At 44.7% G+C, this 57,671-nt stretch carries 52 protein-coding genes and 4 pseudogenes (1 of these 56 running past the window's edge); 28 read left to right on the plus strand and 28 right to left on the minus strand.

Features of this window, described 5'->3' with window-relative positions:
• Positions 1-422: 422 nt before the first annotated feature.
• Positions 423-1,175, minus strand: a complete 753-nt coding sequence (locus MiSe_RS14270; protein WP_226580467.1) for an SIMPL domain-containing protein — start codon at positions 1,173-1,175, stop codon at positions 423-425.
• 159 nt (positions 1,176-1,334) lie between these two features.
• On the opposite strand from MiSe_RS14270, the pseudogene MiSe_RS14275 reads away from it, so the two are divergent.
• The 5 genes and pseudogenes from MiSe_RS14275 to MiSe_RS14295 all read left to right on the plus strand — a co-directional run.
• Positions 1,335-1,854 (plus strand): annotated as a pseudogene (locus tag MiSe_RS14275) (cation:proton antiporter domain-containing protein); the annotation flags it as partial.
• 690 nt (positions 1,855-2,544) lie between these two features.
• A complete protein-coding gene (locus MiSe_RS14280; protein WP_226580470.1) occupies positions 2,545-2,916 on the plus strand; it encodes a hypothetical protein in 372 nt (123 codons plus the stop codon).
• 69 nt (positions 2,917-2,985) lie between these two features.
• Positions 2,986-3,243: a transposase gene (locus tag MiSe_RS14285; protein WP_264196498.1), complete on the plus strand. Its 258-nt coding sequence runs from the start codon at positions 2,986-2,988 to the stop codon at positions 3,241-3,243.
• 59 nt (positions 3,244-3,302) lie between these two features.
• Complete coding sequence (locus MiSe_RS14290) at positions 3,303-3,596, plus strand: zinc ribbon domain-containing protein (RefSeq protein ID WP_444980496.1); 294 nt, start codon at positions 3,303-3,305, stop codon at positions 3,594-3,596.
• Positions 3,597-3,727: 131 nt separating this feature from the next.
• On the plus strand, positions 3,728-5,713 hold the full coding sequence (locus MiSe_RS14295; protein ID WP_226580476.1) for an ArnT family glycosyltransferase: 1,986 nt from the start codon (positions 3,728-3,730) through the stop codon (positions 5,711-5,713).
• Positions 5,714-5,884: 171 nt separating this feature from the next.
• On the opposite strand, the gene MiSe_RS14300 is transcribed toward MiSe_RS14295, so the two are convergent.
• The 7 genes from MiSe_RS14300 to MiSe_RS14330 all read right to left on the minus strand — a co-directional run bounded on the left by MiSe_RS14300 (position 5,885) and on the right by MiSe_RS14330 (position 14,595).
• Complete coding sequence (locus MiSe_RS14300; protein ID WP_226580479.1) at positions 5,885-6,829, minus strand: GNAT family N-acetyltransferase; 945 nt, start codon at positions 6,827-6,829, stop codon at positions 5,885-5,887.
• A 73-nt stretch (positions 6,830-6,902) separates the two neighbouring features.
• Positions 6,903-8,036, minus strand: a complete 1,134-nt coding sequence (locus MiSe_RS14305) for a BtaA family protein (RefSeq protein WP_226580481.1) — start codon at positions 8,034-8,036, stop codon at positions 6,903-6,905.
• Positions 8,037-8,136: 100 nt separating this feature from the next.
• The gene (locus MiSe_RS14310; protein WP_226580484.1) at positions 8,137-10,740 is read right to left on the minus strand and encodes a PEP/pyruvate-binding domain-containing protein; all 2,604 of its coding nucleotides are present in this window, start codon (positions 10,738-10,740) and stop codon (positions 8,137-8,139) included.
• Positions 10,741-10,886: 146 nt separating this feature from the next.
• The gene (locus MiSe_RS14315; protein ID WP_226580486.1) at positions 10,887-11,789 is read right to left on the minus strand and encodes a UbiA family prenyltransferase; all 903 of its coding nucleotides are present in this window, start codon (positions 11,787-11,789) and stop codon (positions 10,887-10,889) included.
• A gap of 88 nt (positions 11,790-11,877) precedes the next feature.
• Entirely contained in the window at positions 11,878-12,366 is a 489-nt protein-coding gene (locus MiSe_RS14320; protein ID WP_226580489.1) for a hypothetical protein, read from the minus strand.
• Between the two features lie 9 nt (positions 12,367-12,375).
• Positions 12,376-13,401 carry a hypothetical protein gene (locus MiSe_RS14325; protein ID WP_226580492.1) on the minus strand — a complete coding sequence of 342 codons (1,026 nt, stop codon included), beginning with the start codon at positions 13,399-13,401 and terminating at the stop codon, positions 12,376-12,378.
• Positions 13,402-13,440: 39 nt separating this feature from the next.
• Complete coding sequence (locus tag MiSe_RS14330; protein WP_226580495.1) at positions 13,441-14,595, minus strand: radical SAM/SPASM domain-containing protein; 1,155 nt, start codon at positions 14,593-14,595, stop codon at positions 13,441-13,443.
• Positions 14,596-15,221: 626 nt separating this feature from the next.
• On the opposite strand from MiSe_RS14330, the pseudogene iscB reads away from it, so the two are divergent.
• The 7 genes and pseudogenes from iscB to sds all read left to right on the plus strand — a co-directional run.
• A pseudogene (gene iscB / locus MiSe_RS14335) lies at positions 15,222-15,791 on the plus strand (RNA-guided endonuclease IscB); the annotation flags it as partial.
• Between the two features lie 137 nt (positions 15,792-15,928).
• Entirely contained in the window at positions 15,929-16,129 is a 201-nt protein-coding gene (locus MiSe_RS14340; RefSeq protein ID WP_226580498.1) for a hypothetical protein, read from the plus strand.
• 255 nt (positions 16,130-16,384) lie between these two features.
• Positions 16,385-18,073 (plus strand): group II intron reverse transcriptase/maturase, encoded by a 1,689-nt coding sequence (gene ltrA / locus MiSe_RS14345; RefSeq protein ID WP_226580501.1) that lies wholly within the window; start codon positions 16,385-16,387, stop codon positions 18,071-18,073.
• Positions 18,074-18,226: 153 nt separating this feature from the next.
• Positions 18,227-18,931 (plus strand): annotated as a pseudogene (locus MiSe_RS14350) (HNH endonuclease); the annotation flags it as partial.
• A gap of 86 nt (positions 18,932-19,017) precedes the next feature.
• Positions 19,018-20,832, plus strand: coding sequence for an N-acetylmuramoyl-L-alanine amidase (locus MiSe_RS14355; RefSeq protein ID WP_226580503.1), 1,815 nt, complete (start codon positions 19,018-19,020; stop codon positions 20,830-20,832).
• A gap of 162 nt (positions 20,833-20,994) precedes the next feature.
• Positions 20,995-21,825, plus strand: coding sequence for a glutamate racemase (gene murI / locus MiSe_RS14360; protein ID WP_226580506.1), 831 nt, complete (start codon positions 20,995-20,997; stop codon positions 21,823-21,825).
• Between the two features lie 864 nt (positions 21,826-22,689).
• Positions 22,690-23,667 (plus strand): solanesyl diphosphate synthase, encoded by a 978-nt coding sequence (gene sds, locus MiSe_RS14365; RefSeq protein ID WP_226580508.1) that lies wholly within the window; start codon positions 22,690-22,692, stop codon positions 23,665-23,667.
• A gap of 27 nt (positions 23,668-23,694) precedes the next feature.
• On the opposite strand, the gene MiSe_RS14370 is transcribed toward sds, so the two are convergent.
• The 3 genes from MiSe_RS14370 to MiSe_RS14380 form a co-directional block, all read right to left on the minus strand.
• Positions 23,695-24,183 carry a hypothetical protein gene (locus tag MiSe_RS14370; protein ID WP_226580511.1) on the minus strand — a complete coding sequence of 163 codons (489 nt, stop codon included), beginning with the start codon at positions 24,181-24,183 and terminating at the stop codon, positions 23,695-23,697.
• A gap of 37 nt (positions 24,184-24,220) precedes the next feature.
• A complete protein-coding gene (locus MiSe_RS14375; RefSeq protein ID WP_226580514.1) occupies positions 24,221-25,417 on the minus strand; it encodes an RNA-guided endonuclease TnpB family protein in 1,197 nt (398 codons plus the stop codon).
• Between the two features lie 207 nt (positions 25,418-25,624).
• Positions 25,625-25,990, minus strand: coding sequence for a single-stranded DNA-binding protein (locus tag MiSe_RS14380; RefSeq protein ID WP_226580516.1), 366 nt, complete (start codon positions 25,988-25,990; stop codon positions 25,625-25,627).
• 193 nt (positions 25,991-26,183) lie between these two features.
• Here MiSe_RS14380 and MiSe_RS14385 point away from each other — a divergent pair, with 193 nt between their 5' ends.
• The 8 genes and pseudogenes from MiSe_RS14385 to MiSe_RS14410 all read left to right on the plus strand — a co-directional run bounded on the left by MiSe_RS14385 (position 26,184) and on the right by MiSe_RS14410 (position 32,839).
• On the plus strand, positions 26,184-27,230 hold the full coding sequence (locus tag MiSe_RS14385; RefSeq protein WP_307731415.1) for a rod shape-determining protein: 1,047 nt from the start codon (positions 26,184-26,186) through the stop codon (positions 27,228-27,230).
• 503 nt (positions 27,231-27,733) lie between these two features.
• Entirely contained in the window at positions 27,734-28,483 is a 750-nt protein-coding gene (gene mreC / locus MiSe_RS14390; protein WP_226580519.1) for a rod shape-determining protein MreC, read from the plus strand.
• Positions 28,484-28,555: 72 nt separating this feature from the next.
• Positions 28,556-29,113, plus strand: a complete 558-nt coding sequence (mreD, locus tag MiSe_RS14395) for a rod shape-determining protein MreD (RefSeq protein ID WP_226580522.1) — start codon at positions 28,556-28,558, stop codon at positions 29,111-29,113.
• Between the two features lie 601 nt (positions 29,114-29,714).
• Complete coding sequence (locus MiSe_RS50930; protein WP_264196491.1) at positions 29,715-29,840, plus strand: hypothetical protein; 126 nt, start codon at positions 29,715-29,717, stop codon at positions 29,838-29,840.
• Complete coding sequence (locus MiSe_RS14400; RefSeq protein WP_226580526.1) at positions 29,830-30,495, plus strand: IS200/IS605 family accessory protein TnpB-related protein; 666 nt, start codon at positions 29,830-29,832, stop codon at positions 30,493-30,495. The genes MiSe_RS50930 and MiSe_RS14400 overlap by 11 nt, the downstream gene beginning before the upstream one ends.
• 18 nt (positions 30,496-30,513) lie before the next feature.
• Positions 30,514-30,615: pseudogene (locus MiSe_RS53800) on the plus strand (IS200/IS605 family accessory protein TnpB-related protein); the annotation flags it as partial.
• Between the two features lie 415 nt (positions 30,616-31,030).
• Complete coding sequence (ribD, locus tag MiSe_RS14405; RefSeq protein ID WP_226580528.1) at positions 31,031-32,155, plus strand: bifunctional diaminohydroxyphosphoribosylaminopyrimidine deaminase/5-amino-6-(5-phosphoribosylamino)uracil reductase RibD; 1,125 nt, start codon at positions 31,031-31,033, stop codon at positions 32,153-32,155.
• A 72-nt stretch (positions 32,156-32,227) separates the two neighbouring features.
• On the plus strand, positions 32,228-32,839 hold the full coding sequence (locus MiSe_RS14410; RefSeq protein ID WP_226580531.1) for a hypothetical protein: 612 nt from the start codon (positions 32,228-32,230) through the stop codon (positions 32,837-32,839).
• Positions 32,840-32,991: 152 nt separating this feature from the next.
• Here the strand turns inward: MiSe_RS14410 and MiSe_RS14415 are convergent, their stop codons facing one another.
• The 8 genes from MiSe_RS14415 to MiSe_RS14450 all read right to left on the minus strand — a co-directional run bounded on the left by MiSe_RS14415 (position 32,992) and on the right by MiSe_RS14450 (position 41,790).
• A complete protein-coding gene (locus MiSe_RS14415) occupies positions 32,992-33,741 on the minus strand; it encodes an amino acid ABC transporter ATP-binding protein (RefSeq protein WP_226580534.1) in 750 nt (249 codons plus the stop codon).
• A gap of 26 nt (positions 33,742-33,767) precedes the next feature.
• The gene (locus MiSe_RS14420) at positions 33,768-34,553 is read right to left on the minus strand and encodes a DUF4058 family protein (protein WP_226580537.1); all 786 of its coding nucleotides are present in this window, start codon (positions 34,551-34,553) and stop codon (positions 33,768-33,770) included.
• 204 nt (positions 34,554-34,757) lie between these two features.
• Positions 34,758-36,341: a DUF2357 domain-containing protein gene (locus MiSe_RS14425; RefSeq protein WP_226580539.1), complete on the minus strand. Its 1,584-nt coding sequence runs from the start codon at positions 36,339-36,341 to the stop codon at positions 34,758-34,760.
• On the minus strand, positions 36,319-38,097 hold the full coding sequence (locus tag MiSe_RS14430; protein WP_226580541.1) for an McrB family protein: 1,779 nt from the start codon (positions 38,095-38,097) through the stop codon (positions 36,319-36,321). The genes MiSe_RS14425 and MiSe_RS14430 overlap by 23 nt, the downstream gene beginning before the upstream one ends.
• Positions 38,098-38,170: 73 nt before the next feature.
• Complete coding sequence (locus MiSe_RS14435) at positions 38,171-39,184, minus strand: amino acid ABC transporter permease (protein WP_226580543.1); 1,014 nt, start codon at positions 39,182-39,184, stop codon at positions 38,171-38,173.
• 169 nt (positions 39,185-39,353) lie between these two features.
• Positions 39,354-40,268, minus strand: a complete 915-nt coding sequence (locus MiSe_RS14440) for an amino acid ABC transporter permease (RefSeq protein ID WP_226580545.1) — start codon at positions 40,266-40,268, stop codon at positions 39,354-39,356.
• Between the two features lie 116 nt (positions 40,269-40,384).
• Positions 40,385-41,449, minus strand: a complete 1,065-nt coding sequence (locus MiSe_RS14445) for an amino acid ABC transporter substrate-binding protein (protein ID WP_226580547.1) — start codon at positions 41,447-41,449, stop codon at positions 40,385-40,387.
• 131 nt (positions 41,450-41,580) lie between these two features.
• Entirely contained in the window at positions 41,581-41,790 is a 210-nt protein-coding gene (locus MiSe_RS14450) for a hypothetical protein (protein ID WP_226580549.1), read from the minus strand.
• 296 nt (positions 41,791-42,086) lie between these two features.
• Here MiSe_RS14450 and MiSe_RS14455 point away from each other — a divergent pair, with 296 nt between their 5' ends.
• From MiSe_RS14455 to MiSe_RS14465, 3 genes are all read left to right on the plus strand, one after another.
• On the plus strand, positions 42,087-42,248 hold the full coding sequence (locus MiSe_RS14455; RefSeq protein ID WP_226580551.1) for a hypothetical protein: 162 nt from the start codon (positions 42,087-42,089) through the stop codon (positions 42,246-42,248).
• Positions 42,215-43,639, plus strand: a complete 1,425-nt coding sequence (locus tag MiSe_RS14460; protein WP_226580553.1) for an NACHT domain-containing protein — start codon at positions 42,215-42,217, stop codon at positions 43,637-43,639. Before MiSe_RS14455 ends, MiSe_RS14460 begins: the two co-directional genes overlap by 34 nt.
• 309 nt (positions 43,640-43,948) lie before the next feature.
• Positions 43,949-45,268, plus strand: a complete 1,320-nt coding sequence (locus MiSe_RS14465; RefSeq protein WP_226580555.1) for a WD40 repeat domain-containing protein — start codon at positions 43,949-43,951, stop codon at positions 45,266-45,268.
• Between the two features lie 23 nt (positions 45,269-45,291).
• On the opposite strand, the gene MiSe_RS50935 is transcribed toward MiSe_RS14465, so the two are convergent.
• Together MiSe_RS50935 and MiSe_RS14470 are read right to left on the minus strand one after the other, a co-directional pair.
• Positions 45,292-45,414, minus strand: coding sequence for a hypothetical protein (locus MiSe_RS50935; protein ID WP_264196495.1), 123 nt, complete (start codon positions 45,412-45,414; stop codon positions 45,292-45,294).
• Positions 45,415-45,650: 236 nt separating this feature from the next.
• A complete protein-coding gene (locus MiSe_RS14470; protein ID WP_226580558.1) occupies positions 45,651-46,229 on the minus strand; it encodes a Uma2 family endonuclease in 579 nt (192 codons plus the stop codon).
• Between the two features lie 156 nt (positions 46,230-46,385).
• On the opposite strand from MiSe_RS14470, the gene MiSe_RS14475 reads away from it, so the two are divergent.
• Genes MiSe_RS14475 through MiSe_RS14490 form a run of 4 tightly spaced genes read left to right on the plus strand, consistent with a single transcriptional unit; the run spans position 46,386 to position 48,213 of the window.
• The gene (locus tag MiSe_RS14475) at positions 46,386-46,748 is read left to right on the plus strand and encodes a hypothetical protein (protein ID WP_226580561.1); all 363 of its coding nucleotides are present in this window, start codon (positions 46,386-46,388) and stop codon (positions 46,746-46,748) included.
• A complete protein-coding gene (locus MiSe_RS14480) occupies positions 46,738-47,472 on the plus strand; it encodes a WD40 repeat domain-containing protein (RefSeq protein ID WP_226580608.1) in 735 nt (244 codons plus the stop codon). The genes MiSe_RS14475 and MiSe_RS14480 overlap by 11 nt, the downstream gene beginning before the upstream one ends.
• A complete protein-coding gene (locus MiSe_RS14485; protein WP_226580564.1) occupies positions 47,466-47,630 on the plus strand; it encodes a hypothetical protein in 165 nt (54 codons plus the stop codon). Before MiSe_RS14480 ends, MiSe_RS14485 begins: the two co-directional genes overlap by 7 nt.
• The gene (locus tag MiSe_RS14490) at positions 47,620-48,213 is read left to right on the plus strand and encodes a hypothetical protein (protein WP_226580567.1); all 594 of its coding nucleotides are present in this window, start codon (positions 47,620-47,622) and stop codon (positions 48,211-48,213) included. The genes MiSe_RS14485 and MiSe_RS14490 overlap by 11 nt, the downstream gene beginning before the upstream one ends.
• Before the next feature lie 57 nt (positions 48,214-48,270).
• Here the strand turns inward: MiSe_RS14490 and MiSe_RS14495 are convergent, their stop codons facing one another.
• On the minus strand, positions 48,271-48,846 hold the full coding sequence (locus tag MiSe_RS14495; RefSeq protein ID WP_226580570.1) for a Uma2 family endonuclease: 576 nt from the start codon (positions 48,844-48,846) through the stop codon (positions 48,271-48,273).
• An 83-nt stretch (positions 48,847-48,929) separates the two neighbouring features.
• On the opposite strand from MiSe_RS14495, the gene MiSe_RS14500 reads away from it, so the two are divergent.
• Complete coding sequence (locus MiSe_RS14500) at positions 48,930-49,988, plus strand: AAA family ATPase (protein ID WP_226580573.1); 1,059 nt, start codon at positions 48,930-48,932, stop codon at positions 49,986-49,988.
• 67 nt (positions 49,989-50,055) lie between these two features.
• On the opposite strand, the gene MiSe_RS14505 is transcribed toward MiSe_RS14500, so the two are convergent.
• From MiSe_RS14505 to MiSe_RS14530, 6 genes are all read right to left on the minus strand, one after another.
• The gene (locus MiSe_RS14505) at positions 50,056-52,059 is read right to left on the minus strand and encodes an SBBP repeat-containing protein (RefSeq protein WP_226580576.1); all 2,004 of its coding nucleotides are present in this window, start codon (positions 52,057-52,059) and stop codon (positions 50,056-50,058) included.
• Between the two features lie 342 nt (positions 52,060-52,401).
• Complete coding sequence (locus MiSe_RS14510; protein ID WP_226580579.1) at positions 52,402-52,743, minus strand: hypothetical protein; 342 nt, start codon at positions 52,741-52,743, stop codon at positions 52,402-52,404.
• Positions 52,744-53,085: 342 nt separating this feature from the next.
• Complete coding sequence (locus MiSe_RS14515) at positions 53,086-53,370, minus strand: hypothetical protein (protein WP_226580582.1); 285 nt, start codon at positions 53,368-53,370, stop codon at positions 53,086-53,088.
• A 268-nt stretch (positions 53,371-53,638) separates the two neighbouring features.
• Entirely contained in the window at positions 53,639-54,889 is a 1,251-nt protein-coding gene (gene fabF / locus MiSe_RS14520) for a beta-ketoacyl-ACP synthase II (protein WP_226580585.1), read from the minus strand.
• Positions 54,879-56,321: a glycosyltransferase gene (locus MiSe_RS14525; RefSeq protein ID WP_226580588.1), complete on the minus strand. Its 1,443-nt coding sequence runs from the start codon at positions 56,319-56,321 to the stop codon at positions 54,879-54,881. The genes fabF and MiSe_RS14525 overlap by 11 nt, the downstream gene beginning before the upstream one ends.
• 69 nt (positions 56,322-56,390) lie before the next feature.
• Positions 56,391-57,671, minus strand: the 3' end of a protein-coding gene (locus MiSe_RS14530; protein WP_373872795.1) for a thioester reductase domain-containing protein. The gene runs 2,037 nt beyond the window's last position; the window shows 1,281 of its 3,318 coding nt (coding positions 2,038-3,318); its start codon lies off the right edge, out of view; its stop codon occupies positions 56,391-56,393.

Raw genomic sequence — 57,671 nt, forward strand, 5'->3', positions numbered from 1 at the left:
GGGGCACGGCATTATACAATCTTTGGCTAGAAATCCAAACTTATCTAGGCCGTGCTACTACAAAACCTGTTAAAGGTTGAAAATCAGGGGCACGGCATTATACAATCTTTGGCTAGAAATCCAAACTGATCTAGGCCGTGCTACTACAAAACCTGTTAAAATAGGTTGAAAATCAGTAGGTGCGGGTAATACCTGCCCAGTCACAGAACCGGAGGGATATTCCAGTCAGTTTTAACTGAATTTAGCTAAAAGCTGCGAAATTTATGACGCGCATATTCCCGGTTTCTGCGAAAAATCGTTGGTTTGGAAGAGATCGACGGTCGAAACTGGGTTTCTTTTCTCGTCGTGCTTAAGTCCTGTAAAAGCTGCGAAATTTATTTTTGGGCTTTCTGGGCTGTTAGCTTCCCCTTCTTCCACATTCTTCAGTAACGAATTTGCAGGGTAACGGTAGCTTCGACTCGCTGTTCGCCGCCAATCACTGGCGTAGACAGTTCTCTTGCAGCTATATCGCCCATACCAGGAGCGACAGCACGAGGGATGAATCGTGGTGGGGGTGCAAACGCATTGTTAATTTGTATCCCAATAACCTCCTGACGCGATAGGTTCAAGGTGCTTAAAACAACATCGGCTTGTTGTTGGGCTTCTTGGGTTGCTTCCCGCAGAGCTTGTTGTCGAGCGGTAGCGATCGCATCTTCACTGGCGACAAAACTAATCCCGTCGATGCGCGTCGCCCCGGCATTAACGGCTTCATCTAACAAATTTCCCACTCGCTGGGTATCGATGCGAAAGCTCACCGTGTTGACGCCTGTGTATCCTGTCAGGCGCTGCACGTTGTTTTCAAATGTATAGTTGGGGTTAAGTCTGATACCAGTGGTTTGCAGCTTTTCCAGATTGCGCGATCGCAACAACTCGACTACCGCAGACGACCGTCGCGCCACCTCTTGTTGTACTCCGGTAGCATTTTTACCTTGGACTTCGACACCCAACTGCACCAAAGCGATGGTAGCGGGGATGGTTTCCTCGCCGCGACCTGTTACAGAGAGCGATCGCACTATCGGACGTTGAGTTTGTCCAAGATCTTGCGCCATGACCGGATGGGGCACTGTCAGATTCAGCAAGTATAAGCTTAAACCAATAGCAGGTAAACGATACCAGCCGGAAAAGATAGGATTCATTAGCTTACTTCTTTTTAGACTAGGCTTTGCTTTTCTAATCTGCCACCCCAGGAACCAAACAGTTTCAGCCGTTACATTTTTTGTAACCACGTCCTCAAGCGAGCGCGATTTTTGTAAAGAAATTTGTACATTAGGAAAGAATTGATTTGTAAGCAACTAATGGTTGACGCATTGACATGGATGAATCACTTCACCAACTCGTTCCCAGCTTTGGGACTCCCGCTGCTAGCAGTAGCAACTGAATCAGAAGATACATTGATGCTACTACCAGGAGTGCTGCTGAGTTTAGTTGTTGTTTATTTTGCCAGCAAAGTGGGTGGAGAAATCTCCAACAAATTTGGCTTACCCCCCGTTTTAGGCGAACTGGTGGGTGGCGTCCTAGTGGGATGCTTTACATCTGCTGGTATTTCCAGAAGGCGGAGTTGATAGTTCCAACTCGCTGTTGATGCAGTGTCTGCAAACAACGGCGGGTTTAAGTCCCACCGCCGCAGAAGCTACTTTTAAAGCTCAAAGTGAAGTAATTTCTGTTTTGGCTGAGTTGGGTGCGATCATCCTGCTGTTTGAAATCGGTCTGGAATCGAATTTAAAGGAACTGATAGCAGTCGGTATCCCAGCAACTGTCGTCCCATGTGTCGGGGTAGCAGTACCGTTTGCTTTAGCTACGGCGGGGTTGATGATTACAGCGGCCTGCTGCCGCGTCAGGTACAGGCATCCTCCGAACGACTTTTGCGCTCGCCTCGCGAGCGCAAAAGTCGTCGCTTGTAGATCAAAGCCTACTCCATTAATTTATGAACAAAAAAATATCTCAGCTGGTAAAAAACTTTTCCTGATTCTGGAATAATCAGCCTTATTGCTTGGTGAAATATTGGATAATCAAATCGTTTAAGCCGTAGCAGGGTCTTTTTTGATATTACTTTTTGTAGTACTCGGGATATTTTAATTTTTTTTTCTACAGATATATATATAATACTACAAGTTGAAACAGAAAAAATCGCTATTGATGTCAAATGAAATATATGGTAATATAACGAAAGGGTGGTCTAAACATGCCAAAAGCGAGATGTGGGGATATGCCGTTATCAGATAAAGACCACTTCCACATGGAAGGGGCAGACGTAGTACTAGGTAGTCAGTTTTCTACTTATTCGGCTTAATCCTTGGTATTTCCCTCACAACCTAACGCCCATTATTGGAGCAGTAGGGACGTATAGCCTGAAGTTAGAGCTAAAACTCAATAACTTTGAGCGTTCAAAACTTGCGGGTTGCGCTGGTTTTAGCCGCTTAGTGTACAACGCAAGGGCTATCGCTACTTACCCAATCGTGGGGATGCGAGGGAATCCTTGCTACCGACTCCAAGCGCTTAGCCGAGATGGAGAAAGTCAAAACCAACCAGGTCAAAACTAAGCCCCAATACGCTTGGATGAACCAATACCCATCAGGCATCTACTCATCAGCACTAAGAAATTTAGCACTAGCTGTTGACCGATGGCGTAAAGGCTCTTCTAGTTTGACTCGATTCAAATCTAAGAAGAGGGGAGAAAGTTTCACAGTTCTGAAGAAATCCGGCGTTTACAAGGCCGGTGAACCGATAATTCCGTTCACTCATCGTCAGGTGCTGCACTCAGGCAAGAAGATCGCTATCCCCGGTTTAGGAGAATACAGGCTCAAGAAAAGAATTCCATTCCTTTGTTCAAGTCAAACATTCACTATTTCCAGAGTAGCAGACAGATGGTTCGTTTAATTTGCACTCGATATTGACAAAGTTCCACCGCTTCTACACCCAGTTGAATCGGTTGGTATCGACTTAGGTATTAAATGCTTTGCCACCTTGTCAGACGGCTCTAAAATTGTTGCTCCACACACCCTGAAATCAGCTCTAACCAAGCTAAGTAAGGAGCAGTGGCAGAACCGCAACAAGCGATTGGGTAACCGCAGTCAAGGAATCAAAGCATCTTTCAATGCCTTAAAGTACTACCAAAGATTGGCAAAAAGCCACGCGAGGATCGCTAATATCAGGCGAGACTTTTGGCAAAAAACCACGACTGACATCTCAATGTCGCTGGGATGATAGCTAATCAAAAATTAGCCCAAGCTATTTCAAGCTTGGGATTTTATGAATTCCGAAGAATGTTGATTTACAAGGCGATATTCTTTGGGACAAAAGTGGAACTGGTTGACAGGTGGTTCGCTTCCTCTAAAACATGCTCGTGCTGCGGGAACGTTCAACCAATGCCTCTGTTGGAGCGTATTTACAAATGCGGTAAGTGTGGCGTTTCCATCGAGCGCGATCTAAATGCTGCGATCAATCTGGAAAATGCCCCTCAGAACCCTTGTACGTGCAAGAAGCGCGGAATTTACGCCTGGGGACACTGTTGGATCCGACTCCCAAAGGTTGAAGCAGGAAGCTTTCCGTCGAATTAAGCTTGCATACTTGATTTGAGTAAGTTTTGTCTTGCACAACACCTGTTAGCAAAACTCAAACTACACTGTGGCAGCCAGTAAAAAAATAAACAGTTGATACAAATTGTTAATAGCACATAAAAAGAGTAAATATGCTGGTTTTTCTACCGAAAATATCACTGATACTTCTAGTCAGTATTTTTGCACAAGAATATCACTGCTGGCGTCGTGCAATCTTATCGTCTGCTGTGGTTTTGAGTGTATTTATCATAGGAGCAACTGAGCTTTTAAGTCTATTTAGACTGTTGACATTTGGCTGTGTATTGGGAGTATGGGGATTATTAACTATTGGGTTAGGAATTCTTTACTATCAGCGGTTAAAATCAAATAAACAAACTTATCGCCTCAATAAAATTTTGCGTGTTTTTAGGAATCTAAATTCACCATTTCTAGGAATTTTACTGTTAGGGGTAGTTTTTATTTCTGTCACAGTTGGGTTAATTGCTTTCGTAGCGCCCCCTAATACATGGGACTCGATGACTTATCACATGAGCCGTGTCGTTCATTGGATGCAAAACCAAAGCGTTGCTCATTACCCAACCTACAATTTACCGCAGTTATTTCATCCACCTTTTGCAGAGTTTACCATTATGCATTTGCAGATTCTCAGCGGTGGCGATCGCTTTGCCAATTTTGTGCAATGGTTTAGCATGATTGGCAGCATTATTGGTGTATCGCTGATTGCCAAAGAACTGGGAGCTAATGTACGCGGTCAAGTTTTTGCTGCTGTTTTCTGCGCTACAATTCCTATGGGAATTCTTCAAGGATCGAGTACTCAAAATGACTATGTTGTAGCTTTTTGGTTAGTTTGCCTAGCTTACTATGTTTTACTGACCGTAAAAGCAACAAACAAGCAATATCCTCTTTTTTTCATTGGTGCTAGCTTAGGTTTAGCGATTTTGACAAAATCATCAGGTTATATCTACTCCTTCCCTTTTATGGTTTGGTTAAGTTGGGTAATGTTCCAGCGCAAACGCTGGAATATTTGGAAACCACTTTTATTGGTTGCCACCATTTTTTTTGTTCTGAATATTTCCCATTACCTACGTAACTTAGATTTATTTTTCACCCTACTTGGTACACCTAAAAACTTTGAATCAGAATATAAAATTGAAGCTTTTAGCCTGCCAATTCTGCTCTCTAATAGTCTGAGAAACTTATCCTTACACAGTGATATTGTCCGTCACCTTGGAGTAGAAAAATGGGTTAATCCACTAACTGGAATCATCGCCAAAATTATTAGTGTTATCCACGTCTTTATCGGTGTGGATATGAACGATCCACGCACGACTTATCCCCCTGGTTCTTATAGAGTTCCGGGTTTATCATTTGATGAAAATGTAGCAGGAAATCCACTTCATTTGTGGCTGATTTTTGTGTCGGTATGCTTTGGCTTACTTAATAAAAAAATCCGAAAACAAAAAATAATTATTACTTATTTATTAGTTACTATTAGCGCGTTTATAATGCTCTGCCTACTCCTCAAACTTCAACCTTATCAAAGCCGTCATCATTTGTCTATTTTCGTCTTATTTTCAGCATTTTTTGGAGTAGTCTTTTCCCAGATTCCCAATGCAATTATTACTAATGCAATCGTCGTTACTCTTATTATTACGTCATTTCAGTGGGTTTTTAGTAATAAATTTAGACCAATTGCCGCAGAAGCTAATATTTTTAACATGAGTAGAATCGAACAATACTTTATCAATAGACCTCAACTGAAAGCGCCCTATGTAGAAGCCACGAAATTTGTTCTATCTAAAAACTGTTCTAACATTGGACTATCTTTAGGAACAGGCATTAATGTGGGTAATCAATATTGGGAATATCCACTCTGGCCTCTTTTACATAATAAACACAGTAAAATTATTTGGATGCAACATATTAACGTCCAAAATATTTCCAATAAAAAATCTAATGTCTATCCTTTTAATAACTTTATTCCTTGTGCAATTATTTCTGTTAGAGCTAGCTCTATCAAGGAGAATTCCAATGAAAAAATGGTGTTCAATCAAGTTACTTACCGACGAGAATGGTCATCCGAAACGGGCTATATAAGTGTGTTAACAAAATCATAAGCGGCACGATATTACGATTTTTTCTGTAAAGTTTAGTTACGCAAAACGAAAAATAGCTGGGATGGTGCTGTTACAAACCCCTTGGCTGTAGAAGCAACTCAGGAGTCGGAACACAACTAATTCACGTTCGTAGTAGCGCTGTATTCGATCTCTGCGCTACTACAAACTAACCTAAATATTTTTAGCAAATAGGGTATAGCGGCGGATTGTTTGAGCATAGCGGCGACTTAAATTACGCGAAGGATTGGCATCGTGCATTAAGGCATGAATGGCACGGGTAAAACCTTTTTCGTAGGCGCGAGTTTGACATTTTGCTACTAACAAATTACCCAAACCAGCGTAAATTCGTTTGGGCAAAACTGCAACAGTTTTAATAATAATATTGTTGACAATTTCTCCTCGTTGTGCTTGCAGCCAGTCGGGAATTGCAAATAGAAATCCGACTGGGTTGTGGCGATCTTCTGCTATTAGTATTAACTCCCGATTGAGATAGGGTAATAGGGGACGGTATTGGGCAACGAATGCGGCTTCTGTGATTTGCGTGTAAAGAAAATTACCGCGAAAGCTGGCGATTGCCACATGATAAATCCCATGCATTTCTGCCTCAATCCGCTGCAAGTTTATCGGGCGAATTTCCACACCTGCCTTGTGCAATCGGCTTTCTACCCGCTCTAGTCGCGGATCGACATAACTTAAGTTTGTATTCAACGCCGAACTGTACTGAGCCAGGGGTGTAAAGCCTTGGTCTAAAAAATGACTAGGCCAATCATCAGGATTATCCGGTTCGAGAAAGAAGACTGGGTGCGTACCCCGTTCGGTCAGCAGTCGATAGCGCTGCCAAGTATTACCATCAATCGGAGCTATTGCCAGAGTACAGCCAAACGCGGCTAATTGTTCGCAAGCTTGCTGTAAAAGTTGAGTTGCTGTCGCCGCATCTTTAACTGCATAATGACCGATAAATCCCACGCGGTGGTTAAGGTAAGGAGGCATATTTTGCCACCATAAAGAACAACGTCCGATTATCTTGCCCTCAGCGCTATCATCCCTAATCAAAACCCAATGAGCATCGGGTATTTCTGGTAATTCCTCATCGATAGTGTGTCCTATTTCCTGCATAAAAATCTTTCCCCCTATTACCAATTACCAATTACCCTCGTTCCCTGGATCTGCCTGGGAACGCCATTACCCATTAAATAATTTCTTCCAATATAAAATTTTTGTAGAAAAACACCTTATCCTGTTGATAGAGATGATAAGCTAAATTGCTCAAAGGTTGCAAGCAATGAGCCATTGACTCTGGACGACTGCGAGAAACTAATAGATTCCAATAAGCTAATCGACCTTTACTGCGCCCGACTCGTACCAGTTTTTTTAGCAGTTGATGATAGTTATCCAAAGACATTAATTCAAAGATATCGCTCAAGTTGTAGCGATCGATAGTGGTTTCTTCCAATGTATCTAGAAAGTCTTCAATGGCGATACAGTGCCACTCTAAACGGTCGAGGTTAGTACGAATCGCCTCGAAATTTTCAGGACGTAGGGCGTAGGGAAGCACGTTCAAATGTTGTCCCATGACAATCCAATGCAGGTAGGGATTTTCAGCAGGATTTAGAGTGGTAATTGCATAACGGGTACGTTGCAAAAGATGCGAGGCAATATTATCTTCGACATACTTGAAAAAACTGGGATCGCGTCCCATTCGCCCCAGTACAAATTGCGAGAAAAACCCTCGAAATAAAAGCTGCCATCGCCAATTATTCCACCGCTTTTCATATAAAAATTTTCGGTTTTCAGAGTTATCTTCCCTGAGAAAGGCGATGATATCCTCGCGACTGTGAATTAGGGGCAGGATGTAGCGACGGAATATAGTTAAATAATGCTCGAATTTTCCAAGTGTGCCGATGCCTTGTGCGTTAGCATTCAAACGCACATCCCAAAATTCACGAGTAGTGGGCGATAGTTGCAAGCGACAGCGCCGGTAGAGAGCGGTTCTAAGTTTAGCAACTTTGGCATGATTTTCTTCGGGTTCCTCTAAAGAGTTTCTCGACCCGATTAACACTAACAATTCTGGATGTGTTAATTCTCGATAAGCTGCTACTCGCAGTTCCAAACAAGCAATTTGAGCGGGATTTAAATCGACTGCAATTACCCGTTTTGGACTGCGACTGAGCATCGCCAGCGTATTGTCTCCAGCAGAAGCGATAGACAAACAAACCTGGTGAGGTTGAATATCAAGCGCATCTAGAAGAATATCCGCATCTTCCCAACATTGAGCGTAACGGATATGAGAAAAATTGGCAGTAAGTGCGATTTCACTGGGCATTAAAAAATTTCAGATTTGAGATTTTAGATTTCAGATTGAGGAAACTATCTTGTAGGTTACCTTTCCCACAAATCAACAATTAGCAATTAGCAATTACCCATTACCCATTACCCATTACGTTAATTTTGCAAACTCTTCCGGTACTGCCATCTAATTCTACCCAATCGCCGTCTTTTAACCATTGGGTAACGCCGGGAATGGAGACAATCGCAGGAATTCCCAACTCCCGTGCGACAATAGCAGCATGAGACAGCAAGCTACCTCTTTCTACTAACAACCCAGCGGCGGCGGGAAAGAGTAAAATCCAACCCGGATCGGTGCGTTCTGCTACTAAAATTGTACCTGGTTTTAGGGGTTCGCCTTTATCTTCTCCTACGACTTGTTTTGGATCGGAAATGACGCGCACGGAACCTCGTACCAATCCGGGAGAACAGCCAATTCCTTGCAAGTAAGAATCGGTAATTGGGGACGGGGAAAGGTGGTTTTTAAATTGCAATCCTTGATAAACAATGCCGTGGGTTTCAAAGCGATCGGCAGGTGCTGGCATTTCCCTATATTTGGCAAATTCTGCCTTTCTTACCCCTACCAATCCCTGCAAATCTGTACAGGTAGCCGTCCCTTCAATATATCCCAATATTTCCTCGACTTCTAAGTAAAAAATATCGCGGCAATCCTCGATTAAATTCAGGGCATAAAACCGCTTTCCTAATTCTACAAACACTCGACGGGCGCGACCAAAAACGCGGGTGCGTTCAAAGCGTAAATTTTCGCGATCGCGCACTCGGTGGCGGGTATTTTTCAGCACCCAGTTAAACAATAATTTGCGGATTGGATTAGACCTCAACCCCCTTCTTGCTTTTAATTCTGCCGCCTTTCTTAATGGATTTTCTTTGGGTAAATTATTTTGTTTTTCGGTTGTTTGTACCTGTGCTAATTGTCCCACAGCACGCAATAAAGGCAAGGGGTCATCGTGCAGCGTGGGGCTTTCTAGTTTGAGTTCTTCTAAGCAGCGATCGCCAAATTTCTCCAAATATTGTTGATACTGCAATTTAAACTGCGGAACCCGTTCCATCGCTGACAAAATTACCTCTAAAGATTCGTCCATCAAAAAATTGACAAAAACTATATTTTCTGATATCAATCCAGCCATCTCTAGCATTCTTTGAGCCGGTTCTGTACTAATAATTCCGCCTTCGCCGCCAATTAAATCGTTTTGCAATGTGAGGGATTTATCTTTGCACCATTGTTCGGTCATGCGGCGCAAAACCCCATAGAAAATCATCGCAAAGAAATCGTTAATTAAAGGCGCATCCCAGCGAGTTATCAGTTGACGTTCCACGTGACGGTAATAAGCCGCTAACTCATCGGTGCGTAATGCTTCTATATTAAATTGTGGCGGCAAAGCTTTAGCCAACCTTTGATAAAATTTCCGACGGCGACGAGGTAGTAGAAAATAATTTTTTATTAAACCGACAACTGTCATTAACAGTCGCCAACTATCTTGCAAGCGATTTTGCCAGGTAGCGGCATGTAAGTCCGAGACAATACTTTCTGGTAGGGATTCTTTTAACCCCAGCATTTGTTCCATAAACCGCCGATTTACTTTAAAACCGGGCAACAAAGCTAAAACGCGATACCAACTCAGCAGGTTGTAATAAACTCTGCCTTGAATTAGCCCAATCATGCGGCTAAATGTATCGTTGTGCTGATTTATCGTATCCGTCGGAACTCCCATAAAGTAGCAGAATTGACGATAAACTTCCTCATAAGCACGACGAGCAAAACTGAAGGTAAGCGGTGTAGTAACGCCGCTATAACTTTCAGCAATATTGCTGTTATCCCACAAGTTAAATATCCCGTCTGGATCGGGCATTTGCGCCAGGGCAGTAATCGGGCGAGATTGCAATAGGTAAAGTTGCCCGCTTTCAATTGCCCATTCAATATCTTGGGGAACTTGAAAATATTTGCTTACCTGACGCGCCAACTCCGCTACTGCTAAAATTTGGTTATCCTTAAGAATCGGTTTTTCGCCAATAATTTGACGTTCAATAATAGACCCTTCTCGATCGACACGATAAGTATCTGCGTCGTTTTCTCCCGATACTAAAGAACTCGCTAAACCTGGAACTGCACTAACAACTGCTATACTCCTTCTTCCCGTTACCGGATCGGCAGCAAAAGCTACTCCAGAAACTTCCGCATTCACCATTCTTTGAATCAGCACAGCAGGTGGATGGGGAATGGGAGATAAACCCAGTTCTTGACGGTAATTGAGGACGCGAATATTAAAACCCGATCGCCAAACCGCAGCTATTTTATCGACTACATCTGCCGGTTTTACGTGCAAAAAACTATCGAATTGCCCCGCAAAAGAATGCTGCATTCCATCTTCATCACTCGCAGAAGAACGCACCGCCAACAGTTCTGCATTCGGACAAAGTTCAGCTAAAGCTTGCAGCAATTCTAATTGCACCGCTTCCCTGGGTTGGACAGTTACCAACCCTGTTTGAATTGCCTTATATTGTTGCAATGAGGTTTCGTCAAACTTCTGTTGAGTATTGACGCTATCTTCAAACGCTGCGGCAGACACAACAAACCCATTGGGAATCAGAAAACCTTCGCTTTGCAATTGTGCAATTGCCCTAGCCTTGCCTCCCATTAAAGATGCTTTTTCTTTATCTTCCAACTGAATAATATATTTCATTTGAAATCCGTTTAATTATAAGAATTCGCCCAATATCTTACTAGCTTCCCCCCAGAAGAATACCCAATCAACGAACCACAGAGATAAGAATAGCCTGCGTAGGCAGGCTTTGTTTGTATAGCGGCAGACTTGAGTCTGCCAGATACTTACAAACGCAACAAAAGCGGAACAATACCTAAACAGAGATATACAAGCAGCGTCCACAGTGCAGTCATTGCCTCGATCAGTTTAGCGCGTTTGGTAACGGGTTTTTGCAGAAAAAGCCACCCTACCCCTACCACACTAGCCAATAATATGCCTAAAAGCCAACTAACCGGGGTGGTAAAGTTAATTTGGGATGCGGCGATGGAGGCGGCGATCGCACTCAACCCCAACACCCACATCCAAGCTACCACAGCCTTTCCCATTCCCCAAATCGCGCTATAAGTCTCTACCCCGAATTCTTCACCTTCAGGCGCACGAATTTTCCGCCCAATTTCAATTGCCGTCCCGGTAAAAAAACTCGCCCCTAAAAACCAAAAAATCCTAGCATTCGGTGCATTTCCCACAACTAACCAATCGCAAGCACTTGCATACAAATTAATCAGCGGTACGTAAACTAAATGACTCAACATATATGCCAAAGGATGCACCTTTAACCAATCGCGCACAAAGAATTCTTTGCACATTAACCCAAAGTAACACCACACCAAACCCAACAACAAAGCCAAACTCGGTGATAGCCAAAAAGCCAAACCTAGCTGAATAATAGCAGTCCCAACACCCAGCCAACCCAACTCGCGCAAACTGACTAAACCTCTAGGAACAGGACGATATGGACGGTATCGCGCATCATCTGCAAAATCTTTAAACTCATCCGCGATTCGCATTTGTAAAAAGAAGAGAAACACGCTGACAAATGCCACCACCATTGCAGCTATACTCGGCATTCTCCTCCCATGTATCAGCACCGAGTAACTAACCGCCGAAATACTAAAAACTGCAATCGGCAATCCATGTTTCAGAACCGGGAAGCGTTCTTTTTGATAAACCCACCATCGATTAACCATATATTTTAATTGGTTTGTAGTAAGGACTTTAGTCCTTATTTGCGAACTTTGGCGGGACTAAAGTCCCTACTACAAACAAAGAAGTTTATTATTCATTCCCTTCAAATCTTCGCCTTAGATTCACATTTGCCAGTCCTTGCGCTAGTTCAATTTCTTCATTACTCCAACCTTGGGATTGCAAGCGGCTAGCAATTTGCGTATCGCTAAAACCACGCTCCTTTGCTTTTACCGTATAATCAACCAAAGCTAATTCTGTAGTAGATAACCTTTCTTGCGGGCGACTTTCACCGCTCGTTTCTCCCTCGGTTGAGGTAAGATTTTCAGTGACTATACCTGCAAACTTCACAATTCCCCAAATACCTCCTACTATTACTATACCTATCAACCAGGCAAAGCAAAGCCAAATTACTAGCCCAATTCCTAGCGTACAAATTGTTAATGAAATTAACATAGATACAGCAGCTTGTATGCTTCCAGCCGTTACTGCCATCAAAATCAAAAGAACTACACTACCTACAGCTACACTGTTTACGGACAATTCTCCCCTAAAAAATAGAAATCTTTTTTCTTCGTTCATTTCATCACCTTATAATCGATTATCAAGCGTTGTTTCCCAATAGCGAATGAAAGCAATAATCAAAGCCATATAGAAAGGTATGGCAAAGGTTATTTCCACAGGTAGGTTAGTAATTGGTGTCTTGAAACCAATATAACTTTTAACGGCAGTTTCGCCATAAACCCGGTAACCATTGATAATTAGCCAAGACTCTAGAGGCCAAACTAAGGCACTGGTAATCATCAAAGCAATGCCAAATCTTTGGATGATAGGGTAGTGGATGAAAAATCTGGCGATCGCTACCGCTGCTACTCCAATTATCAGCACCCACGCTGCGATCAGTATTATACTAATATCGTGAAAAACATAAGACCACTGCGGAAATTTTTCATTCCTCACCATCGGCTCAATCATTACTTCAAATAAAAACACTCCTAGAAATGCAATCAACAAACTTCGCCACCATTTTCTACCCTTTACAGGTATTAACAACTCGTCGTCAATCACAAAACTCCAATACTTATAAAATGCGATGACCAATCCCGTAAACACAGGTATATAGTAAAGCACTTCTATCGGCACTCCCAAGATAAAAATGCCCGAAATAGCCTGTAAAACTTCAGGAGCATAACTGCGAACCCCGATATTTACAACAATCATTTCTAATGGTATAATTAGCGCGGTTAATATTCCCAGATCAACCCCAAATTTTTTCCATTCTTTCCAATGTTCTAAAAACTTATCTACTAACAGCACAACACTCAAAATCAACGATGTCCAGCCAATCGTCAAAATCCAACTAACATCGTGGTAAACATACGCCCACTGTCCCATTTTGTAGTTATTCCACATGGGAGAAGTGAATAGTTCAAAAATTAACACTCCCACACTCATCACCAAAAATCGCAGCCATATTTTATCTTTGACTTTCCGCAGTATAAAAAAACTTGCGCCCACCCCAGCAAATATAAAAGCCTCAAACAAAATAATGGGTAACGTAGCATTTTTATCGAAGCTGCAATTGGCTAAAAGCGGGTAATAAAGTGTTGTCATCATAGGGTAATTGGGAATTGCTAATTGTTAATTGCTAATTGCTTAGGGAGCGTTTAAATTTCCGCCGGATACTGTTTCTTTTTGGCGAAATTCCGAGTCTTTAATTTTGCATCCTCCCCACTTCGCTTGACAAAATTCGGGTAAAGTAGTCAACCTTTCCCAGATTTTCCACAGCGGTGCTTCTAAAATGTTGCCAAATTTAGCATGATTGAAATCGCAAGACATAATATCCCCGTAAGGAGAAACGTAGAAGTAACTCGTACCGCAGGAACATCCAACGCTACGATGACTGGTAAAGTACCCAAAGAAAACTACTCCCGGATAACTGGGATTTTGATTGTATTTTTTAGCTGACTGAATCATCTCTTCTATCCAGTCATTATTATCTACTAAATCTTGCCGTTCTTTATATCTTCCAGTCGGTAATGCATCAAAAACCAGCACTTCGTGAATCCCGATCTTTTTCCCTAATTTGACAATTCTGTCTAATTCTCCATCGTGATAAGCTTCAGGGGTTATAGTTGTAGCAATTCCTGTGGAAAATCCTAATTTTTTAGCTTTTTCAATTCCTCTAATCGCTCTGTTAAATAAACCCGGTTGCTGGCGGAATTGGTCGTGCTTTTCAGGAGTAGCCGCATCAATGCTAATATAAATGCTATCCAATCCGGCTTTTTTTAATTCTGCTGCTCGTTGTTCTAAATGCCAGCCGTTTGTAAACATAATAGTCGTCGATAAATCTTTATCAACGGCTTTTATTATTTCTGGCAAGTCTTTTCTTAACAGCGGTTCGCCTCCGACAAAGTTAATCACAGACACTCCCAAATCTTGCGCGTCTTTAATTAATTTTTTCGCTTGGGCTAGCGTTAAAATATTTCTATCTTTTTCTTCTACCGCTGTAAAAAAACTACAATGCTCGCAAGCGGCGTTGCAGATATCGTTGACAGCAAAACTCATCAAGTTGGGCAAGTTTTTATTTTGAATCGTGCGATATAAGGCGCGAGCAATAAAATTAGACGCTGGCTTGCTGAATAATGCTGGCGTTGATAAAGAATACACTGGATAGCCGTTGCGGAAATGTATAATTTTGTTATGATTTAAGTAGATTTTGTAAAGTATTTTGACAAAATCTTGACTGTAATCTAAAGCTTTAGTAGCTAAAAACCATTTGAGGCGGAGGTTGGTAAAAAAAGAGTGCATGACAAATATTTAAATTAAATAAATTCCTCCTGGTTTCATATTAAGCACAGATCTTAAAGATAATTTTGGCGATCGCAATGATTTAATCTTTGTTTTTGATAGTAAAAGAATAGTTAAACATAAAGCTGAAAAAACTGTGGTTCGGTATTGCAAGTATAAAAGCGTTGAGGCAGAAGTAGGAAGCTCCGAGCGGGTGTATAGCCCCTCGTAGTTGCGATGCACGCACTTTTTAGCGAGAGGTGATGATCGATCGTCACCAGCTGCTGCCAAATCATGGTATTGTTCAACCCAGTTTCAACTGTGAACTTATACAACTCCCAACCCCCACCCGACGTGACTAGCAAACAATCTGCTGCTGTTGCTACCTAAAACAGGAGAAACCGAGAATCAGCAACCCCGCTCTCCCATAGACGGGGCAAGAGGCGTAAGTTTTGAAGCCGTGCTGACCAGCCTCAGACTTTCCTTGTCTACGTTTTTTAAGTCATGACACCTTGGGATGCGTCGCTAGTCCCTTGCCCTGTCGCTAATCGTTAAACAGTTCTAAGGTCACTGGAACAGTGCGGTTGGTGCAAAAAGCTTAGAAAACATTGGCGAAGCGAACATTACCCGTTCTACGGAGATTCTCAATGTCCAATTTTGTATTTGTCGTTGATACGAATCAGCGACCGCTCAGTCCAGTGCATCCGGGTACGGCACGTCACCTGTTAACTCAGGGGAAAGCCGCCGTGTTTCGTCGCTATCCGTTCTGCATCATCCTGAAAGAAGCCTATACCGATGTCACCGTACAGGACTTGGAACTCAAACTAGATCCAGGCTCCAAAGTCACGGGAATTGCTATCAAGTTCGGCAAGAAAATCATTTTTCTTGCCGAACTACAACATCGGGGTCAACAAATCAAGGATGCGCTTTTATCCCGTCGTCAACTGCGACGAGGAAGACGAAGCCGTAAGGCCCGATATCGCAAAGCACGATTCCTCAACCGCACAAGTCCTGGTGGGTGGTTGGCTCCTAGCCTTCAGCATCGGGTTGAAACAACGATGACATGGGTCAATAAATTCATTCGACTGGCACCTATCAGTTCAATTGTTCAAGAGCTAGTCAGATTTGACCTACAACTGATGCAGAATCCTGAAATCTCAGGGGTGTTGTATCAGCAGGGAGAATTGCAAGGCTGCGAGGTCAGAGAATACTTACTGAACGTGCGACCCGTTCGTCATAAACCGTATCACGGGGGACTGGCGGCATAGGTCAATAGTGAGTGCCTAAATCTCACTACGAACCTTGACAACTTGGTGTTCATGAGAGTGAAAGTCTCTCCTCACAGACGCAAGTGATGACAGCATCACCCCTACCCAAGAAATTAGCAACTTCAGGGGTAAAGCGGGGCGAAAAGGAGGTAATCGGCAACCTAAGTCGAAATCCCTTCGAGCAAGAATCCATGAGCAGCGAAAGCAAAGATGTGGCTGAACCGCCGTTAGGTATAACCAGCGAAATTAGGTTGATTACGCTGGGAGACCCAAAAGGGCAAGGATAAGGGGCTGGCGTGTTTCTAAGACGACCAGTATGCCTTCCCAACAAACCCGGTGGATAGCATCGCTCTAAAGATTCAACCAATGGACACCAGGAACGGGTTAACCCTCTATCACCTCTTAGAAAGGTCGATTTACTAAGTAGGTGCTAACCAGATGGCGATCGGGGGTGGGATTGAATCAGAAGCCAATGCCCTGAGTAATGTCAGGGATATGCCGACAGATTCACAGTTGTTTGGACGATAAAGGTGTAAGTAGCAATGAATAAGTCTAATACAGAGGTAAAAACTACTGTGGAATGGAAGAGCCTTCCCTGGCACAAGCTGGAGAAGGCAACCTTCAAGTTGCAAAAACGCATTTATCAAGCCTCTGGGCGGGAGGATTATCGGACAGTCAAAAGGCTTCAAAAGACCTTGATCAGATCCTGGTCAGCTAAATGTTTAGCCGTCAGGAAAGTTACCCAAGAGAACCAGGGACGGAAGACCGCAGGCGTGGATGGACACAAAGAGTTAAATCCAGCCCAAAGACTAACCCTGGTCAAAACGCTCAAACTTTCAGGTAAAGCAGATCCAACTCGTAGGGTATGGATATCAAAACCTGGGAAGAAAGAGATGAGACCTCTAGGGATACCGACTATGTACGACCGAGCATTGCAAGCCCTAGTGAAAATGGCATTGGAACCCGAATGGGAAGCTCTCTTTGAGCCAAATTCATTTGGGTTTCGACCAGGACGCTCATGCCACGATGCAATCGAAGCAATATACGGAGCCATAAAGCAAAAGCCAAAATATGTGCTGGACGCTGACATAGCCCGATGCTTTGACAAAATCAACCATGATGCATTGCTGAAAAAGCTAAATGCCACCCCTAACATTCGCCGACAAATCAAAAGTTGGCTTAAGGCTGGGGTTATGGACGGTGAAACACTCTTTCCCACAGAAGAAGGAACTCCGCCTTGCGGCGTGGTTAGCCCACTTCTCGCCAATATTGCCCTTCATGGACTAGAGGAACACTTGATGCAGTATGCAGAAACCGGAGATGACAAAAACATCTATGGACGGCAACAAAGCTGGAAAAGCAAGCGTATGGCATTAAGCGTTATCCGCTATGCGGACGACTTTGCGATCCTTCATAAAGATCTGCAAGTCATCCATGCCTGTCAGCAAATCGTATCGGATTGGCTGACAGGCATGGGTTTGGAATTGAAACCTGAAAAAACAAGCGTGTCTCACACACTTCAGAAAATAAATGGAAAGCACGGATTTTCATTTCTCGGATTTTCCATTCAACAGTATGAGGTCGGAAAACATGCCTCTAAACAAGGGTTCAAAACCATCATCACTCCGCACAAAGAAAAGCTGAAAAACCACGTCAAACAGCTAGTAAAGCTGATTAATAGACATAAGGGATCTTCAAGAGACGCTTTGATTGCTACTCTTAATCCCATGATTAGGGGATGGGCAAACTACTACAAAACAGTCTGTAGCAAGGACATATTCCAGCTAGCAGACCACTTGGTATATCAGCAAATCAGAGGATGGGGAACCTACCGTCACGAAAAAATGGAAAACCTATGGCATTCCAAGCCCGGAATGTCATGGACATTTGCCACCAAGGATGGGCAACACTGGTTAGCCAAACATGGCGACACCAAAATCACCCGACATATCAAAGTGAAGGGAGACAAAAGCCCGTATGACGGAGATTGGGTCTACTGGAGTACAAGAAGGGGAATGTATCCGCAAACCCCAAAACAGGTTGCCAAACTGCTGTTTGAGCAAAAGGGGCGTTGCTCCCACTGTGGACATTATTTCTCCACAGAAAGCTTGTTAGAAGTTCACCACATCGACCAAAACCGAAATAATAACAAGCCAAATAATCTAACAGCAGTTCATCGGCACTGCAAGAAGAAATTCACGGGATGCGGGACTCTAAAGCATGGGAAGTAAACAGCAATGAATACCAGCCCATCCCCTAATCCTTCAAATGGAAATGAGGTACACATGACAAGTGCCAAACAATTGAGGATCCGGATGCACGGAAACGGGCATGTCCGGTTCTGCAAGGGAGGGTGGGGTAGCGATGCCCCACTCGACCCTACCAAGTGGAATCGTCGTTGTGCGTATTGTTCGATTGAAAATGTGCCGTTTGAGGTCGAGCATATTCACCCCAAATCAAAAGGTGGCTCCGACCGAGTTTCCAATCTCACGATTGCCAGTCATTGGTGCAATCAAGCCAAGGGAAATCAAGATATTCGAGACTTTCTATCGGGCCTGCCTGACTCGCTCAATCGCATTCTCAAGCAAGCCAAGTCCCCGCTAAAAGATGCGGCGGCAGTCAATTCAACCCGATGGGCATTGCTCGACGCTTTGAAACAAACGGGATTGCCAGTGGCAACGGGAACGGGGGGACAAACCAAGTTCAACCGGACAAGGTTTAGACTACCTAAAGCGCACTGGTTAGACGCCGCGTGTGTGGGTCAAGTTGAGTTACTTGAAGTGCCGATCTCGAAGCCTTTATTGATTGCGGCAAAAGGACATGGAACGCGGCAAATCTGCGGCACTGACAAGTTTGGCCCTCCAACTCGTCACCGATTGCGGACACAAGTTCACAAAGGCTTTCAGACTGGCGATATCGTCAAGGCGACCGTTACAGCAGGAAAGAAAATCGGCTCCTATGTAGGGCGGATTTTGTGCCCCGCATCAGGCAGTTTTGATATTGCAACTAAATCTGGAAGAGTGGCAGGAATCAGCCACAAATATTGCAAGTCAATTCACAAAAAGGATGGCTATAGTTATGCCTTCTGAACTTTCACTGCGGTTAAAACCGCTCCTTAAGTATTTCATCCCCCACTTAAAAGATGGGTGGCTCTCCATACTCCCGGAGGTTTAAGGTGAAATTCCGCTGGCTACTACCCAGTACTTTGAGCCTGGTGCTGCTGTCAACTCCCGCCTCAGCAGGAAGACTGCAATCAATGCAGTTTGATGCCGATCAGAATCGGCTGGTCTTTACAACAGATGAAGGCGTTCAACCGAGAGCTAGACTGCTGTTCAATCCCACCCGTTTGGTGATAGACTTGCCCGGTACTACTTTCGATCGCCGCACGCTCAGCAATCAGTCCTTGGGTGCAGCAGTTCAAGCCATACGGGTGGGGCGGGTAGATCGCCGCACGACGCGCTTGGTGATTGAACTGAAACCTGGTTTTACCCTAGAGCCTCAGCAGGTAATCTTCCGGGGTACCTCTCCCAGACAGTGGACGGTGCAATTACCAACGCCCCAACCTGTGGAGCCATCTAGCAATAACAACAGGGCATCGATTGGGATTGCTGCTATTTTAGAACAGCCACCCGTTCCACGGACTGCTTTGACTCCTTTGACTCCTTTGACGGCTTCTGGGGAAACTCAAGTCCAGGATGTTCAGGTAACGCCCGATGGGTTTTTTATCCGGACCACCGGGGGTAACCCACAACTGAGGGTGAGGCGAAGGGACGATCGCACTGTGGAAATCGACCTCAAAGGTGCTGTTATCTCTTCTCGCCTATCCCAAAGAGATTTTCCGGTGGATCGGTTTGGCGTCAGTCGCCTCCAACTCGGTCAATTAGAAGACTCACCCCCAGTCACCCGCGTCACGTTACAGTTGACCGACGATAACTCAAACTGGCAGGCAAGTGTCAGCAATTTAGGCGGCGTCGTCCTGTTACCTGCTACCGGCCCGCAACAAGCGTCGCGCAGTTATACTCCTGGACAGGTGAGGATTGAATCGGTTGAATTGAGCCAAAATCAATTGCTGGTGCGAGCGAATCAGCCTTTTACTTACACCAGCGGCTGGGATCGCGCCTCCGGTGCTTTCCGGATCGCGATTGCTGGTGCGACACTCGACGATGATGTTGACGAACCGCGTCCAAGTCGCAATAGTCCAGTGTTGCGGGTGCGCGTGCGCCAGGAAGACCCTTCCACAGTTGCGATCTTAGTGCAACCGGCTGCTGGGGTACAGTTGGGCGAAATCAATCAGCCTTCTCCTCAACTGTTATCCCTGCCATTAACTAACTCTAGAACGGTGCTGCTGCCGCCTACTAGACCTGGTGTTCGCAATTACCCTGGGGGGACGCTACGCGATCGCCCAACTATCGGCAGCGATTGGTCGATGCTATCTTCTCGTAACGATGGACGCATGGTGGTCGTGATCGACGCCGGACATGGAGGTCGCGATCCGGGCGCCATCGGCATTGGAGGATTGCGCGAGGTAGACGTAATTACTCCCATCGCCCTACAGGTGGCTCGCCAATTGGAACAACAAGGCATCCAAGTTGTATTGACCCGCCGGGGTGACTATTTCGTTGACTTAGCACCAAGGGTGCAAATTGCCAAGCGGGCGAATGCGGATTTGTTTGTCAGCATCCACGCCAATGCCATTAATCGGAACCGCCCCGACGTAAATGGAATCGAAGTCTATCATTTCGGTATAGGCGAGGATCTGGCGCGGACGATCCACGCTAGCATTCTGCAAAGCGTCAACATTGGCGATCGCGGCGTGCGGCGAGCCAGATTTTTTGTTTTGCGGAATAATCCCATGCCTGCTGTTTTGGTGGAAGTTGGCTTTGTCACGGGGTATATTGATGCTCCCAAGCTGTCAGATCCAGCCTTTCGCAGCCAAATGGCAGATGCGATTGCTCGCGGCATTCTCCTTTACATTCGGCAAAATTTCTAATTAACTATCAGTCATTAGTTATTAGTGCTTAGTCGGCAGGCTAATGACTGATGACGAATGACCTCGAAGGGCAATCGCACTTGCGCCCCCATCGGTGGGTCAGATCGATAGATGGATATGCAAGTGCTAAAGCCCCTACTAATGACAAAGGATAATTGACACATGACAACTGCAAAGATTGGAGTTTTTGACAGCGGCGTTGGCGGTCTTACCGTTTTAAGAGAACTGTACCGGCAACTTCCCAACGAATCGATTCTTTACTTTGCAGATACCGCAAGGCTGCCCTACGGTAACCGCTCTCAGGCAGAAATTTTGCAGTTTGTGCGCCAAATCCTCCTGTGGATGCAGCAGCAAGGTGTTAAAATGGCAATCATGGCCTGCAACACCAGTTCGGCCCTGGCCTTGGAAACCGTGCGCTGCGAATTCGATTTTCCGGTCTTAGGGGTAATCCTTCCAGGCGCGAGGGCTGCTGTTGCCGTTGGCAAGCGCATCGGCGTGATTGCCACCCCCGCCACCGCCGCTAGCAATGCGTACCGTCGTGCCATTCAAGAAGTTGACCCCAAGGTGCAAGTTTGGCAAGTCGGTTGTCCGGCGTTTGTGCCGCTGATCGAGCAAAACCGCATCAACGACCCCTACACCTACGAAATCGCCCAGGAATATTTACAGCCATTGCTACAGCAGCAAATTGATACGCTGGTGTATGGCTGTACCCACTATCCCCACCTAGCACCCATTCTGCGCAGGATTTTACCAAAAACTGTGACGCTGGTCGATCCAGCCGTCCACGTCGTGGCAGCGGCAGTTCAAGAACTAGATTTATTAGGACTGAAAAATCACCAAGGCGCAAAACCGACGCGCTTCGGCGTCAGCGGTTGTCCGCAACAGTTTGCCCGATTATCGGTACAGTGGCTGGGTTGTACCCCTGCGGTTGAGCAGGTGTGCTTGCCTGTGCCGATGCCATTGCAGTCAGTACCGATCGAATCGATCGACTAACTGCAACGCAGCGGTTTAATTTTAGATTGCCGAGAGTCAAATTTAAAAGCTACTGGTAGCTGGGAACTAAAGATGATCAAATTTTCTCATCTTTAGTTCAAGCTAAACTAATCAATCCTACGGGCGTCGCCATTCCCTTGACCGTTGAGCAAGTATTAACAACGCATAAATCGCTAATAAATAACCAGTAGCCAGGAAGGGAATCATTAGAGGCATATCGTGGTAAACCATAATTGAGTTACGAGTAAAATAGAGGGACGTCAAGTTTGATAGCAATAAAGGTTTGTCAGCTCGTCGCCGCGTGGGCGAGCCCTCTGACATCTGTCATACAAGGCAAGCTTTGGAAACATAGCTGCCTCCAAATGCTGTCTCAAGTTAATGTAGAACTCTAGGCTGCGCTTAGAAACTTTGCCGCGCCAAACCTAGAATTTGTTTAAGGAACAAATTCTCCGGGACTAATAAGCAGTAACAGCAGCCGCAAATTTTGCGCTACCCCTACGTATGAATAACCAGCCCCTCTGTAGCACCCTGGTTTACCAGCTACTGCTGGCTGTTTGGGAGCAAGTATCTGAATTTTTTTTAAATCCTTAATATCTAGACTACCACAAGCTTCTCGGCTTTTCGATACTATTTCCCAAAATGCTTAACAATTCTACAAATTTTTTGTAAAGACTCATCGAGTCAGCCTCTCCCTGTGGATGCGGTTTTCTCGTAGTTGTCCGCGATCTCCGTAGGGTAGAGCCAGCGGATCCCCCCTGGCCCCCCTTACCTCAACCGGCTTATTCCCATCTAGGAGAGGCTTCGCTTAAAATGAGTACAGAATATGTTAAATTTCGTAAAAATCACACCCGAACCGGCAGATCCATGACTTCAGCGACTTCCCTATTTTCCCCTGTAGAAGTAGACTTGCGCTTGCTGTCGGAAAACCTCAAGCAGCTTGTTGGCAACCGCGATCCTATCCTGTCTGCGGCAGCGGAACACCTTTTTGGCGCGGGGGGAAAGCGGGTAAGACCTGCGATCGTCCTGCTGATTTCGCGGGCGATGATGCGGATGCAGGATAAAGACATTACCCCCCGTCATCGACGGCTAGCGGAAATTACGGAAATGATTCACACGGCTAGCCTGGTACACGATGATGTGGTAGATGATTCAGTTGTGCGTCGCGGCGTTCCCACGGTTCACAGTTTGTTTGGTAACCGAATCGCCGTACTGGCGGGCGATTTTTTGTTTGCCCAATCTTCCTGGTATCTAGCGAATCTGGATAACTTGGAGGTGGTCAAACTCCTGTCGCAAGTGATTATGGATCTGGCAACGGGGGAAATTCAGCAAGGACTCAATCGCTTCGACTCCAGCTTATCGTTTGAGGCTTATCTGGAGAAGAGTTACTATAAAACGGCTTCTCTGATTGCCAACAGCTCTAAGGCAGCCGCTGTTTTAAGCGACGTGTCTGCCGAGATGGCTGAACATGCTTACAGCTATGGGCGTCATCTGGGTTTGGCGTTCCAAGTGGTCGATGATATTCTGGATTTCACCGGCTCTACAGAAGCGTTGGGTAAACCCGCGTGTTCCGATCTAATCAGCGGCAATTTGACAGCACCCGTCCTGTTTGCCCTGGAAAAGGAACCGTATCTGGAAGTGCTGATCGAACGCGAGTTTTCTAACCCTGGGGATTTAGAGCAGGGGATGGCGCTGATCGAAGCGAGTCACGGTATCGAACGGGCTCGCGAATTAGCCGCCGCTCAAGCTAAACTCGCCGTGGAACACCTAGTCAATTTACCGCCCTCCGAGTACCGTCAAGCTTTGGTTAGCATCGCTGACTACGCTCTGAGTCGTCATTACTAGGATTTGATCGTCCATCCCAGCATCAACTCAGGCGATGTCGGGAGGCAGATTGCTACGTTTGGTGCGCTGTTGTGACTGACTTTGTTGCAGGTGCAGTTGAATTAAGGATTGTAGATCTTCGCGCCGGACTTCGATGGCGGCGGAGCGATTTCCAGGCGTCTCAAAAAAAACGATGCTATTGACGGCTTCCATCGCCACCAGTTGGAACAAAATATGGGTGACTGGCATTGGCAGCGCGAAGTCTTGCGTCTTTGGCATCGAACTCGGAGCAGCCTCAGCATCCTCGCGGGTAGGAAAAGCGTAAATAACGCGCTTTTCCAGGTTAGGATTACCACGATTGCTTAAAACTGTACTGACCCAATCAGAGTTGAGGGTTTGGAGGATGTAGTACTGGGAATGGTGCAACTGCTGGGCGATTTGCTTGAGAACGGGAGCGATCGCGCGCACCACCTGGGGCGTAGTCCCATCTTGGGGGGCATTGTCGATCAAAACTTGAATTTGTTGGTTTAAGTTCATAGGGAGCAAGCCAATGCGGTGAGAGTCCCCTAATAAACTACCCCACCCCATAGGCGGATGGGGTTTTCAGCAGCCCTAGAACATGCTCCTCGACTGAGCAAGCAAGTCCTGAACCTCCAGGCTGGTTTATAGACAGCCCCATTGCTTCAATATTTTTAGCACCATTCCAATCAGCGTCACCTTTCCATCCACAATGACCACAAGCAAACCTCTTGCCACTGCGATACGATTCACCCCGAACCGGGTGGATATGCAAGCACTTGTGGCAAGTTTGGCTAGTGTATGCGGGATTCACCAGAATCAGTTTCACGCTTGCACCAATGGCTTTGTATTGGATAAATTGCCGCAACTGATAGAATGCCCAACTGTTAGACCGTCTCCGTTCGGTTTTAGAGCGCGGCAACTGGTTGGTTCGTTCTCTGATCCCGGTCAAGTCTTCCAGTGCAATTGTTTGGTTATGGTCTTTAGCGTGCTTAACAAGATGCTTGCTGATGACGTGATTGGTATGCTGCTGAAATCTCTTTTCTTTGCCCGACAACCGTTGCAAGAGTCCACGCGCCCGACGACGAGTAGACCTTGTGCCTTTCGCGGCTTTTTTCTGAATCGATTCTCTCAACTTTGCATGATGGTCACGAATTGCTGTGACCGCTTTTCCACTGAAACTTTCTCCATCGGAGGTAACAGCGATGTCCGTTCTACCCAAGTCCACACCCAACACATCCTTAGTTTTTGGCGGTGCTTCTGGATGGGATTCAATCTGAATGTTCAACCGATACTCGCCCTGATGATTCACGACCAGCACAGCACTCTTAGGGTTTTGCCCTTTCAGCAAACCTCGTTGGTAGTTGCCAACGTGCAGCGCAAACCGTTCTCGCTTACCCATCATCGTCAAGCTAACCGTCCAGTCTTTTTCACGGAAGCTGAATGTCCGAACATCGTAGGTGACAGAAGTAGGGGCAAATCCTTTAATCACATCACCTTTAGACTTAGCGGTCTTTCGATTAAGAGACACCCGACGAATTGCATGGATAGCAAGTTGGGAGGGAAGCCCAAAACGTTCCCGAATGGTCTGATAAATCAAAGACTGCATTGCAATCTCATTGGTCAGCCCTTCAGGAACTTCCTGATTCACATACTCACAAGCATCAGCGAAAACCTGAAACGTGTTGACCACGTTGGGCAACTGCTCAGGCTTTACTACAATCTTGCAAGATACGCTCAGGACTTGTTTCATGGCTGACAAAAGTTTCACGTATTGATATTCTACTCTACAGTAAAGATGCTAGTCAATCCGGAAAGTTTGTTGGCTGTTTCGGTGGCATCGAACCACACTCAACAGCCAAGGGAGCACCCTCCCCACCGTGTAGACGGATGGGGAAGGATAGCGAAATTAGTTGAGTTTAGACCAGAGGACGAGCGATCGCCCTCGCCCGCTATGGAACTAAATTTCCCCGCCTGAGTAACTATCCATGTCAGCCGCCTCGGCATCGTGTTTGGCACCTAACAGCCGCAATTGATCGACCTTGATAATGGGTGAGGAGCGGTTAGCTCCCGTGGCGCTATCCCTCCAGCGATCCAACTTTAAAGAACCTTGCACCCCAATCAAGCTGCCCTTACGGACGTAGTTGGCAGCCACTTCTGCCGTCTTGCCCCACAGTTCCAGATTGAACCAATCAGTCTGCTCGCCATCGCGACTCCAACGGTTAACTGCTAGAGTCAACCGACACTTAACGCTACCGGACTCGAAATACTTGACATCAGGGTTTTGGCCTACACGGCCTACTAGAGTGACTACATTGATACTCATACTACCGATTCAGTACAGCTGTACTCTTTTGTCGTGTATCTACTTTAGCTGAAAAGACGCAGTTAAAGCATTTGGCTGCTATAAGCTAAAGAATTTTCCTGTGGAACTAGACGCCGCAAAGAAAACGTAATAGAATCCAGCACGGTTGGGTAGTATGAAAAAGAAGTATTTGACTTGGGGGCAGTAAAATCACGTGGGTATTTTCAATCGCCTTCCCTCTTTTTCTAGGGACATGGGTATCGACCTCGGTACTGCAAACACGCTAGTTTACGTTTCAGGTAAAGGCATTGTTTTGCAAGAACCTTCTGTAGTTGCCATTGACAAATATACAAGAGAGCCGATCGCAGTCGGAGAAGAAGCGAAAAACATGCTGGGGCGTTGTCCGGGCAACGTGGCGGCTTTGCGCCCGTTGCGCGATGGCGTGATTGCCGATTTCGATACGGCCGAAATTATGCTCAAGCACTTTATCCGGCGAGTACACGAAGGCAACGCTTTAGTCTCGCCTCGGATTGTGATCGGCATTCCCAGCGGCGTTACCGGCGTGGAACGACGAGCGGTGATGGATGCGGCAATTCAAGCAGGCGCTAGGGATGTGCGGTTAATCGACGAACCCGTAGCGGCAGCAATTGGAGCCGGTTTACCCGTAGCAGAACCTACAGGTAACATGATCATCGACATCGGCGGCGGCACCACGGAAGTGGCGGTTTTGAGCTTGCAGGGGACGGTAATCAGCGAATCGGTGCGAATTGCTGGCGATGAACTGAACGACTCGATTATGCAATACATGAAGAAAGTTCACAATCTCGTGATTGGGGAACGAACCGCTGAAGAAATCAAGATTCAGATTGGCTCGGCTTATCCCACCGATGCCGATGAAGATACAATCATGGAAGTTCGAGGCTTGCACCTGCTTTCTGGTTTACCGCGAACCGTGACGATTAAAGGACCAGAAATTCGCGAAAGCATGTCGGAACCTCTGTCGATTATTGTTGACGCAGTCAAGCGCACTCTGGAACGGACTCCCCCCGAACTGGCGGCGGATATTATTGACCGGGGAATTATGCTAGCAGGAGGCGGTGCCCTACTCAAAGGTCTGGATACTCTAATTAGCCATGAAACCGGCATTGTGGTACACGTAGCAGCAGATCCGCTCAGCTGCGTTGTCTTGGGAACGGGTCGGGTGTTAGAAAATATCAAACAGCTCGATCGGGTATTTAGTGGCTACTCTCGCCCGATGTAATTGTTTTGAGAAAGGCGTTTGGCATCAAAAACCAAATGGCAAATTTTAACGTCTTTGCTCGCTCTGTTAATTTTTAGTGTGGCAACCCCCAACTTGGGTAATGGGGATTGAATCGACGGCACGCCAAATAAAGCCAAGCCAACTAGCATTCCATTGATGTAGTTAAAACTAAGACGGGATAGCAATTTGACAAAATAATTGATAATTTTGTGTCTCCAGGATGACCCTAGAGCGTTGGGTTTGTACGCGCTCGCTGTGAATTTTTCACAGCGAGCGCCAGCGCTGGCGAGGGTCCCTAACAACCCAGCTTTTGGGGTGTAACAGGGGCAAAAACCAGCTCTGGCGTCAACGGTTAAAATAAAGGGGCGGTTGCGCGTGTAGCCAAGCGGGGCGGCTTGCCTCTCCCTTAGCGCGGCAGAGCAAGCGCAAAAATTTACTCAAGGCTAGCGGATTCCTCTGTCAAAATAAAAACAGAACTCAAAAGTTAAAACTGGCAACGCTCTATGTACACGCTACGTCGCTGGTGGGATCGCCATTGGTCACAAGTAATGCTGGTGAGTTTGATCGTCAGTGCTGCCTGGTTGGCAAAAGCTACCCAAGGAGCAGCTCTATTTGAGCTTTACCAGTTGGTAACCCGTCCTTTCCAATCCGATACAACTAAACAAGAGCTGTTAACCGATGCTCGCGTGTTGGAATTGCAGGCGCGGTTGGGGGAACTAGAGAGCCAAAATCAAAAACTAAAACAACAATTGGCATTTCAATCCCAGCAAAAAGGCAAAGGAATTGCGGCTCCCATTATCGGACGGAGTGCAGATCATTGGTGGCAGCAAGTAACTTTGGGTCGGGGTTCCCAAGCTGGGATAAAAACTGACTACGTTGTAACGGCTCCTGGCGGTTTGGTCGGTCGGGTGACGAGCGTTACTCCCCATACAAGTCGCGTTTTGTTAATCAGCGATCCAAGCAGTAGAGTAGGCGTGATGATAGGTCGCAGTCGCTACATGGGAATTATGCGGGGTCGCTCGAATAATAAAGCGGTGATGCAGTTCTTTGAAAAAACTCCAGATGTCCGCAAGGGCGATTTCGCGATCACTTCATCTATTAGCCATTTGTTTCCGTCAGGCTTGCCGGTAGGGCAGGTAGAATCAGTAGATTTGAGCAAAAATCCGGCGCCAGAGGCGTCAATCAAACTGTCGGCTCCGATGAATAATTTAGAGTGGGTTGTGGTGTACCCCACCCATACCAACCCTGAATAACGAATGGATTATAGATTTGAAATTAAATTGGAAATCTAAAATCTCAAATCTCAAATTAGGAGACTTTAACCCTTGCTTGACATCGCAAATTGGCAGACCTACCGGCAGCAAATTGGCAATTGGGTGGTAACGATTGGCACCATTATCATTTGTGCGACGCTGTTGCCAGCCCGGTTACCGGGAATGGAACTGTTGGGTCTTGGTCCCAACTGGCTATTGATTTGGGTGGTGGCTTGGAGCGTCAAGCGAACGACGCTACAAGGAGCGCTCGCAGGTTTGGCGGTCGGTTTAATTCAAGACGGCATGACGGCTCCCTATCCCAGCCACGCGATCGCTTTAGCCTGCGTGGGAATTCTCACCGCCCGGATCAAAAAGCAACGGTATATCCAAGAAGATTTTATTTCCGTAGCGTTGATTGTATTTGGCATGGCGGTGGTGGCAGAGACAGTGATGGCAATTCAGTTTGGCATCTTTTGCGATCGCAAGTTAGCAGAAATTTGGACTGACCACCAACGCATCGCCCTCGCGTCTGCTATCCTCAGCAGTCTCTGGGCGCCGGTAGTGTACTATCCGCTTAATCTTTGGTGGAGACGGTTGACCTCTCCCGGATTGAATCCGGGAGATGCTTAAGAGATGTTCACCCTTACTGGCTGAGCCAAACAGCCCCTACTCACTCCGGTAAAACCATCGTGGCTACTTTTCTTCCCAATATTGGCCGCCCCATTACCAAAAACTAGGTTGAAAGCCCCTCGCCTCTCTCGGGGATGAAAACCAGAGGCTGGAAATATCGGTGCCAGTCGATAGTATATTAAAGTTTAATACAAAAAGAAGTTTTAGACAATAACAAATGGTATTATTTAGTTTATTAAAGTCGGTGATTTATTGGGACGGTTGCCAACAGGAATTAATCCAAAAGAACCAGGAAGTAAAACCTATACTGGAATAGCTGTGTAGCGAAGTTAACGCTCTAATAAATTGCGGTACATACTACGATCGCCAGATATATTTCAAAACGGGAAGGATTCTGGCGGGCTTTCCCAGGAGGCGCAGCATTGTGCAACGAGATGAAAACCAACATCGATCGCAATGGGGTTTATTCTCAAGTCGCTAGGGCAAGCGCTCAGCGGTATTGCCGCATCATTCAAATCATTTCAGGAGTTAATCAATTCCTACAAAAAGGGCTTGCTTAGAAAACAAACCTCGCCCGCCCAAATACCGCAAGTCCAATGGAATGGCAGTTGCTACTTATCCGAAACAGGCACTGAAATTAGTAGAAGGCTTTCGTGCGCTTCCCGATGGGGCAACTCTGCAAAACTTGGTTTGGAGTAAATGCCTTCTGGTTAAAGATGCCGTCTAATTTACGCTTTGAAGATATTAAACAAGTCCGCATCCTGCCCCGCAATCGATGTTTTTATGCAGAGTGGGTCTACCTGCAAAAAACTGCATCGGTTGAATTAGATTCATCGCGGGCGCTGGGCAGCGATACTGGATTGGTAAATTGGTTGACATGGGTCAGCAACATCAATACCTCTTTCATGATTGATGGAAGGCATATCAAATCAATCAACCAATGGTTTAATAAGTCGGTCGCTACAATCTTGGAAGGTAAGCCGCAAGGATTCTGGTCTTTGCGACTTGCTAAACTAACAGAAAAACGTCACCGACACATGGGAGATGCCATTAATAAAGCAGCGAGGATCGTTGTCAAACACTGGCTTGAACATAAGATTGGGGGCATTGTATTTGGATGGAATCAGGGCATTAAAAAAGAAATAAACATTGGCAAGCGCAACAATCAATCTTTTGTGCAAATCCCAACAGCAAAACTGACTAGCCGGATTGCTCAACTGTGCGAACAATACGGCATACAGTTTGTTGAAACAGAAGAAGCCAATACATCTAATATCGTGTCCGGTTGCATCGGTTGCGTTTGGAGAGCTGGGGGAGCAAAGGGGATGGGGGAGCTGGGGGAGAAAAAACGCTTTTTCGCACAATCAACTATACACAACTGATACCACCGGACATGATATAAGGCATCGTTTTTAGACGGCGATACAGTCACCAAATATGGTGAAAAACCCTCTAACTGGAAGTTGGAGGGTTCGCGAGTTAAACGCGGTTTATTTCGGACTGAGTTGACACTCGCCGCTATAAATAGACGGCGATTCTTTCCTGGCATAAATCTATGGGTAACCTGAACCAAAGTACCGAGCAACCGAATATTCTAGACCAGCACTGCGCGGAAGAATTGCGCCTACTCTCTCCGATGCCAGCATGATTGAGGCTACTTTGGAAAAGTTGTTTGATTCACTCGCTTTCAAGTTTTTGCTTGTAGGGGCTAGAACTAGAGTATTTATTGATACCAGTTTAACCATTTCGGTTAAACTTCTTTTAACTACAGCGTCCCGAAGAGAGGGAATTTCACCCGCGTTTAAAGGTCAAAGTGTCTGTGGTAATTATAGCATGTTTTAGGCATTTAAAAATGCCGCGTCGATGTTCCTCCACCACTTAAAAGATGGTGGTTTCCTATCTCCCGTGAGGTTTTAGATGATGAACAGCCAAGAATTTGACCGCGCCATGATGTGCCGATGTCTGGAACTTGCCCGCAAGGCTTTGGGACGAACTGCTCCCAATCCCCTCGTCGGCGCTGTAATTGTCAAAGACGGACAGATTGTAGGGGAAGGATACCATCCAGCGGCTGGACAACCCCATGCGGAAGTGTTTGCGCTGCGGGAGGCAGGAGAAAAGGCAAGGGGGGCGACGATTTACGTCAGCTTGGAACCTTGCAATCACTACGGGCGCACCCCTCCCTGTTCGGAAGCCTTAGTTGCAGCTGGTGTGGCGAAGGTGGTGGTGGGGATGGTCGATCCGAACCCCCTGGTGGGTGGCGGCGGTATTGCCCGCTTGCGCGCAGCGGGAATTGAGGTGGTAGTAGGTGTGGAAGAAGAAGCTTGCCAAAAGCTGAATGAAGCATTTGTCCATCGCATTTTATACCGGCGTCCGTTTGGGATTTTGAAATACGCCATGACGGTGGATGGTAAAATCGCTGCGACGGGAGGACACAGCGCTTGGATCACGTCCCTAGACGCCCGCAGCGAGGTGCATCAACTCCGCGCCAGTTGCGATGCGATTGTCATCGGTGGTAATACGCTGCGCCTGGATAATCCCCATTTAACCAGCCATCAGACCGAAGCTCACAATCCCCTGCGCGTGGTGATGAGTCGCACCCTGGACTTACCAGAAACAGCTTTCCTTTGGGAGACGACAGAAGCGCCTACGTTAGTGTTAACTGAGAAAGGGGCAAATCCAAAATTTCAGGAGTATCTGAGCAAACGGGGCGTGATGGTGGAAGAACTGGTGTCTTTGACTCCAGAGCGGGCAATGGCTTACTTTTATGACAAAGGTTTCCTCTCGGTGCTGTGGGAATGCGGCGGTATATTGGCTGCTAGCGCGATCGCTCAGGGTGCGGTACAAAAAATCCTCGCGTTTATTGCCCCCAAAATCGTTGGCGGGAAAATAGCACCTACACCCGTCGGAGATTTGGGCTTTACAACTATGACCGAGGCGCTGACTTTAGAACGAGTCACTTGGCGCGTCATCGGTACAGATTGCCTGATGGAAGGTTATTTGCCCACACCACCGTCGGATCTATGCCAAAAAAACCCGGGTTAATACTGCTACCAAATTATCCCGGACGGGAGTATATATCCAGAGAGGAAGTGAAATAGACTATCTACAGTACTTATGCTGCAATTTACCATTTTGAGCCTTTTGGTCGGTAGTCTCGGCTTTCAGGCTTCGTTAATAGGTGGATGGATGCGCTGGCGGACGATCGCGATCGCTCAAGAAGAGGAAGAGGAGGAAGAAATCTTGACTCGTTATGATTTTAGAGCTGACATCGACACGGCTGTAAATGGGCAAACAAACGGATCGCCTCAATCGGGAGCGCGGGATTTACGCCTGCTGGGCTGGGAGTTTAAAATTGTGCGTGCCAATCGCGACTTGTTTCGCAATCAAGCGATTTTACAGCGTTTGTGCGAAGAAGAGGCGGAGGCTGGCTGGGTTTTATTGGAAAAACTCGATGACCGACGGGTGCGATTTAAACGCCCCGTGGCGCTGCGGGATTTAATTAAACCAGAACGCCTGTCTTTCGACCCCTATCGGTGTCACTATGGCCCTGGGATGAGTCCTCTAGCTGTGTTGTTGGCGATCGCTGCTATAAGCGCTTTTATTCTCCCCGCCTATTTGGGCTATGCTTTGGTATCAGCGACTAAAGGCTATTCACCTAGAGGTTTGCCGCCCCAGTCGAGCCAAAATTCAGAAAAAGCAATACCACTACCATCGCCAGTTGATTAGTTATGAGGTAATGGGTAATAGGTAATAGGTAATAGGTAATGGGTAATAGGTAATGGGTAAAAGAAAGACCAATTAGCAATCCCCAATTAGCAATTAGCAATTAGCAATTAGCAATTAGCAATTACCAATCACCAATCACCAATTACCAATTACTACAATATTTGCGACAAAAACTTGCGAGTCCGTTCTTCTTTGGGACGCTGGAAAAATGCTTCTGGTGTCCCCTCTTCTACGATTATGCCGCTATCCATCAAAATAACTCGGTCGGCGACTTCGCGGGCGAATCCGACTTCGTGGGTGACTACGACCATTGTCATGCCGGAATTGGCGAGACTCCGCATTACGTCGAGGACTTCCCGTACCATTTCTGGGTCTAATGCGGATGTAGGTTCGTCGAATAGCATAATTTTAGGTTGCATGGCGAGGGCGCGGGCGATCGCTACCCGTTGCTGTTGTCCTCCAGATAATTGTCCCGGATACTTGCGCGCCTGTTCTAATATTCCCACCCTCTCTAATAGCTGCATTGCACTTTCTTCTGCTTCCGCTTTCGACCTCTTTCGTACCCAGATGGGCGCTAAGGTAATATTTTGCAGCACGGTGAGGTGGGGGAATAAATTAAACTGCTGAAATACCATCCCCACTTCGCGCCGAATTGTTTCAATGTTACGCAAATCGTGACTGAGGGTAATGCCGTCGATTTCAATTTTGCCTTTTTGGTATTCTTCTAAAGCGTTGAAGGTGCGGATAAAGGTAGATTTACCCGAACCGGATGGCCCCATTATTACTACGACTTCTCCCCGATTGACTGAAAGGCTAGCACCTTTTAGCACGTGGAATTTACCGTACCACTTGTGGACATCTTGGGCGACGATGATGGATGGAGATTCTGCTTTTGATATCATTGCTTATATTCCTGTAAAATTATAGTTTATGAAGCAATAAATCCTTTTTCTTGTAATAGGGAGTTAGCCCAAACGGCATCTGCTTCTGATAGGGGTGGTACGCAGGACTGATTATAGTCTATTCTGGTATCAAAACCTGCCTGCTCGTAAATCTCGTTAACTAAGTGCTGCAAATCTACAATTGGTTCCAAATCTCCACGTGCTAAAGGCAAAGGAAATGACGGAATTGCATCTCGCAAACTGAAAGCATAAAGGTCAGATATAGGGCGGCGATCGCCTCGACTAATCAGAATACGATAATCGGTTTTGGGTGGATTTCCTACAATCTGCATGGGTTTTCCACTCCTAAGCAAGTCTATTTCTACGAGGTTAGTAATACTTGCCAATACTTGCGATCGCTTGCTTTCATAAGCAACTCGTCCTGCTCCAGAGCGTTTGTTTTTCGGGGAAAGAATCTCCAATACTGTGACGGCATAATTTTTACCAGTTTCTCTAATTTCTAAGTAACTTTCTTGAACTGTTTCAATCAGCGGTACTGCTACTTTTATTGGTTCGCGATCGGCAAGCGTTGCAACCGATAAAGGGCGATCCGGTGTGGAGCGCTGTGTAAATACAGTTACATCAGGAACCCCAACTAACAGACTATCATCTGCATCGCCAAGATAGGTACGCTTATCAATTACTACATGGTACTTAGGACGGAGACTGGGAGCTAAGGCGATAGCGATCGCCACAATTAAGCGATTATGTAATTCAGACCAAAAGTCGGGATGTTCCAGATAGGGGTCTACCCCCGGAAATGGTGAAGGCATGGCAAAACCTCTGATTTCTAACTTGCCAATATTTAATTAGTTATAGTTTCTATGTTACTTACTTGTCTCATTGTTATGGTAAGTAGTTAGGGGCAAAAGCTAGAAGGGTTCTGCGATCTCGTGACGCTCCGCTTGTGGATGGCAATTATGATAACCTAAGATTCTTAGAGCTAGTTTAAGTAGAAAGCGCTTTTTTATTTTCTGTTACGAGATATCTAAAGCTTCGTCTAACACGCGCCGTAGATGTTCCTGTAGCTCAGTCTCAAATCCAGGATAGGCGGAGAGAGCTTGTAGTCCCTCAGTGTAGGATTTGTAAGCACCAGGATAAAGAATCGCGGCATATTGTACTACTCGTCTGCCTTTGCTGTCTCGGATAGCGTCGCGGTAGGTGTGCATTTTCTGAATATCGGCTGCTTTTGGCTTTCCTTCATTGCCTCCATTTTCATGTTTCTCACTCTCAAGCTTATATTTGGGGTCGAATATATAAACTTGCTGAGAACCATCAGCTAACTTGACTTCCACTGCTATATCAGGACGCTGTGTCAAAGTAGGGCTGTGGAGTTCACCATTCTTGCCATAGGTTCGTTCAGGAATTAGCTTGACTTGCGTTTTGTGCTGAGGGTGAATTAAAACGATTGCTGGCTCCCCATTGGGTAAAATCCGGATGTAAACTCCGCTTTTATCCCTACTTACCAAGCAATGCTTTTCTACTTGATATCCTTTCTGTTCTCCTACTTCTAGCAGCGTTTCAATTACCCATAGAGTTCCCCAAACCTGGTATAGATCATGCAAATTTTCTAAAGGTGCATCAAGGTCTGAGTTTTCCAAATGTACTACAGGACTTCTGATAAATTCCAAATACCCTTGCAAAGCAGCATGGTAAAGTGGACGCTTTAATAAAACCATTGTGATTTGATTGTTAAGGTGTTTAGGGTGGCTTACTTCATCCATAAAACTAGCTTGATATCGAGCTTTTTTCAGATGCTTAGTGAGAGATTGCACCTCATCTAGAAGATAATTTTTGCGATTAGCCTTGCATATAGGCGAAACTCGTTGAAGCCTTTGATTAACCAGATCAAAAAATAACTTAACCATCTGGTTTTCATAAACATCTGTGTTGTGTTCTACTCTTATGTCAGGTAAGCGAATAGGTAGCCCATTGGCATCTAAGTTATGCCCTCGACAAAAAGCTTGAACTATGCCACTAGGAGAAGGTCTGCGGACTTGTTCTTGCCGAACCCATATTTCATTGGTTTTGAAGATTTGATGAGGATCGCGAGCAAGTTGAGGCAGAATGTCTGTTAGTCCCGGTCGGTTTTCTGTACCGTTGACAGCGCGACGCAGGCGAACCATTTCTTGATCTAAAGTAGTTTCGCCTAGTTGTGGGAATTTCAGACCTGCTAAAGCTCTTGTACGTTGTAATCGTATTGCTACTGAAGTTGGAAGACGAGCATCAAGATCCTCTAGCATCTGAGCAAATGCTTCACGGCTAATTTTTCGAGGCCAAACGGTGATAATCTGCTCTTCAGCTTCACCCTGATATTCAAGTTTTAGTTTGTAGCAACCGGGGTTTGAGCAAGGCCATTCAGCTACAATTCGAGCCTTTTTATCCGAAAAACGCTTTGGGTAGATTTCAAGTTCTTTACCCTGAAGCCAAAGCCGCACTTCTTCCCACTGGGTTTTAGGTACGCGAACTTCTAGAAAAGCTGTCTCCCACTCTGATGGAGATTCTAGTGGCTCGCCCGAACGGCTTAGAAAGCCTAGTTTAGAAGTAGGAGCTAAATCCATGATTATTAAATGTTTCAAGCATTTTTTCAGCTTTTTTATGGCTTAAGTGAAAGCCATTAACCTTAGCAATATTAACCACAGCCTTGAGAGCTTTTCCTACCGTCTCATCAGTTCCTTTAAGTTTAGGCAGAACCTTCTGCAAAAGCTGCTCATCGAAGGCTTGTTTCCAAGATATGTTTAAAGCTTCAGCCTCTTTTACGTAGGTTTTGATTTCCTCTATAACACGGAAAGCAAAAGGGGCTACTGTGTATACTTCGTCCCAAATCTGAATTAAAGTCTCGCGATACTCAACTTCACCCAAACAATCGTATAAATCTTTACGATCAACTTCAAGTTCAATCAGTTGCGCTCGATCGTAAACCTTATCAGCAAAGCTGTGAGTGGTTTCATCCATGTTAACTGTGCCGATGAAGTAAAGGTTGGGAGGTAGCAAAACTTTTTTCCCTGGCGCTAGTTCAATCTCAGCTACTTCCTCGCGCATTCGCACTTCCATTGCTGAGAGGAACTTGGCAAAGTAATACTCTACCCGTGCCAGGTTCATCTCGTCTAAAACCAGGTGGTAAGGCTGGGGATTTAACTGTTGGGATTTAGCTAGTATATACTCCTGGGCTGCTTTCTCTAAGAAGCAACTGAAGGCTGTGTGATTATACTCTTTGTTTATTGGGTTAAAGTAGCCTAGCAAGTCCTCGTTAGTAGTCCAGTTGGGAGCCACTGGTACGACAAGATATTCAGCGTCCACAGCATTAGCATAGATTTTGGTAAGCCAAGTCTTACCTGTACCGCTAATTCCTGCAAGAATTACGAATTTTCTTGTTTTAATAGCCAAGTGGTAGCGTCGCAATGTTTGCTCAGAGATGTGTATATCTTGAGCAAGCACATTCTTCTGAATATCTGTGAAGGAAGGTTCAACATATCGACGTAAAAGAATTATTTGACTCTTACCGTAATGATGGGATACTGCTTCACCTGTAATTTCTTCTGTGATATTAATGACATTACCATCAAAAAAAGCAGCTAGTTTTTGAGCGGCTAATGTTACTTCATCCATAACGACTTCCTGCCATCGTTTAGTTAATTTGTCAATTAATTGATTTTCGTATATTAATTCTGTTTCTTCTCTTTCAAATTCGTCATCTTCATTAAATTTAATATCGTTTAAATAAGATTTAATTTTTTCAGCGATTCTAGGACGTATATAATCAAACAAATTGGCGTTCATACCAAATTGATCTTGAAATGTATTGATTATAATTTGGCGTTTGTTTTTGATTAAAATTTTAAAAATTTCACTTTTAAATGGACTGCTATTATAATTAAAGCGAATCCCATATTTTTTTAAAAACACATTTGTCAATTGAGAGTGGCTAATTTCAAGATATGCTTCTACCAAATCCAAAAAATAATCATATTCAAGATTTTTACCCATCCAAAAATATTCAAAACCACAAGATTCAGCATAAAGTTCAACCAGGGAAATAAATGCTATCATTACTTCGCAATGTTCGGTTTCATTACAATAATTTGCTAAACCAATTTGAACCAGTATTTCCCAGGCATTCTTAAAACTTTCCTTAAAACCTTCTACTGCTATTCGGTGTATCAAAGTAGAATCTATATAATTAATTAGTGACAATTCAAATTCATTAAAATTTTCAGATATCCATTCATGGTAATCTATCCAGTCATCAAAAACAGCGCTGGCATAATCATTTATATCACTCCAATTCAGAATACATACATAACTCATATTGATCATCCCAGTTTCTCTGGTTGAATTACCCACTCGTTAATAAGAAAAAGCCATCGCATTAACGATCTTAACCCTATACTCAACGCCGTCCCACATCCAGTTGTTTTTCCAATCGCCGACTTGCCATTGACATGGAATAACAAAATACCCAATAAATCAATCCGACAAACAAATAAACTTCGGCATATCTACCCAAAAATTCTGGTTGTGCGAGGATAGAACGAGAAATCCCCGTTAACTCGACTAAGGCAAATAACGACAGCAACGAGGTATCTTTAAATAACCCAATAAACTGTCCGACAATCGCCGGAATTACGGCACGTAACGCTTGGGGGAGTACAATTAATAACACGACTAAAGGAGCATTTAATCCAAGCGATCGCGCCGCCTCCGCTTGTCCCCTCGGCACTGCTTGCAAACCTCCACGCACATTCTCTGCCATGTACGCTGCACTGAACAGGACTAGACCTGCGATCGCTCGCAATACCCGATCCAATCTTATTTCATTTGGCAACACCAAAGGCAGCATTACCTGTGCAATAAACAAAATCCCAATTAACGGCAATCCTCGAATTATTTCAATATAAAGAATGCATCCCCATCGCAACACTGGTAACTTACTTTGACGCCCCAATGCCAACAATACACCCAAGGGAAATGATAGAATAATACTCACTGCCGACATTAACAGCGTCAGTAACAACCCATTCCACAAATTAGTCCCTACTGGCGTTAAACCCCATCCACCCCCAATTAGCCACCAAATGATGGGGAAAAAGCCAACATATAAAGGTAAAAGACCAAAGTAATAAATCCTTTCTTTTAATTTTTGATTAGTTATTTTTGATTGAATCCAGGATAACCCAATCAGCGCCACTGCGAGCGCAAAAATTATCCAAATTCGCCATTGCTGCGTCACCGGATATCTACCAATCCAGAATAAGCGCCAGTTGCTACTAATAACTTGCCAATTTGCTTCTGTAAAAACCCAACCTAGAAATCCTAACATTCCCTGAAATAGTATCCAGACACAGAGAACAGTTAAAAGACTGTTGTACCAGGTATTAAATAGATTCTTGCTTAACCAGTCCATAGCTTTTAAATTCGTAGTGAGGACTCTAGTAGAATGGCATTAGGATAAGCGAGGCAGAGCCTCGAAGACTCGTTCCCAGGCTGAGCCTGGGAACGAGTTATAGCCCGCGTAGGCGGGCTTTGCTTGTGTAGCCGCACCCTTAAGGGTGCGGGTGAAAAAGCTACAAACATTATCGTTCTTTGAGTTGTACGGTACGGTTTAATAAATTCATCAACAAGGAAATAGTTAGACTGATTGCCAGATAGGTTACCATCAGCAACAGCATAACTTCAACCGCGCGACCCGTTTGATTAAACGTCGTAGATGCGACAAAATAAAGATCGGGATAGCCGACTGCGATCGCTAAACTAGAATTCTTCGCTAAATTCAAATATTGACTCGTCAGCGGCGGTACAATCACCCGCAATGCTTGGGGAAAAATTATCAGTCGCATTGCTAACCCCGATTTAAAACCAAGTGCTTTCGCCGCCTCCCACTGTCCGCGCGGGACAGATTGAATCCCACCCCGCACAATTTCGGCGATAAATGCACCCGTATAAATCGTCACACCAACCAACAAAGCGGCTAATTCTGGCGAAAACTTCACACCGGGAAGTTCGAGTCCATTTTGGCTGAGATAAATCAACCCAAATAGGGAAATTTTATCTTCTACTTTTGGCAGACTCAAGAAAACTGCGAAGTACCAAAATAACAATTGCAAAAGTAACGGCGTATTGCGGAATATTTCCACATAAACTAACGCCAACTTTCTCACTAACCAATTATCAGATAAACAAGCTATTCCTGCGGTAATTCCCACTATTGTTGTCAGAATAATTCCCGCAACCATGACTCGCAGGGAATTCAACAATCCGACTAACAAAGCACGCGCATAAGTATCGTAAGGTTGATAGGAAATCAGAGTTTCGCCAATATCAAAAGATGCTTGCGAACCGAGGAAGTTAAATCCTAGTTGAATTCCCAACTGTTGCAAATTGCGGCTGAGGTTACTCCACAATATTGTCACTACAATGACTGCTACCAATACAGCCAATACTTGTATGGCAATCCGCCAAAAACGAATATCGCGCAAGAATTTAGTCATTTGCTAATTGGTAATTGCTAATTGCTAATTGCTAATTGGTAATTGCTAATTGCTAATTGCTAATAGGTGGTATTTTTTCCATTAGCCATTAGCCATTAGCCATTAGCCATTAGCCATTAGCGAAATGGTGGAGAGTAAAGCAATCCGCCTTTATTCCAAAGATTGTTTTGACCGCGAGGCAGATTTAAAGGGGTTCCGGCGCCAAGGTATCGATTGTAAACTTCGCCATAGTTGCCTACATGTTTCACAATTCTAAGCGCGAAGTCATTCGTTAAGCCCATATCTTTGCCTAAATTTCCTTCCTTACCTAAGAAGCGCTTGATATCTGGGTCTTTGCTATTTTCAAAAGAGGCTAGATTCTTAGAATTAATGCCTAACTCTTCGGCATTGATTAATGCATAAATCGACCACTTCACCAGATCAAACCACCGGGAGTCTCCATTAGTAACTGCGGGTGCTAGGGGTTCTTTTGATAGCACGTCATTGAGAATGACGTGATTTTGCGGCTGTGGTAAAGTAGTGCGACGGGAGAGTAATTGCGAACGGTCTGATGTTACTGCTTGACACCGACCTTCTGCATAAGTTGCATAGGCGGTATTGATGTCTTCAAACACAACGGGTTTATAAGGAATACCCCGCTTACGCATTTGGTCGGCTAAATTTTGTTCGTTAGTCGTTCCTGTTTGGGTGCAGATAGCTTTGTCTTTTAAATCTGTGAGGGATTTGATATTGCTATCTTTTTTTACCATAATGCCCTGACCATCGTAAAATACCACGGGGGCAAATTCCAAACCTACTGAAGTATCGCGACTAATTGTCCAACTTGTATTGCGACTGAGGACATCGATTTCGCCTGTTTGTAAGGCGGTAAAGCGTTCTTTGGCGTTGAGATTGCGAAATTCTACTGCATCTGGATTATCGAATATGGCGGCTGCGATCGCGCGACACACTTCCACATCCAATCCTTTATATGTGCCGTTTTTATCGACAAAACTAAACCCCGGTAATTCGCCGCTGACTCCGCAAATTAGCTTACCGCGACTTTTTACCGTATCCAATCGACTTTTACCCTGCACTCCTGTACCTTGAGTTGCAGATGTTTGTCCCGACTGTCCGCTACAGGCGGTGAGGGACAATAGCAGGGGTAGAGTAAATAATATCAGGAAGCCCCATTTACGCATATATGCCTTTTACTTTCTCACAGAAAGTTGCTTTTAGCCCGTTCGTTGTGCTATCAATTATATGCTTGCAGGGGATGAGATCGCTTGTATTTGTTATGGGCATCCTTCGAGAGGAAGATTTTTTTTCACGCCTAGCGTTCTTCGGCGAGATCTCGGATTAAATTCAAGCGCGAGTATAGGTAATTACTCACAGTATCCGTTTCGTCGTGGTTGAGCGAGCGCTCGTTTTTGATCTGCTTCACCAACCAGTCTACCAGGCTAGCATCGTCCAGCCTTAATAAAACATGGGATTGGGTAGTCTCAATTACAGACCAAAGTTGACGTAACATGGTAGGAGTCATACGACCTCTAGCTTATGATTGCTTCATAGTTTCAAGATACCCAAGAAAGAAACTACTGAGTCTCAATACACACAAGTTGACACAATAATTACAAAATCCTTAATATTTTGCACAATAACTTGATTTGTGTTGTTTAATAAGTAGTTTGGACAATATATTTCTTAACAGAATTTTATGATCGACAAAGTTCGCATCTACCTGGGGATAGAGATCTGGGGATGAATTTGGGGTGCGAAGGGGTGCGTTTGCAAATCTTACAATAAGGACGGGCAAGATGCCCATCCCACAAGAACAAGATGCCCATCCCACAAGAATATGACTTAGAAACCCGGTTTTTCCAAAAAACCGGGTTTCTGATCGACAATTTGCGCCCGGTTGACAAGGAAACTAATTATTATATAAGAAATTTGCTGCTAAAAAAGTCATGTGCGATCGCAAAAACCGAGGAATCCGAGTAGCGCCAGAGTACATCCTCAAAGTTAAGTCAGCTTTGGCGCGTAAAGGTTTGACCCAAAAAGCCTTGGCGGAGGATGAAGAAGTTTTACTTGCTCGGTCTACTGTTTACAAATTTTTAAATGGTGAACCAGTTGACCGCGAAAACTTTATTAAAATTAGCGATAGATTGGGTTTGGACTGGCAGAAGATTTTCTACGTATGTGAAGAATGCCAAGAGCTAATTGAAGACCAGAGACATCCGCAGACAAATCAGATGGCTACATCGTCGTATCCAGAGGAGTTTAGAGCGTTAATTCAAGAGAAAATCCGCTCCTTTTGCGGTCGCAAATTTGTTTTTGACGCTTTTGAGCAATTTCTCAACAACCATCCCAATGGTTACTTTACAGTGGTGGGGGATGCGGGGATGGGGAAAAGCGCGATCGCGGCTAAGTATGTCTCTATTCACCAATCTCCTTGCTATTTTAATATTCTCGCGGAGCGGCGCAATCGTCCTGAATTATTCTTGGAAAGTATTCGTCAACAACTGATTAATCGCTATCAGTTAGAGAATGCAGAAAAGGCAGATTTACCGACTTTACTGGCTAAAGTTAGTCAAAAATTAACTGCTGGCGATCGCTTAGTAATTGTAATTGATGCTCTGGATGAAGTCGAACAGGAACAAGGGCCGCAAAATCTTTTATATTTACCAGAGACGCTACCCGAACGAGTTTATTTTCTGCTAACCCGACGCCCCTACAATTTGGAAAAAAAACGGTTGCGGGTGTCGGCTTCGGTGCAAGAATTGGATTTAACCGCCAGTCAGTATGTTGATTTGAGTCGGGAGGATGTTAAAGAGTATATTCGCTTATCGCTCAATGGGGATACTGAGGATAAAGAAGCGCTGAAAAAGTGGATTCAAGACCGCAATCTTTCCGAGGAAGTCTTTGTAGAGCAGGTCGCAATTAAAAGTGAAAATAATTTTATGTACCTGCGCTATGTTTTACCAGCTATTTCTCGCGGGTTCTACGACGATTTGGCGTTAAGACAATTGCCCGATGGTCTGCAAGACTATTATCAAACCCATTGGGTGCGGATGGGAATGGATACTGCACCCAAGGAAATGATGGTCGTTATCTTGTTTATTTTGGTTGAGATTGGGACACCGATTCCCTGCGAGATGATTGCTGAAATTGCCCAATCAGATGAATTTGAAGTGCAAACAGTTTTGGCTCAGTGGTGTGAATATTTGAAACCGCAAAATCTAGATGAAGAAATCTGTTACAGCATTTATCATGCTAGTTTTCTCGACTTTTTGAAGGCGAAACGGGAATTGAAAGCAACGCGGAAGTTATTTCAGCAGGTGAATCAAAGGATTGTTGAGTATTTTAGAAAGTTTAACAGTGTAATGATGTAATACCAAATCCGGATGGATTACCCCCTTTATTTTATAGACCGCGCAGGCGGTCTTTGTTTGTATAGCCGCGACTTTAGTCGTTCGGCATAAAGGGGGTGATGGAAGCGGATTTGGTATAAGAGGTGCCCAACCCCAACCCCGCCCGGAAATAAATTTCCGGGCTAATAGCAAAAGTCCATTAAAATGGACTCATATTCTTTATTGGCAGTCCTCTTGAGAGGACTTTAGCTATTAGACAGGGAATTTATTCCCTGTCGGGCTGACAACGAAGCTATTATATTTGTATAAGCCAGGGAGGAGATGGTTGCATTGTCTGACAAATTCACCGCCCAAAAATCCTATTTTCAACGAGCTTATCTGGGAAGTTTTCCCTATAATTTGGTGCGATCGCGCAATTTAGCAGAGTATTACCAAATTCTGAACGATTTTAATTTCATTGCGGATAAGATTAACCATCCTGAGTTGGGAGTGCAAGCGCTGATTGATGATTACGATTTGATTGATAGTTCGGAATTATTAAATCATCCAGAATACAATTTAGAGAAAGTCAAAGCGCTGAAATTGATTCAAGGAGCGCTGCGGTTATCGGCGCATATTTTAGCGGAGGATAAGGCGCAACTTGCAGGGCAATTATTAGGGCGATTGCTGTATTTTAAAATGCCGGAAATTGAAGCATTGTTGGAGGTGGCAAGGCAGAGTAAAACCACTGGATTGCGTTTATTGACACCTAGCTTAACTCCCCCTGGTGGGCGGTTACTTCGCACCTTCACAGGTCATAGCGGTTGGGTAAATGCAGTGGCGATCGCACCCGATGGGAAACTCGCTATTTCTGCGTCGTGGGATAACACGCTCAAAGTCTGGAATTTGGAAACGGGGAAGGAACTGTTTACCCTCAATGGTCATAACAACTCGGTAAATTCAGTGGCGATCGCCTCCGATGGCAAGCTGGCAATTTCTGGGTCTGATGATAACACGCTGAAAGTCTGGAATTTGGTAACGGGAAAGGAACTGTTTACGCTCAATGGTCATAGCGACTCGGTAATAGCAGTCGCGATCGCCTCCGATGGCAAGCTGGCAATTTCTGGGTCATTGGATAACACGCTGAAAGTCTGGAATTTGGCACAAGGAAAAGAACTTTTTACCCTCACTGGTCATAGTCACTCGGTAATAGCAGTCGCGATCGCCTCCGATGGCAAGCTGGCAATTTCTGGGTCATTGGATAACACGCTGAAAGTCTGGAATTTGGTAACGGGAAAGGAACTGTTTACGCTCAATGGTCATAGCGACTCGGTAATAGCAGTCGCGATCGCCTCCGATGGCAAGCTGGCAATTTCTGGGTCTGATGATAACACGCTGAAAGTCTGGAATTTGGCACAAGGAAAAGAACTTTTTACCCTCACTGGTCATAGTCACTCGGTAAGAGCAGTCGCGATCGCCTCCGATGGCAAGCTGGCAATTTCTGGGTCATGGGATAACACGCTGAAAGTGTGGAATTTGGCAACACGAGAAGTTATTGCCAGTTTCGTTGGCGAGAGTCCGATCTTCTGCTGTGCCGTTACGCCGGATGGTGTGACAATTGTGGCGGGAGAATATTTGGGACGAGTGCATTTTCTGCGACTGGAATGTTAGGAAAGATTGAATGCGATTCGCGATTATGTCAACTTTGGCTGATGAAAAGAACAGTAGGATAGATCGAAGCGATCGCATTTCCTGAATCGGGTGATGATATGCGATCGCCTGATAATCAAATTCCGTTGAATGTAGGGGCACGGCATCGATCAGATGGTGACGTTACCCGAAATATCCAACTTGCCGTGCCCCCAACACGCACAAACGCCAGGGAGAAATCTATCAATGCGTAAATCCTGACCATGTTATCGATACATTTTGGGGGCACGGCAATCAAAATATAGTCGCTTTTTGTCCGATGTTATTGACGCCGTGCCCCTACATTTCAAATTATTTTTGCCAGTAACTTGGGCTAGGTGATGATGTGCAATTTCCGCTCAAATCAACTTTGGCTAATTCCCCGCCGAAATTCCCGCGCCGCCTCCACCCTAGAAGTCATCAGCAAACATCTCGATAGCAATTCAATGTCTAAATCTGGCAAAATTTCACTTTTAGAAACTCGCTCATAACTGTCACCCTGCATGCAGTAAAAAGCAAACCGTCCATCTTCCCAAAACCAAACTTCCGGCACACCCAGTGCCTTATAGCGATTTAGCTTCCTTTCATTACCGCTAGTGAAAACAACTTCGATGGAGAGATCTGGCGTTGTACCCCCCTCACCAAAAAAATAAGACTGATCGGCTTGTGCTGATGCAACGCCTTCTTTTTCTTGAGTAAAGCTACCTGTCGGTCTAAATTCGATGCCTTTATCAGCAAAGTAAACAAACAGCAAACCCGCAATCATACCGCTGAAGTATTCGTGGTCTTGAGAAACAGCCAAAATTTCTACCTCACCCTCGTAGTAAAACAGTCTAATACCGGGAGACTCGGCAAACCCGGCTTCAATCAATTTGAAGTGTTCCCAGGTCACGCCTGAGTGGATGAATCGTCGATCTGTTGGTTTATCTAGTGTTTGAGTCATGGCGATGTTCTCCGGATTGGTTTACCGTTGCACCCAGTCGATAAAGCGACTATTGTAACAGGGGAAGCGGCGGGACAGTTGCATTTGCTCTAACTAGAATGTTAGCAACAGGATGGATAGTAAGTTTAAGTATGAACATAGTAGGAGATGGTTGAATTGGCTGACAAATTCATGGCAAAAAAATATTATTTTTATCGGGCTTATCTGGGCAGCTTTCCCTATAATCTGGTGCGGTCGGGTAATTTAGCTGAGTATTACCAAATTCTGACAGATTTTGAATTTATAGCAGGCAAGATTAACCATCCTGACTTTGGGGTACAAGCGCTAATTGATGATTACGATTTGGTAGAAAATCCAGAATTATTAACTCATCCAGAGTACAACTGGCAGAAAGTCAAGGCACTGAAATTAATTCAAGGGTCGCTGCGGTTATCCGCGCATATTTTAGCTGAAGATAAAACGCAACTAGCAGGGCAATTATTAGGGCGATTGTTGTCTACATACCCTGATCGGTCATAGTGACTGGGTATTTGCAGTTGCCGTTACCCCTGATGGTCAGCGGGTAATTTCTGGTTCCAGAGACAGGACGCTCAAAATCTGGGATTTGAATACCGGCAAGGAACTGCGTACCCTTGTCGGTCATGGTGAGTGGGTAAGTTCAGTCGCCGTTACCCCCGACGGTCAGAAAGTAATTTCCGCTTCAGGGGACAGTACACTTAAAATCTGGGATTTGAACACCGGGATTGAACTGTATACTCTTACAGGTCATAGCTTTTCGGTGAATGCAATCGCTATCACCCTTGATGGCAAGCGAGTGATTTCCGGTTCATCTGATAATACTCTCACAATCTGGGATTTAGAAACTGGGGAAGAACTGTGTACCCTCACTGGTCATAGGAAATGGGTATTTGCAGTTGCCGTTACCCCTGATGGTCAGCGAGTGATTTCTGCTTCCAGAGACAATACGCTCAAAATCTGGGATTTGGATACTGGGGAGGAACTGTTTACCCTCACTGGTCATAACGACTGGGTATTTGCAGTTGCTGTCACCCCTGATGGTCAGCGAGTGATTTCAACTTCAAAAGACAATACGCTCAAAATCTGGGACTTGGATAATGGGGAGGAAATAGTCAGTTTCACTGGGGATGGTTCGCTATCTTGCTGTGCCGTTGCACCAGATGGAGTGACAATTGTTGCCGGAGAAGCATCAGGAAGAGTGCATTTTCTGCGACTGGAATGTTAGGAGGGATTGAATGCGATTCGCTATTAAGTCAACTTTGGTTGATTAAAAGAACAGTAGGATGGATTAAAGCGATCGCATTTCCTGAATCGGGTGATAATGTGCGATCGCTCTTAAATCAGCAAATAACTATTAGACCCAAGCAGTCCTATGTCCTATAGCCAATTTGAAACCCTAGAGCAGGCGATTGACTCGTTTGGCTTAACCGTAGCTGAGGCATCATTTTTCCCGGAGTTAACAGCGATCGCCCCATCAGACCTATTAACAACATTTTTGAAGCGGAGTCTCCCCATCGTCTCCGCAGCCAGTGAGAAAGCTCGCTCGGAAGGAATTATTTATCCCGTACTCCTAGAAATTCGGGAACTCCTAGACGAAAAAGTATCCCTATTTTCAGGACGGGACTTCAATGTGGATGCCAGCGTAGGGCTAAATGGAATTGTCGATTTCCTACTATGTCGCTCGCCGATTATCTCCGTACCCACCGCACCTGCGGTCGTGTTAGTTGAAGCCAAAAAAGCCGATATTGCCAGCGGCTATGGGCAATGTATCGCCGAAATGGTTGCCGCAATGCGATTTAATGCAAGGAAGGGACTGGAGCCAATTCCTATATATGGTTGTGTCAGTAATGGTTTGTTGTGGCGGTTTTTGAAATTGGAGGGGAATGAAGTGACTCTCGATCTAATAGATTATGGGTTGGAGCCTTTGGGAGCGCTACTCGCAAAATTAGTTTGGATGGTGAGTTGATGAGCGATCGGAAAACCCCGCTGCAATTTTTTTATATTGTGCGCGATCGCTATCTACTCAACCACTAATTCCCCGGCGAAATTCCCGCGCCGCCTCCACTCTAGAAGTCATCAGCAAACATCTCGATAGCAACTCGATATCTAAATCTGGCAAAATTTCACTTTTAGAAACTCGCTCATAACTGTCACCCTGCATGCAGTAAAAAGCAAACCGTCCATCTTCCCAAAACCAAACTTCTGGCACATCCAGTGCCTGATAGCGATTGAGCTTCTTTTCAATACCGCTATTGAAAATAACTTCGATACAGAGATCTGGCGTTTTACCTCCCGATCCGAGAAAATAGGATTCATCAGCTTGTGCTGATACAACGCCTTCTCTTTCTTGGGTGAACCTACCTGTAGGTTTAAATTCGATGCCTTTATCAGCAAAGTAAGTACAAAGTAGAAGGCCAGTAAAACGGCTAATGGTTTCATGTTCTAAAGAAACAGCCAAAATTTCTACCTCACCCTCGTAGTAAAACAGTCTAATACCAGGCGAATCGGCAAACCCAGCTTCAATCAGTTTGAACTGTTCCCAGCTTACGCCTGAATGGATGAAACGTCGATCCGTTGATTTATCTAGAGTTTGAGTCATGGCGATGTTCTCTGGTTTGGTTTACAATTTTGGTGCAAGAAGTAAGTACTAAAATTATTATCAACGTTTCCCTCTCATCCTGGATGAATTCAAAACCTAGAACTCGAACCACGATCTCTCCTAGAGGTCATCCGCCAGAATTTGAACAAGTCATTCGAGAAAAGAGCGCCAATTTTGTCGGTCGCGAGTTTGTTTTTGCGGCTATCAATGAGTTTTTGTCACGGCAGAATCGCGGCTATTTCACCCTCGTCGGCACACCCGGTAGCGGCAAAAGTGCCATCCTTGCCAAATATGTTACCGAACATCCCGATGTTGTCTATTACAATGCCCAAATTGAGGGCAAAAATCAAGTTGACCAATTTCTGATCGCTCTCTGCAACCAATTAATCAACGATTACTCCCTTGGTTACACATCTCTCCCCGATAACGTCACAGATGGTAGTTGGTTTCTGTCTCTTTTACTGCAAAAGATCGGCGAACAACTCGAACCCAATCAACGGTTTATGATTGCGATTGATGCGCTAGATGCAATTGATCTACGCAGTCAAACTCCTGGTTCAAATTTGTTCTATCTGCCCCGTTATCTGCCCAATCGCATTTATTTTATCCTCAGTCGCCGACCTTTTTTGCGAGAGAAATCTGGTTTGTTAATTGAAACGCCGTCTCAATTTTTTGATTTGGACGCATTCCCAAATGAAAATAGAGAAGATGTGCAAAAATATATCGATAATAACTTCAAGCTGTTGGGGCAAGAATTGCTTGAAAATATTGCAGGTTTATGCGAGAATAATTTTATGTATTTGAAGAGCGTGGGGGATGCGATCGCTTCCCCATTAAATCAACTTCCAGAAACCTTAGAAGCATACTATCAACAACATTGGCATAAAATGAAAGGTGAGGAATTATCTGCTGTTGAATTAGGCGTGCTTCAGACACTAATCGCCATTCCATCAATGGAAAAAGACGGAATATCGGCACAATTAATTGCCGAAACAATTGATGAAGATGAATATGAAATCGAAGCAGTTTTAGAAAAGTGGTATGAGTTCTTAGTTAAAACAGAAATAGATGGAGAAGTTTGTTACAGCATCTATCATTCCAGCTTTCGCGACTGGTTGAGTCAGCAAATAAATACAGATTAACTGCTGTAGGGTGCGTTAGCGACAGCGTAACGCACCATCGCACCCTATTTGTTCGCACCTCGCACGTTTACGGGCATTGCTTGATTTTTTGGCGGTTACTAAGCATAGCACCGATACATGCGATCGCAGCAACCATCGCTAACCCGACAACAGAAGAAGGTTCGGGAATCGAAGTAGGATTAGGTTGCTGATAAGAATTACTAGCAAGTTTGACCAATCCAGATCCATCAATTCCAATACCTGTAGAAACAAGAAACTCCTGGAAAAAGTTTTCCATAAAGTCTACTTGCTGACTTGAAAGCTGGCGCAAGCTGGGGTCAAGTTCAAGGAAATCTGCCACTGTAGAAATATCGCTGGGTTGTTGATTACCAGCAAAACCGAGCAGATTTCCCGATGTGGAATCGAGTTTGGCTAACCAAGTATCAAAAGACCCTGCATTGGTAGTTCCGAAAGAACCCTGAGTAACTCCTGTGACGAAAAGGTTACCAATGTTGTCGCTAGTAATACCATAAGCTTGATCGAATTGGGGAGTGCCAAATTGCCGCAGCCATATTTGATTCCCATTGGTGTCGAACCTAGCTACCCAAGGGTCATAATATCCGGCGTTATTTCCGCCTAAGTTGCTATTGGTATATCCGGTTAAGAAGATATTGTCCTGCGAGTCAATGTTGAGGTGAAAAGCTTGATCGTCACCAGCAGATCCAAACTGTTTAATCCATTGCCGATTCCCTTGACTGTCATATTTAGTTAACCAAGAATCGTAAGTTCCGGCACTATTTCCTCCTAAATTACCCAGCGTCCATCCCGCCGCATAAACGTTGCCTTGACTGTCGGTATCAACTCCCCATGCCCAATCATAATCAGGCGTACCAAATTGTTTCAGCCACTGTAATTGACCGGAATTGTTGTCGAATTTACCTAACCAAGCATCATAAATTCCAGCATTCGTTGCTGCCAAATCGCCGAGAGTCCATCCTGTGGCGTAAACGCTGCCATCTTTGCCGACAGTAACGCGGTAAGATTCGTCAAAAGCATCGTCTACACTTCCAGTTTGTGTGAACCACAACTGGTTGCCATTGGTGTCAAATTTAGTCACCCAAAAATCATCGGTAGCAATTTCGATTGATGACCGAACATCGATTCCCGATAGGTAGGCGTTGCCATTATCATCCACATCGATGCTAAAGGATTGAAAAATTATATTTTCCCCAAACTGTCGAATCCATTGTTGATTCCCATTGCTGTCATATTTAGCAACCCAGGCATCGGTACTGGATGCTTGTTTGGGTGCTGCTAAATTACCGGCGGTAATCCCCGACACATAGAAATTACCTTGCTTGTCTGTGGCAATGCCGGAGATAGTATCGATATCTGGAGTGCCAACTTGTTTGGTGAATAATAGATTACCTTGGTTGTCATATTTAGCCACGAAGGCATCGCGAGATTCCCCGTTATTCGACCCTGCTAAAGATCCAGTTGTTCCTCCTGCTATATAAATATTGCCAAAAGGATCGGTGGCAGTTGTTGCACTGAGATCGAATCCTGAAGTTCCTAATTGCCGAGTCTGCGGTAAAATGGGGCCTTGTGGTGCGATGTTACCTTGATAATTGAAATAGTTGGCGGCTAAATTCAAATTAGAATTGCCAAGTAAAAAACTGATGACATCCAATCCAGTTTGCTTTGGCTGAACTATTGCCGATCCAAGTCCAATATCTACTAAGAAGTAGTCATTGGCTGTGCCGTGTAGCTGGATAATATCTTGTAAGGGGTTGAAGTCAGTCAGTAAAGCAAAGTCGTTTAAACCGAGAATTTGAGGATTGCCGTTGGCATAGTAAGGCTTTTGCCATTCACCTAAAATAAATGTGTCGTTCCAGGAACGAAAACCGGGATCTTCTACTGTTAAATCGCCGTTGATTAGGTCAATTTGCGTTTGACCGGGAGTCGATACAATCGGTTGATAACCCAGAATTGTATCGTTTCCACTGCGAGCAAATATGAGTTGACTGGGACGAAATCCTGCGGCGAGGTCGCTGTTAGGTGTGTATTGGTTAATGGTAAATAGTTCAGCCATTTGATTTTAAATCCTTTGCGTTAGTGGGATGGTGCTTTACGCTATAGCTGGTGCCGTACTCTGCTTGCTAACGCACCCTACAATAGGTCATAGAAATGTTTGCGATCGCTATGCCTCTGGCACGTTACGCGAACGCTATTTGTGTCGAAAAAACTCTTGATCAATTGAATATTTCCCGCGTCGATTCGTAGATGAATCGGCGGTGTTAACGAGTGCAGGTAAGTTGACAAATTAACTCACCCGCTTGTTTTCAAAGCGATAAAGTCAAAAAAAATTCTCTGAACTGAGTCACCCTAAACTCAGTCTGACAAACAATTTATTTGCTACTCGTTTGAGCCTTACTTAGCACTTGGTTTGAAACAGACGATTCAAGATTTGGTTTTGACTCTGTTTCACTAAATCTAAGTACTCGTTTCGAGTTCCATCTACGCGATAGTGGTCGCAGATTTGACAAAGTTTCAGGATATCCGATTGGCTGAATAGTTTATTGTGCTGGATTCCGGCATCGTTCCGCCAACGCCAGAAAGTTGTGCGGTCAATGCGGCGATCGCTATCGGGCCATCGCCGTCTGGATAGGAACTCTAGCGTTTCTTCTTGACTGAAGTAATATCCCGTCGGCAGTTTAGAAAATTCCTGCTTTAACTTGAATAACGAAATCAGAGGATCTAGTTCAGACAGTTTCATAAGCAACTCCATTCAATGGGACTTAGCCTGGATTCCACATTAATAATGGTGTGGTACAGCAATTTTTTTGCGTGCTACCTACCTATGGAGCAATTCAAAAGTAATTTACGCTACTATAGCGGCTAATAATTTTGTAACTGCTATATGTAGCTTGAGCTTGCGGACTCAGCTTTAATCGCATCAACCTGCAATTAAATTAATAGTAAACTGGTTGCTACTCAATTGCAACTCATATGCAACTTACATGCAACATTTACTATCCCACCCTGAAGGGTGGGGCTATACAAACAAAGCCCGCCTGCGCGGGCTTTACAATTGAAAATATTTTCAAGGCAAGGATTTTTAATCTTTTTTCTTCGCTCTAGTTTGCTCTTCAGAAGCAGCTAATAACTGCCGCTCTAGTTCTCTGACGCTAATGCCTAGTTCTGAAGCTGTTTTGGCTTTCCATTCTTCAAGTTCAGCCTCGTGTTGCTCTAGCCATTCATGGACGATCAGGCGTGCCATTTCAGCTTTACGAAGCGTCTGACGGCTGGCATGAAAAATCAGGCGCTGGTTATCAAAATTTGAGATTGACAGGAAAAATATTTGAAGTTTTGTTTTTTCTAAAAATCCTGAATTGTTAGCCATAAAAATATCTAATTGGGTTTGATTAAAATAACCTCACTGGCACCTCCCTATACTAGCAATCGAATATTGTAAAAATTCTATTAGGATGGAGATGTGAAAGGTTAGGCGCAATAAATAAGCACCAAGCTGCTGCCTTACTAACAGGTTATTATTTTCCACAAGGCTGATTTAATTTTATCGCTTGGAATCTAAATATGGCTACCTACATGCAACATTTTTGAAAAAATTGTGCCTTCTATCCCAATCTCCGAACTACAGATACGAGGTTCTAGCTGTTAAATTTTTTAAATACCAGGGTAACATTGTGTCCTCCGAAACCAAAAGAATTAGAAAGGGCAACTTCAACTGGTTGAGTGCGGCTGACTTTGGGAACATAATCTAGATCGCAAGCTGAATCGGGATTATCTAAATTTATCGTGGGTGGAATTGTGTCTGTGGCTATACTCATTGCTGTTGCGATCGCTTCGATTCCTCCTGAACCTCCTAAAAGATGTCCTGTCATAGATTTTGTCGAACTAATTGCGATTTGAAACGCATGTTGTCCTAAAGCTTGTTTGATTGCCAAAGTTTCATTAACATCGTTAGCGGGTGTGCTGGTACCGTGAGCGTTGATATAACTTACTTGATTGGGAAATAAATTGGCATCTTTAAGTGCTAGTGCGATCGCTCTGGTAGCGCCAAGTCCTCCAGGTACGGGAGCCGTCATATGATAGGCATCAGAAGTGAGAGCGTAACCGACAATTTCTGCGTAGATAGAAGCGTTGCGATTGAGTGCGTGTTCTAGTTCTTCTAAAATTAGAATGCCCGCTCCTTCTCCCATGACAAATCCATCGCGATCGCGGTCAAAAGGACGACTTGCACGAGTTGGTTCTTCGTTGCGAGTTGATAGTGCTTTAGCCACTGAAAATCCAGTAATTGCGATAGGGGTAATTGCTGCTTCGGTACCGCCGCAAATCATTGCGATCGCATCCCCTCGTTGAATTAATCGAAACGCTTCTCCTACCGCATTCGCTCCCGCAGCACAAGCAGTAACTGTACAAGAATTAGGGCCTTTTGCTCCTGTATAAATGGCTGTAAGTCCAGAAGCCATATTAGCAATCATCATCGGAATCATAAACGGACTACAGCGTTCCGGGCCGCGAGTGAGGTAAACTTCTTCTTGGTCTTCCATTACCTTAAGACCACCTACACCACTGCCAATTAAGACACCGATTTCAGTTGCATTGCGGTCGTTAATTTCCAGTTTGGCATCTGCGATCGCTTGCAGACTCGCACAAACCCCAAACTGAGCAAAGCGATCCATCCGTTTAATATCTTTGCGATTTAAATAATCGCCTGGTTCAAAACCTTTGACTTCTCCGGCAATTTGACAAGGCAAACAACAGGCATCAAATAAAGTAATTGGCCCGATACCACTGCGCCCATCAATCAGTCCCTGCCAGTATTTTGCGACTGTGTTTCCCAGAGGGGTAATGGCTCCCAAACCTGTAACGACGACTCGCTTTAATTTAAGTGACATTGGAGTTCGCTCCCGTTTTACTTAGCCGGATTAACTCTTGATTAAACCTCTGGCTAAAATATTGACACCCGCCAGGGATTAAAATCCAAGGGCTTTTAGCGAAAGTCCGTTTTAACGGACTGCTTTTATGAGATTTAGTCGGTTTTAACCGACTTGAGCTATTAGCCCGGAAATTTATTTCCGGGCGGGAATCGACTTTTGCAACAGGTTTATGATCCTGACTCACACCGATTAGTTTCTGATAGAAATGATTCAGATTTTGACATCCTTGATCGATCGATAACTGCTGGGAATCTTTCAAGGCTTGCTGAATCAGGTCTGTATTGTTATTTAATAACACTTTTTCAATGCAATTGGCTAATCTTTCCACATCATTAGGTGGGACGAGATAGCCATTTATACCATCGAGTATATACTCAGATACCGCACCGCTATCGACAGTTAAAACTGGAATCCCTGAAGCCATCGCCTCTACTACCGTTCGCCCAAAGGTTTCGTAAGGGGAAGGGCTACAAAATACATCGCATGATGCTAGTAAATTGGCCTTCATTTCTCCCAGAATAAACCCGGTAAAGTGGATGTGAGGCACTTTTTCGGCAAGAAGTTTCAAGCGATCGACGACCTCAACAGGGCCATCTCCAGCTATTATTAAGGAATAATTGGGTTGTCTGCGTTTTAATTTTGTAAAGGCTTCGATGAGTAAATCAACTCGTTTCTCGAAGCCAAGACGACCCAAAAAGAGCAAAACTTTGTTATGTTTTTCTTCGGCAGTTAACCAAGGTTCTAACCATTTACGGTTGCGACGACTGGGACTATAGATAGAAACATCAATTCCTAAAAATGGGATTGTTTTGACGTTAGGAATGCCTAATTCTTTACAACTTTGGCTGGCGGCGGTGCTGGCACAGATGGTTGTATCGATTTGACGATATAAATAACTGGCTAATTGAGAACTACGGGCAAGATTTCGCAACCATTGCCAACCCGGATAAGCGGCTGAGAAGTTGTACAGATCCGTATGATATTCGGCTATGTAAGGAATCCGATGTTTTTTGGCATAACGCAGACCTGGTAATTGCCATGTTCCTAGTAAGAAAAAGCGTTCTACATCGGTGACAATAATTAGATCGGGATGATAATATTGTAGCTTTTTCCTAATGTAGCTGGCGGCGATAAATTTGGGAACGTGGGTGAGTTTATAAGGCAGCCAAGGTTTTGAGGGATAGCGTTCGATAATCAAGTTTTCGTTTTGCTCTCGCGCCAATGTAGAATCTGATTTTTGTTGCCAATCTGGCGCAAATACAACTACGCGATAGTTCCCTTGTTTGGCAAACCATTGGGCGCGTTCCCAATTAAAATGAGAAACACCGCTGACATCGGGAGGAAAGCCGGTTACCAGAAAAGCTAGGGTATAAGTTTTGTTGGATTTCATTAATTTTCTCCCTAATAAGTGTTCAAAATTTGCGAATTGCTAATTGCTAATTGCTAATGGCAAAAACAATTATCGATTACCCATTCCCACCTTTCGACTTTGCAAGAAACCGCTTTGAATGAAGTGGGAGAAATAGGTATTGAGCAATTTAGAGTCTACGGGAGGGCAGATAATAGATGTACCTGCTAGACTGGCGACTGTTTGCTGGCAATTGAGCTTGACTCTTCTTTGTCCTAATCCGGCAAAGGTGAGTTGTTCTTCAGACCATCTTCGCAGGAAGAAAGGTAACAAACCGTTTAAAGCATTGTCTTTATAAGCAAGGGTTTCGATTAGTTCTGCTTCCCAGGATTCATAGGAAATCTGTCGGACTGGATAGCCGAATTCATCAATCCAATTTGCTACTTGATTCCAACTGGAATAATGGGGATTGTTTAAGTGGAATGCTTTTCCTAATGACTGCTTTTGTTGGGATAGATAAACAATCGCTTGGCTGACATAATCTACAGGAACAATCGGGATGCCACAATTCATATTGGGCATACTTCCCATTTGAATGCAGCCTTTAAGAAATCGGCAGGTAAAATCGTCTGTATTCCAGAATCCTGTGCGGCTATCTCCTGCAATTAAGGGGGGTCTGTAAATAGAAACTGGCAGTCCTCGCGTGCGGGCGATGGTTACTAATTTTTCTGCTACCCATTTAGTTTGGGTATAACCAAGGTCTATTCCCTCGGTATGAATAATTGGCTCGGATTCTGTTACCTCTTTATCGTAATAACCCGATGAATCAAAAACTGCATCGGTTGAAACATAATGGAGGGGTTTTACTTTGAATTGGCAGGCTAACCTGAGAATTTCCTGCGTACCCAAAACGTTTGTTGGTTTTAATGCCGAGTAAGGATAGACAAAGTTTAAAACGGCTCCATTGTGATAAATGACATCAATTTCACGAGCCAATTTGTCAAAATTTTCGGCTGACAGACCCAATTTGGGTTGAGATAAGTTACCGATAATTGGAATAATTCTAGAACTGCTTTCTTCCTCCCAAAGGCTGTAATATTTCAGGTTGTTTTGGATTTTCATCTTACCCGATTCGGCATCCTCTGCGCGAACTAGGCAATAAATATCTGCTTCAGTCTGATGCCAAAGTTCTTTGAGTAAAAAGGCTCCTAAAAATCCGGTTGCACCTGTTAACAGAATGGCAGCGGGTTGCTCTGATTCGGTGTCAGCAGTCTCAGGATAAATGGAATCTTCTAAAACAGCTTCTTGATTGAGATCCAAGACATTTGCATTTACCTCTAAAGTGGAATTATCGGGGTTAAATTGCTTCAGCAATAGCATTGCCAGCGCGGC

Source organism: Microseira wollei NIES-4236 (genome assembly GCF_020521235.1).
Lineage (GTDB): Bacteria > Cyanobacteriota > Cyanobacteriia > Cyanobacteriales > Aerosakkonemataceae > Microseira > Microseira wollei.

Bases quoted from the DNA above. Each gene is read 5' to 3' on its own strand.
- MiSe_RS14270 (WP_226580467.1), bottom strand. From the start codon at position 1,175: ATGAATCCTATCTTTTCCGGCTGGTATCGTTTACCTGCTATTGGTTTA.
- MiSe_RS14280 (WP_226580470.1), top strand. From the start codon at position 2,545: ATGGAGAAAGTCAAAACCAACCAGGTCAAAACTAAGCCCCAATACGCT.
- MiSe_RS14290 (WP_444980496.1), top strand. From the start codon at position 3,303: ATGTTGATTTACAAGGCGATATTCTTTGGGACAAAAGTGGAACTGGTT.
- MiSe_RS14295 (WP_226580476.1), top strand. From the start codon at position 3,728: ATGCTGGTTTTTCTACCGAAAATATCACTGATACTTCTAGTCAGTATT.
- MiSe_RS14300 (WP_226580479.1), bottom strand. From the start codon at position 6,829: ATGCAGGAAATAGGACACACTATCGATGAGGAATTACCAGAAATACCC.
- MiSe_RS14305 (WP_226580481.1), bottom strand. From the start codon at position 8,036: ATGCCCAGTGAAATCGCACTTACTGCCAATTTTTCTCATATCCGTTAC.
- MiSe_RS14310 (WP_226580484.1), bottom strand. From the start codon at position 10,740: ATGAAATATATTATTCAGTTGGAAGATAAAGAAAAAGCATCTTTAATG.
- MiSe_RS14315 (WP_226580486.1), bottom strand. From the start codon at position 11,789: ATGGTTAATCGATGGTGGGTTTATCAAAAAGAACGCTTCCCGGTTCTG.
- MiSe_RS14320 (WP_226580489.1), bottom strand. From the start codon at position 12,366: ATGAACGAAGAAAAAAGATTTCTATTTTTTAGGGGAGAATTGTCCGTA.
- MiSe_RS14325 (WP_226580492.1), bottom strand. From the start codon at position 13,401: ATGATGACAACACTTTATTACCCGCTTTTAGCCAATTGCAGCTTCGAT.
- MiSe_RS14330 (WP_226580495.1), bottom strand. From the start codon at position 14,595: ATGCACTCTTTTTTTACCAACCTCCGCCTCAAATGGTTTTTAGCTACT.
- MiSe_RS14340 (WP_226580498.1), top strand. From the start codon at position 15,929: ATGACAGCATCACCCCTACCCAAGAAATTAGCAACTTCAGGGGTAAAG.
- ltrA (WP_226580501.1), top strand. From the start codon at position 16,385: ATGAATAAGTCTAATACAGAGGTAAAAACTACTGTGGAATGGAAGAGC.
- murI (WP_226580506.1), top strand. From the start codon at position 20,995: ATGACAACTGCAAAGATTGGAGTTTTTGACAGCGGCGTTGGCGGTCTT.
- sds (WP_226580508.1), top strand. From the start codon at position 22,690: ATGACTTCAGCGACTTCCCTATTTTCCCCTGTAGAAGTAGACTTGCGC.
- MiSe_RS14370 (WP_226580511.1), bottom strand. From the start codon at position 24,183: ATGAACTTAAACCAACAAATTCAAGTTTTGATCGACAATGCCCCCCAA.
- MiSe_RS14375 (WP_226580514.1), bottom strand. From the start codon at position 25,417: ATGAAACAAGTCCTGAGCGTATCTTGCAAGATTGTAGTAAAGCCTGAG.
- MiSe_RS14380 (WP_226580516.1), bottom strand. From the start codon at position 25,990: ATGAGTATCAATGTAGTCACTCTAGTAGGCCGTGTAGGCCAAAACCCT.
- mreC (WP_226580519.1), top strand. From the start codon at position 27,734: ATGTACACGCTACGTCGCTGGTGGGATCGCCATTGGTCACAAGTAATG.
- MiSe_RS50930 (WP_264196491.1), top strand. From the start codon at position 29,715: ATGGCAGTTGCTACTTATCCGAAACAGGCACTGAAATTAGTAGAAGGC.
- MiSe_RS14400 (WP_226580526.1), top strand. From the start codon at position 29,830: ATGCCGTCTAATTTACGCTTTGAAGATATTAAACAAGTCCGCATCCTG.
- ribD (WP_226580528.1), top strand. From the start codon at position 31,031: ATGATGAACAGCCAAGAATTTGACCGCGCCATGATGTGCCGATGTCTG.
- MiSe_RS14410 (WP_226580531.1), top strand. From the start codon at position 32,228: ATGCTGCAATTTACCATTTTGAGCCTTTTGGTCGGTAGTCTCGGCTTT.
- MiSe_RS14415 (WP_226580534.1), bottom strand. From the start codon at position 33,741: ATGATATCAAAAGCAGAATCTCCATCCATCATCGTCGCCCAAGATGTC.
- MiSe_RS14420 (WP_226580537.1), bottom strand. From the start codon at position 34,553: ATGCCTTCACCATTTCCGGGGGTAGACCCCTATCTGGAACATCCCGAC.
- MiSe_RS14425 (WP_226580539.1), bottom strand. From the start codon at position 36,341: ATGGATTTAGCTCCTACTTCTAAACTAGGCTTTCTAAGCCGTTCGGGC.
- MiSe_RS14430 (WP_226580541.1), bottom strand. From the start codon at position 38,097: ATGATCAATATGAGTTATGTATGTATTCTGAATTGGAGTGATATAAAT.
- MiSe_RS14435 (WP_226580543.1), bottom strand. From the start codon at position 39,184: ATGGACTGGTTAAGCAAGAATCTATTTAATACCTGGTACAACAGTCTT.
- MiSe_RS14440 (WP_226580545.1), bottom strand. From the start codon at position 40,268: ATGACTAAATTCTTGCGCGATATTCGTTTTTGGCGGATTGCCATACAA.
- MiSe_RS14445 (WP_226580547.1), bottom strand. From the start codon at position 41,449: ATGCGTAAATGGGGCTTCCTGATATTATTTACTCTACCCCTGCTATTG.
- MiSe_RS14450 (WP_226580549.1), bottom strand. From the start codon at position 41,790: ATGACTCCTACCATGTTACGTCAACTTTGGTCTGTAATTGAGACTACC.
- MiSe_RS14455 (WP_226580551.1), top strand. From the start codon at position 42,087: ATGCCCATCCCACAAGAATATGACTTAGAAACCCGGTTTTTCCAAAAA.
- MiSe_RS14460 (WP_226580553.1), top strand. From the start codon at position 42,215: ATGTGCGATCGCAAAAACCGAGGAATCCGAGTAGCGCCAGAGTACATC.
- MiSe_RS50935 (WP_264196495.1), bottom strand. From the start codon at position 45,414: ATGCCGTGCCCCTACATTCAACGGAATTTGATTATCAGGCGATCGCAT.
- MiSe_RS14470 (WP_226580558.1), bottom strand. From the start codon at position 46,229: ATGACTCAAACACTAGATAAACCAACAGATCGACGATTCATCCACTCA.
- MiSe_RS14485 (WP_226580564.1), top strand. From the start codon at position 47,466: ATGTTAGGAGGGATTGAATGCGATTCGCTATTAAGTCAACTTTGGTTG.
- MiSe_RS14490 (WP_226580567.1), top strand. From the start codon at position 47,620: ATGTCCTATAGCCAATTTGAAACCCTAGAGCAGGCGATTGACTCGTTT.
- MiSe_RS14495 (WP_226580570.1), bottom strand. From the start codon at position 48,846: ATGACTCAAACTCTAGATAAATCAACGGATCGACGTTTCATCCATTCA.
- MiSe_RS14500 (WP_226580573.1), top strand. From the start codon at position 48,930: ATGAATTCAAAACCTAGAACTCGAACCACGATCTCTCCTAGAGGTCAT.
- MiSe_RS14505 (WP_226580576.1), bottom strand. From the start codon at position 52,059: ATGGCTGAACTATTTACCATTAACCAATACACACCTAACAGCGACCTC.
- MiSe_RS14510 (WP_226580579.1), bottom strand. From the start codon at position 52,743: ATGAAACTGTCTGAACTAGATCCTCTGATTTCGTTATTCAAGTTAAAG.
- MiSe_RS14515 (WP_226580582.1), bottom strand. From the start codon at position 53,370: ATGGCTAACAATTCAGGATTTTTAGAAAAAACAAAACTTCAAATATTT.
- fabF (WP_226580585.1), bottom strand. From the start codon at position 54,889: ATGTCACTTAAATTAAAGCGAGTCGTCGTTACAGGTTTGGGAGCCATT.
- MiSe_RS14525 (WP_226580588.1), bottom strand. From the start codon at position 56,321: ATGAAATCCAACAAAACTTATACCCTAGCTTTTCTGGTAACCGGCTTT.